General features: G+C 69.4%; 54 protein-coding genes and 1 pseudogene (1 of these 55 cut by a window edge). 35 read left to right on the plus strand and 20 right to left on the minus strand.

Annotation, left to right across the window (positions count from 1 at the left end; all coding sequences use genetic code 11):
- Nucleotides 1-137 precede the first annotated feature (137 nt).
- The 7 genes from AC1U7O_RS02550 (at nt 138) to AC1U7O_RS02580 (ending at nt 9,294) form a co-directional block, all read left to right on the plus strand.
- Nucleotides 138-2,039, plus strand: coding sequence for a chemotaxis protein CheA (locus tag AC1U7O_RS02550; RefSeq protein ID WP_479893002.1), 1,902 nt, complete (start codon nt 138-140; stop codon nt 2,037-2,039).
- A gap of 88 nt (nt 2,040-2,127) precedes the next feature.
- The gene (locus tag AC1U7O_RS02555) at nt 2,128-3,087 is read left to right on the plus strand and encodes a chemotaxis protein (RefSeq protein ID WP_479893003.1); all 960 of its coding nucleotides are present in this window, start codon (nt 2,128-2,130) and stop codon (nt 3,085-3,087) included.
- 24 nt (nt 3,088-3,111) lie between these two features.
- Nucleotides 3,112-4,257, plus strand: coding sequence for a protein-glutamate methylesterase/protein-glutamine glutaminase (locus AC1U7O_RS02560; protein WP_479893004.1), 1,146 nt, complete (start codon nt 3,112-3,114; stop codon nt 4,255-4,257).
- A gap of 162 nt (nt 4,258-4,419) precedes the next feature.
- The gene (locus AC1U7O_RS02565) at nt 4,420-6,132 is read left to right on the plus strand and encodes a methyl-accepting chemotaxis protein (RefSeq protein ID WP_479893005.1); all 1,713 of its coding nucleotides are present in this window, start codon (nt 4,420-4,422) and stop codon (nt 6,130-6,132) included.
- A 135-nt stretch (nt 6,133-6,267) separates the two neighbouring features.
- Complete coding sequence (locus AC1U7O_RS02570) at nt 6,268-7,002, plus strand: Tll0287-like domain-containing protein (RefSeq protein ID WP_479893006.1); 735 nt, start codon at nt 6,268-6,270, stop codon at nt 7,000-7,002.
- A 63-nt stretch (nt 7,003-7,065) separates the two neighbouring features.
- Entirely contained in the window at nt 7,066-8,673 is a 1,608-nt protein-coding gene (locus tag AC1U7O_RS02575; protein ID WP_479893007.1) for a methyl-accepting chemotaxis protein, read from the plus strand.
- Nucleotides 8,674-8,760: 87 nt separating this feature from the next.
- Nucleotides 8,761-9,294 carry a chemotaxis protein CheW gene (locus AC1U7O_RS02580; RefSeq protein ID WP_479893008.1) on the plus strand — a complete coding sequence of 178 codons (534 nt, stop codon included), beginning with the start codon at nt 8,761-8,763 and terminating at the stop codon, nt 9,292-9,294.
- Here the strand turns inward: AC1U7O_RS02580 and AC1U7O_RS02585 are convergent.
- Nucleotides 9,284-9,520, minus strand: coding sequence for a hypothetical protein (locus tag AC1U7O_RS02585; protein WP_479893009.1), 237 nt, complete (start codon nt 9,518-9,520; stop codon nt 9,284-9,286). The two genes, AC1U7O_RS02580 and AC1U7O_RS02585, sit on opposite strands and share 11 nt — an antisense overlap.
- Before the next feature lie 136 nt (nt 9,521-9,656).
- On the opposite strand from AC1U7O_RS02585, the gene AC1U7O_RS02590 reads away from it, so the two are divergent.
- The 5 genes from AC1U7O_RS02590 (at nt 9,657) to AC1U7O_RS02610 (ending at nt 14,838) form a co-directional block, all read left to right on the plus strand.
- Nucleotides 9,657-10,427, plus strand: coding sequence for a flagellar motor protein (locus AC1U7O_RS02590; RefSeq protein WP_479893010.1), 771 nt, complete (start codon nt 9,657-9,659; stop codon nt 10,425-10,427).
- 1 nt (nt 10,428) lies between these two features.
- Nucleotides 10,429-11,142, plus strand: coding sequence for a flagellar motor protein MotB (locus tag AC1U7O_RS02595; RefSeq protein WP_479893011.1), 714 nt, complete (start codon nt 10,429-10,431; stop codon nt 11,140-11,142).
- A gap of 528 nt (nt 11,143-11,670) precedes the next feature.
- Nucleotides 11,671-13,638, plus strand: a complete 1,968-nt coding sequence (locus tag AC1U7O_RS02600) for an SUMF1/EgtB/PvdO family nonheme iron enzyme (RefSeq protein WP_479893012.1) — start codon at nt 11,671-11,673, stop codon at nt 13,636-13,638.
- A 295-nt stretch (nt 13,639-13,933) separates the two neighbouring features.
- Nucleotides 13,934-14,341, plus strand: coding sequence for an endonuclease domain-containing protein (locus AC1U7O_RS02605; RefSeq protein WP_479893013.1), 408 nt, complete (start codon nt 13,934-13,936; stop codon nt 14,339-14,341).
- Nucleotides 14,342-14,391: 50 nt separating this feature from the next.
- Nucleotides 14,392-14,838: a hypothetical protein gene (locus AC1U7O_RS02610; RefSeq protein ID WP_479893111.1), complete on the plus strand. Its 447-nt coding sequence runs from the start codon at nt 14,392-14,394 to the stop codon at nt 14,836-14,838.
- A 46-nt stretch (nt 14,839-14,884) separates the two neighbouring features.
- Here AC1U7O_RS02610 and AC1U7O_RS02615 read toward each other — a convergent pair.
- The 3 genes and pseudogenes from AC1U7O_RS02615 to AC1U7O_RS02625 form a co-directional block, all read right to left on the minus strand.
- Nucleotides 14,885-15,289, minus strand: a pseudogene (locus tag AC1U7O_RS02615) (AAA family ATPase); the annotation flags it as partial.
- A gap of 193 nt (nt 15,290-15,482) precedes the next feature.
- Nucleotides 15,483-15,821 carry a type II toxin-antitoxin system PemK/MazF family toxin gene (locus AC1U7O_RS02620; RefSeq protein WP_479893014.1) on the minus strand — a complete coding sequence of 113 codons (339 nt, stop codon included), beginning with the start codon at nt 15,819-15,821 and terminating at the stop codon, nt 15,483-15,485.
- Nucleotides 15,818-16,045, minus strand: a complete 228-nt coding sequence (locus AC1U7O_RS02625) for a hypothetical protein (protein ID WP_479893015.1) — start codon at nt 16,043-16,045, stop codon at nt 15,818-15,820. Before AC1U7O_RS02625 ends, AC1U7O_RS02620 begins: the two co-directional genes overlap by 4 nt.
- Before the next feature lie 520 nt (nt 16,046-16,565).
- On the opposite strand from AC1U7O_RS02625, the gene AC1U7O_RS02630 reads away from it, so the two are divergent.
- The 3 genes from AC1U7O_RS02630 to AC1U7O_RS02640 all read left to right on the plus strand — a co-directional run bounded on the left by AC1U7O_RS02630 (nt 16,566) and on the right by AC1U7O_RS02640 (nt 19,541).
- Nucleotides 16,566-17,420: a caspase family protein gene (locus tag AC1U7O_RS02630; protein WP_479893016.1), complete on the plus strand. Its 855-nt coding sequence runs from the start codon at nt 16,566-16,568 to the stop codon at nt 17,418-17,420.
- A gap of 311 nt (nt 17,421-17,731) precedes the next feature.
- Entirely contained in the window at nt 17,732-18,529 is a 798-nt protein-coding gene (locus AC1U7O_RS02635; RefSeq protein WP_479893109.1) for a formylglycine-generating enzyme family protein, read from the plus strand.
- Between the two features lie 457 nt (nt 18,530-18,986).
- Entirely contained in the window at nt 18,987-19,541 is a 555-nt protein-coding gene (locus AC1U7O_RS02640; RefSeq protein WP_479893017.1) for a c-type heme family protein, read from the plus strand.
- 1 nt (nt 19,542) lies between these two features.
- Here the strand turns inward: AC1U7O_RS02640 and AC1U7O_RS02645 are convergent, their stop codons facing one another.
- Nucleotides 19,543-20,355 (minus strand): right-handed parallel beta-helix repeat-containing protein, encoded by an 813-nt coding sequence (locus tag AC1U7O_RS02645; RefSeq protein ID WP_479893018.1) that lies wholly within the window; start codon nt 20,353-20,355, stop codon nt 19,543-19,545.
- 236 nt (nt 20,356-20,591) lie between these two features.
- Between AC1U7O_RS02645 and AC1U7O_RS02650 the strand changes: the two genes are divergently transcribed.
- From AC1U7O_RS02650 to AC1U7O_RS02660, 3 genes are read left to right on the plus strand one after another with little or no spacing between them, the layout of a single operon-like run.
- Nucleotides 20,592-20,810, plus strand: a complete 219-nt coding sequence (locus AC1U7O_RS02650; protein ID WP_479893019.1) for a hypothetical protein — start codon at nt 20,592-20,594, stop codon at nt 20,808-20,810.
- Between the two features lie 58 nt (nt 20,811-20,868).
- A complete protein-coding gene (locus tag AC1U7O_RS02655) occupies nt 20,869-22,467 on the plus strand; it encodes a phytoene desaturase family protein (RefSeq protein WP_479893020.1) in 1,599 nt (532 codons plus the stop codon).
- Nucleotides 22,464-23,408 (plus strand): peroxiredoxin, encoded by a 945-nt coding sequence (locus AC1U7O_RS02660; RefSeq protein WP_479893021.1) that lies wholly within the window; start codon nt 22,464-22,466, stop codon nt 23,406-23,408. The genes AC1U7O_RS02655 and AC1U7O_RS02660 overlap by 4 nt, the downstream gene beginning before the upstream one ends.
- 251 nt (nt 23,409-23,659) lie before the next feature.
- On the opposite strand, the gene AC1U7O_RS02665 is transcribed toward AC1U7O_RS02660, so the two are convergent.
- From AC1U7O_RS02665 to AC1U7O_RS02675, 3 genes are all read right to left on the minus strand, one after another.
- A complete protein-coding gene (locus tag AC1U7O_RS02665) occupies nt 23,660-24,769 on the minus strand; it encodes a GGDEF domain-containing protein (protein WP_479893022.1) in 1,110 nt (369 codons plus the stop codon).
- 281 nt (nt 24,770-25,050) lie between these two features.
- Nucleotides 25,051-25,575 carry a DUF2726 domain-containing protein gene (locus tag AC1U7O_RS02670; RefSeq protein ID WP_479893023.1) on the minus strand — a complete coding sequence of 175 codons (525 nt, stop codon included), beginning with the start codon at nt 25,573-25,575 and terminating at the stop codon, nt 25,051-25,053.
- A complete protein-coding gene (locus AC1U7O_RS02675) occupies nt 25,572-26,777 on the minus strand; it encodes an anhydro-N-acetylmuramic acid kinase (protein WP_479893024.1) in 1,206 nt (401 codons plus the stop codon). The genes AC1U7O_RS02670 and AC1U7O_RS02675 overlap by 4 nt, the downstream gene beginning before the upstream one ends.
- A 181-nt stretch (nt 26,778-26,958) precedes the next feature.
- Between AC1U7O_RS02675 and AC1U7O_RS02680 the strand changes: the two genes are divergently transcribed.
- The 3 genes from AC1U7O_RS02680 (at nt 26,959) to AC1U7O_RS02690 (ending at nt 29,602) form a co-directional block, all read left to right on the plus strand.
- Entirely contained in the window at nt 26,959-27,864 is a 906-nt protein-coding gene (locus tag AC1U7O_RS02680) for a metal ABC transporter substrate-binding protein (protein ID WP_479893025.1), read from the plus strand.
- Nucleotides 27,865-27,877: 13 nt separating this feature from the next.
- Nucleotides 27,878-28,657, plus strand: a complete 780-nt coding sequence (locus AC1U7O_RS02685) for a metal ABC transporter ATP-binding protein (RefSeq protein ID WP_479893026.1) — start codon at nt 27,878-27,880, stop codon at nt 28,655-28,657.
- 117 nt (nt 28,658-28,774) lie between these two features.
- Entirely contained in the window at nt 28,775-29,602 is an 828-nt protein-coding gene (locus AC1U7O_RS02690; protein WP_479893027.1) for a metal ABC transporter permease, read from the plus strand.
- A gap of 31 nt (nt 29,603-29,633) precedes the next feature.
- Here the strand turns inward: AC1U7O_RS02690 and AC1U7O_RS02695 are convergent, their stop codons facing one another.
- The 4 genes from AC1U7O_RS02695 to AC1U7O_RS02710 form a co-directional block, all read right to left on the minus strand.
- Entirely contained in the window at nt 29,634-30,047 is a 414-nt protein-coding gene (locus tag AC1U7O_RS02695; RefSeq protein ID WP_479893028.1) for a GNAT family N-acetyltransferase, read from the minus strand.
- Nucleotides 30,048-30,093: 46 nt separating this feature from the next.
- Nucleotides 30,094-30,384 carry a hypothetical protein gene (locus tag AC1U7O_RS02700; protein ID WP_479893029.1) on the minus strand — a complete coding sequence of 97 codons (291 nt, stop codon included), beginning with the start codon at nt 30,382-30,384 and terminating at the stop codon, nt 30,094-30,096.
- Nucleotides 30,385-30,391: 7 nt separating this feature from the next.
- Nucleotides 30,392-30,817, minus strand: a complete 426-nt coding sequence (locus tag AC1U7O_RS02705; RefSeq protein ID WP_479893030.1) for a hypothetical protein — start codon at nt 30,815-30,817, stop codon at nt 30,392-30,394.
- A 61-nt stretch (nt 30,818-30,878) separates the two neighbouring features.
- The gene (locus AC1U7O_RS02710; RefSeq protein WP_479893031.1) at nt 30,879-31,850 is read right to left on the minus strand and encodes an RluA family pseudouridine synthase; all 972 of its coding nucleotides are present in this window, start codon (nt 31,848-31,850) and stop codon (nt 30,879-30,881) included.
- A gap of 167 nt (nt 31,851-32,017) precedes the next feature.
- Between AC1U7O_RS02710 and AC1U7O_RS02715 the strand changes: the two genes are divergently transcribed.
- The 3 genes from AC1U7O_RS02715 (at nt 32,018) to AC1U7O_RS02725 (ending at nt 35,706) form a co-directional block, all read left to right on the plus strand.
- The gene (locus AC1U7O_RS02715) at nt 32,018-34,249 is read left to right on the plus strand and encodes a PAS domain-containing sensor histidine kinase (RefSeq protein WP_479893032.1); all 2,232 of its coding nucleotides are present in this window, start codon (nt 32,018-32,020) and stop codon (nt 34,247-34,249) included.
- Nucleotides 34,246-34,884 (plus strand): response regulator, encoded by a 639-nt coding sequence (locus AC1U7O_RS02720; RefSeq protein ID WP_479893033.1) that lies wholly within the window; start codon nt 34,246-34,248, stop codon nt 34,882-34,884. The genes AC1U7O_RS02715 and AC1U7O_RS02720 overlap by 4 nt, the downstream gene beginning before the upstream one ends.
- Before the next feature lie 174 nt (nt 34,885-35,058).
- The gene (locus AC1U7O_RS02725; RefSeq protein WP_479893034.1) at nt 35,059-35,706 is read left to right on the plus strand and encodes a response regulator; all 648 of its coding nucleotides are present in this window, start codon (nt 35,059-35,061) and stop codon (nt 35,704-35,706) included.
- A gap of 21 nt (nt 35,707-35,727) precedes the next feature.
- Here the strand turns inward: AC1U7O_RS02725 and AC1U7O_RS02730 are convergent, their stop codons facing one another.
- The 8 genes from AC1U7O_RS02730 to AC1U7O_RS02765 form a co-directional block, all read right to left on the minus strand.
- A complete protein-coding gene (locus AC1U7O_RS02730) occupies nt 35,728-38,142 on the minus strand; it encodes a hypothetical protein (protein WP_479893035.1) in 2,415 nt (804 codons plus the stop codon).
- An 11-nt stretch (nt 38,143-38,153) separates the two neighbouring features.
- Nucleotides 38,154-38,456: a hypothetical protein gene (locus tag AC1U7O_RS02735; protein WP_479893036.1), complete on the minus strand. Its 303-nt coding sequence runs from the start codon at nt 38,454-38,456 to the stop codon at nt 38,154-38,156.
- Nucleotides 38,457-38,665: 209 nt separating this feature from the next.
- Nucleotides 38,666-39,082 (minus strand): F0F1 ATP synthase subunit epsilon, encoded by a 417-nt coding sequence (locus AC1U7O_RS02740; protein WP_479893037.1) that lies wholly within the window; start codon nt 39,080-39,082, stop codon nt 38,666-38,668.
- 68 nt (nt 39,083-39,150) lie between these two features.
- A complete protein-coding gene (gene atpD / locus AC1U7O_RS02745; protein WP_479893038.1) occupies nt 39,151-40,596 on the minus strand; it encodes a F0F1 ATP synthase subunit beta in 1,446 nt (481 codons plus the stop codon).
- Nucleotides 40,597-40,685: 89 nt separating this feature from the next.
- The gene (atpG, locus tag AC1U7O_RS02750) at nt 40,686-41,564 is read right to left on the minus strand and encodes an ATP synthase F1 subunit gamma (protein WP_479893039.1); all 879 of its coding nucleotides are present in this window, start codon (nt 41,562-41,564) and stop codon (nt 40,686-40,688) included.
- A gap of 107 nt (nt 41,565-41,671) precedes the next feature.
- On the minus strand, nt 41,672-43,189 hold the full coding sequence (gene atpA / locus AC1U7O_RS02755) for a F0F1 ATP synthase subunit alpha (RefSeq protein ID WP_479893040.1): 1,518 nt from the start codon (nt 43,187-43,189) through the stop codon (nt 41,672-41,674).
- Between the two features lie 4 nt (nt 43,190-43,193).
- Nucleotides 43,194-43,733 (minus strand): ATP synthase F1 subunit delta, encoded by a 540-nt coding sequence (atpH, locus tag AC1U7O_RS02760; protein WP_479893041.1) that lies wholly within the window; start codon nt 43,731-43,733, stop codon nt 43,194-43,196.
- A 113-nt stretch (nt 43,734-43,846) separates the two neighbouring features.
- A complete protein-coding gene (locus AC1U7O_RS02765; protein ID WP_479893042.1) occupies nt 43,847-45,187 on the minus strand; it encodes an OmpA family protein in 1,341 nt (446 codons plus the stop codon).
- Between the two features lie 117 nt (nt 45,188-45,304).
- On the opposite strand from AC1U7O_RS02765, the gene AC1U7O_RS02770 reads away from it, so the two are divergent.
- The 11 genes from AC1U7O_RS02770 to AC1U7O_RS02820 form a co-directional block, all read left to right on the plus strand.
- The gene (locus AC1U7O_RS02770) at nt 45,305-45,499 is read left to right on the plus strand and encodes a hypothetical protein (protein ID WP_479893043.1); all 195 of its coding nucleotides are present in this window, start codon (nt 45,305-45,307) and stop codon (nt 45,497-45,499) included.
- 190 nt (nt 45,500-45,689) lie between these two features.
- A complete protein-coding gene (locus AC1U7O_RS02775; protein ID WP_479893044.1) occupies nt 45,690-46,073 on the plus strand; it encodes an NADH-quinone oxidoreductase subunit A in 384 nt (127 codons plus the stop codon).
- Nucleotides 46,064-46,579 (plus strand): NADH-quinone oxidoreductase subunit B, encoded by a 516-nt coding sequence (locus AC1U7O_RS02780; RefSeq protein WP_479893045.1) that lies wholly within the window; start codon nt 46,064-46,066, stop codon nt 46,577-46,579. Before AC1U7O_RS02775 ends, AC1U7O_RS02780 begins: the two co-directional genes overlap by 10 nt.
- Nucleotides 46,580-46,674: 95 nt before the next feature.
- Nucleotides 46,675-47,172: an NADH-quinone oxidoreductase subunit C gene (locus AC1U7O_RS02785; RefSeq protein ID WP_479893046.1), complete on the plus strand. Its 498-nt coding sequence runs from the start codon at nt 46,675-46,677 to the stop codon at nt 47,170-47,172.
- 328 nt (nt 47,173-47,500) lie between these two features.
- Nucleotides 47,501-48,748, plus strand: a complete 1,248-nt coding sequence (gene nuoD, locus AC1U7O_RS02790; RefSeq protein WP_479893047.1) for an NADH dehydrogenase (quinone) subunit D — start codon at nt 47,501-47,503, stop codon at nt 48,746-48,748.
- A gap of 109 nt (nt 48,749-48,857) precedes the next feature.
- Entirely contained in the window at nt 48,858-51,563 is a 2,706-nt protein-coding gene (locus tag AC1U7O_RS02795; RefSeq protein ID WP_479893048.1) for a molybdopterin-dependent oxidoreductase, read from the plus strand.
- A gap of 26 nt (nt 51,564-51,589) precedes the next feature.
- Nucleotides 51,590-52,180, plus strand: coding sequence for an NADH-quinone oxidoreductase subunit NuoI (nuoI, locus tag AC1U7O_RS02800; protein ID WP_479893049.1), 591 nt, complete (start codon nt 51,590-51,592; stop codon nt 52,178-52,180).
- A 13-nt stretch (nt 52,181-52,193) separates the two neighbouring features.
- Nucleotides 52,194-52,736 (plus strand): NADH-quinone oxidoreductase subunit J family protein, encoded by a 543-nt coding sequence (locus AC1U7O_RS02805; RefSeq protein ID WP_479893050.1) that lies wholly within the window; start codon nt 52,194-52,196, stop codon nt 52,734-52,736.
- Between the two features lie 78 nt (nt 52,737-52,814).
- Nucleotides 52,815-53,114: an NADH-quinone oxidoreductase subunit NuoK gene (nuoK, locus tag AC1U7O_RS02810; protein WP_479893051.1), complete on the plus strand. Its 300-nt coding sequence runs from the start codon at nt 52,815-52,817 to the stop codon at nt 53,112-53,114.
- Between the two features lie 186 nt (nt 53,115-53,300).
- Complete coding sequence (nuoL, locus tag AC1U7O_RS02815) at nt 53,301-55,298, plus strand: NADH-quinone oxidoreductase subunit L (RefSeq protein WP_479893052.1); 1,998 nt, start codon at nt 53,301-53,303, stop codon at nt 55,296-55,298.
- 135 nt (nt 55,299-55,433) lie between these two features.
- A protein-coding gene (locus AC1U7O_RS02820; RefSeq protein WP_479893053.1) for a complex I subunit 4 family protein crosses the window boundary here: on the plus strand, nt 55,434-56,170 show its beginning. 928 nt of this gene lie beyond the right edge of the window; the window shows 737 of its 1,665 coding nt (coding positions 1-737); it begins with the start codon at nt 55,434-55,436; its stop codon lies beyond the right edge, outside the window.

Consider the following 56,170-nt stretch of genomic DNA (forward strand, 5'->3'; position numbering starts at 1 on the left):
CCCCGGCGTCCGCCGGGGTGACGGACCAGAGTGAACATCCGGCGGGGTGACGGACTGGACCCCGGCGTCCGCCGGGGTGACGGACCAGAGTGAACATCCGGCGGGGTGACGGACCGGGGTGAGGAGCGGGAGGAGCGATGAGCGACGAGTTGGCGGAAATCCAGAACGAATTTCTCGTCGAGTCTCAGGAGATGCTCGAGCTGCTGGACCAGCGGTTCGTGACGCTCGAGTCCGATCCGACCAACACCGAGCTCCTCAACGAGATCTTCCGCGCGATGCACAGCATGAAGGGCTCCGCCGGCTTCCTGGGCTTCACCCGGCTGGTGGACGTGACCCACCGCGCCGAGAGCGTCCTGAACCGGCTCCGGCAGGGGGACATGACGGTCACGCCGCAGGTCATCACCGTGATCCTCGAGACCGTGGACGTGATCAAGCTCATCATGGCGGATATCCGCGAATCGGGCACGGATCAGCACGTGCCGACCGAGGCGGTGGCGCACAAGCTCGACGCCGTACTGGCGGGCGGCACCGCTCCGGCAACGCCCGACGCCCCGCCCCCGGAGCCCTCCGCCGCGCCGGCGTCCGCGGCGAGCGAGACGCCCCAGCCTGCGGCGCCGACGGGGACGCTCGCGGCCACGCTCGCCCAGGTCGCCAGCCGGCTCGGCGAGATCCTCGTCCAGGACGGTCAGGCGACGAAGGCGCAGGTGCTGGAGGCGCTGGACCGCCAGGAGGCGGCAAAGCCGCTGCTGGGCGAGGTGCTGGTCCAGGCGGGGGTCGTCTCGGAAAAGGCCGTGGACGCCGCGCTCCAGAAGCAGGCCAAGGTCCCCCACGCGGGGGAGGAGGACCAGACGATCCGCGTGGAAACGCGCCGCTTGGACACGGTGATGAACCTGGTCGGCGAGCTGGTGCTCGGCCGCAACCGGCTGATGAAGATCGGCGGGGGCTTAGAGCAGGCGCACGAGAACGACCCGCACGTCCGGGAGCTGGGCGAGACGCTGGCGCAGCTCAACCTGGTGACGACCGACCTCCAGCTCGCGGTCATGAAGACCCGGATGCTCCCGATCCGGAAGGTGCTCGCAAAGTTCCCCCGCATGGTCCGGGACCTCTCGCAGAAGCTGCACAAGCAGGTCCGGCTCGAGCTGCAGGGCGAGGAGACCGAACTGGACAAGTCCGTCGCGGACGAGATCGGCGACCCGCTCGTGCACCTGGTGCGGAACGCCGTGGACCACGGCATCGAGTCCGTCGCCGAGCGGCAGGCGGCCGGCAAGCACCCGGAGGGGGTCGTCCGGATCTCCGCCTCCCAGGAGGGCAACAGCATCGTCATCCGGATCGCGGACGACGGGCGCGGCCTCCAGGTCGAAAAGATCAAGGCCAAGGCGGCGGCCCGCGGCCTCGTCACCGAGGCCGAGCTCGCGACGATGGACCCGCGCGACGTCATGAACCTGATCTTCCTCCCCGGCTTCAGCACCGCCGAGCAGGTCACGGACGTCTCCGGCCGGGGCGTGGGCATGGACGTCGTGCGGACCAACATCCGGCGGATCAACGGCTCCGTGGACGTCGAGTCCCAGCCCGGCAAGGGCAGCGTCGTGACGATCAAGCTGCCGCTCACGATCGCGATCATCCAGGCCCTCCTGGTGGAAGTCGGGCGCGCCACCTTCGCGATCCCCCTGGGCTCCGTGATCGAGGCGGTGAAGATCACCGGGGCCGACATCAAGACGATCAACGGCCGCGAGGTGCTGCACCTGCGGGAGCGGGTGCTGCCGCTGCTGCGCCTCGCCGACGAGTTCGAGATCCCCGTGGATCCCGAGCGCGACCGCTTCTACGTCGTCGTGGCCGGCATGGGGGACAAGCAGGTCGGCGTCGTCGTGGACCGGCTGCGCTCCCAGGAGGAGGTCGTCATCAAGTCCCTCTGGGACTATCTGACGAACATCAAGGGGATCGCCGGCGCGACGATCACCGGCGAGGGCAAGGTCGTGCTGATCCTCGACATCGCGGAGCTGGTGCAGGACGGCCGGATGGTCCGGACCGCCGCAGCGTGAGGCGGAAGGTCGTCCGCCGCCACGGGTCACGGGTGGGAAGGGACGCCCCTCGCTCGGCGAAGACCGAGGAGCGGGCAGCGAGGCATTCATGTCAACGTTCATGAAGGAAGTGGACGGGCGGACGCGGCTCGCCGGCGCCAACCAGATGGAACTGCTCCTCTTCCACGTCGGGACCGGCGAGGTCTTCGGCATCAACGTCTTCAAGGTCCGCGAGGTCATGAAATTCCCGTCGCTCACCCGGATGCCCGAGGCCGACCCGCGCGTTGAGGGCGTGGCGAACATCCGGGGCACGACGGTGCCCGTGATCGGGCTCCGGCGGACCCTCGGTCTCGAGGGGGAGGGGGCGGCGACGCGGTCGGGCGAGGCCGGCGCGGGCAACCTCATCGTCACCGAGTACAACATGAGCCTCCAGGCCTTCCACGTCACCGGGGTGGACCGGATCCTCCGGCTCTCGTGGACGCAGATCAAGCCGCCGCCGCCGATCGTCCGCGAGACGGCGAAGGGGGCCGTCACCTCGGTCGCGATGCTGGACGACGGCCAGATGGTGTTGATCCTCGACGTGGAAAAAATCCTCTCGGACCTCTGCCCGCGGCCCGACGAGGAGGTCTATGCCGGCGTGGAGGCGGCGCCCGCGGTGAAATCCAAGCGCGTGCTGTTCGCCGACGACTCGGTCGTGGCCCGCACCCAGATCCGAAAGACCCTGGAGCGGCTGGGGATCGACTACATCCAGACGATCTCGGGGCTGGAGGCCTGGAACCACCTCCAGCAGCTCGCGGCGAACGCGGAGCGGGCGGGAAGGCCGCTGCGGGAGGAGCTCCAGCTCGTGCTGAGCGACGTCGAGATGCCGGACATGGACGGCTTCACGCTGACCAAGCAGATCCGCAACGACCCCCGGTTCGCCTGGCTGCCGGTCGTCCTGCACTCGTCGCTGACCGGGTCCTGCAACGCGGCCAAGGGGAAGGCGGTCGGGGCGACGGACTATGTCGCGAAGTTCGAGCCGAGGGCCCTGAGCGAGGTCATCGTCAAGTACTGCCGCGAGGGCCCGTAAGGGCGCGGGCCGGAGGCCATGCCGATGGGTGCACCGATCCAGGTTCTGGTCGTGGACGACTCCGCGTTCATGCGGAAGGCCCTCTGCGCCATGCTGGAGGGCGATCCCCGGGTCGCCGTCTCCGGCGTCGCCCGGAACGGCGAGGAGGCGGTCCAGAAGGTCGCCGAGCTGCATCCCGACGTGGTGACCCTCGACGTCGAGATGCCCGGCATGAACGGCCTGGAGGCGCTGCGCCGGCTCATGGCGGTCCGCCCGGTGCCGGTCATCATGGTCAGCTCCTTGACCGTCGAGGGGGCGAGCGAGACGTTGCAGGCGCTGGAACTGGGCGCGGTGGACTACATCCCCAAGCAGCTCGACGGGCTCGCGACCAACATCACGACCATCCGGCAGGAGCTGCTCGGCAAGGTCATCGCGGCCGCCGGCGCGGCCGGCAAGATCCACGCCCGGCCGGCGGCGCGGGGGGGGGCACGCGAGGGAGCCGATGGGGAGACCGGGCGAGGGGGCGAAGGGGGGAACTCCGCCTCCCCGTGCCCCCGCGTCCCCGGGTCGCCTGCGCCAATCGCCCCCCGGCTGTCGTCGGGCACCGTCGCGGCCACCCGCGGGAGCAAGGTCGTGGCGATCGGATGCTCGACGGGGGGGCCGCAGGCGCTCATGGACCTGCTCCCCCTGCTGCCGGCCGACTTTCCGGCCGGCGTCGTGATCGTCCAGCACATGCCGAAGTTCTTCACCAAGCCGTTCGCCGAGCGGACGAATCAGGCCTGCCGGATCGAGGTGCGCGAGGCGGCGGAAGGAGATGCGGTGACGCCCGGCGTGGCGCTGATCGCCCCGGGCGGGCTGCAATGCCGGCTCGTCCGACGGCGGGCGACCAGCGTGGAGATCGCCCTCAGCCCGAACACCGAGGGCCTGCTCCACGCGCCGTCCGTGGACGTGATGCTGAAGTCGGTCGCCGAGGTGTACGGCGAGCGGGGCATCGGCGTCATCCTCACGGGGATGGGGCAGGACGGCCTGGAGGGAGCCCGCGCGCTCCGGGGCGCCAAGGGCCGCCTCATCGCCCAGGACGAGGCGAGCTGCGTGGTCTATGGGATGCCCAAGGCGGTGGTGGACGCCGGCATCGCCGACAAGGTCGTGCCGCTGCCCCTGATCGCCGGCGAAATCATGAACATGGTGTAAACACCGTCCGTCTCCCCGGCGAAAGCCGGGGCCCAGTCGGGGCTCCGTCGCGTACCACCAGGGCCCTGGATTCCGGCTTTCGCCGCGATGACAAACAGCAGAGGAAAGCCGTCGCGGCATCCGGCTATTCGGCAGAGTCCACAAATTCTAGGGGGGGACATCATGGCGAAGTGGTTGAGCAGGATGAAGATCGGCCCCAAGTTTCTGTTGCTCGGGATGGGAATCGCCGCCTTCGTGGCCGGCATCGGCCTGTTCTTCGTGTACCGGCAGGAACAGAGCAAGATTCTCATGATGCTGGAGATGCGCGCGAAGGTCATCCAGGCCCAGGTGGAGGTCACCCGCGCCTACATCACCAAGAACTACGTCGCCAAGGTCAAGGGCTCCAGGGTGGGCGCCGAGATCCAGGTGACGAAGGAGCATGCGGGGAACACCGAGGCGATTCCGTTGCCGGCCACGGCGACGCGCGAGATCGCCGAGGAACTGAGCCGCAAGGGGGTCTTCGACGCGCGCCTCATCAGCGCGACGCCGCTGAACCCGGCCAACTCGCCCAAGGAACCCTTCGAGGAGGAGGCGCTCAAGGCGATCATGGCCGGCGCCGACTCCTTCGCCCGGGTCGAGGAGGTGAACGGGACCCCGATCTTCCGGCGCGCGACGCCGGACAAGGCGACGGCCGCCGCCTGCGTCGGCTGCCACCAGGGCAAGCAGGTGGGCGAGGTCCTCGGCCTGCTCTCGATCTCGATCCCGATGGCCGACGCCCAGGCGGCCTCGACGCGGTCCATCCAGGGGACCGGGCTTGCCATCGTCGCCGCCGTCTTCGGCGTCCTCCTCACGACCTACGTCATGCTGCGCCTGATCGTGCTCCGGCCCCTCGGGGCCATGACCGCCATCTCGCGGGACATCGCCGAGGGCGACGGAGACCTGACCAAGCGGGTGCCGGTGGACGGCCGCGACGAGATCGCCGAGCTGGGCGGCTGGTTCAACGTCTTCATCGAGAAGCTCCAGGCGATGATCGGGAAGGTGGCGCACGTGACGGACAAGGTGGCGTCGGCGGCGGTGCAGCTCTCGGCGACGTCGGAGCAGATGTCGAAGGGGGCGGAGAGCCTGACGGCGCGGACGGCGCAGACGGCGACGGCGGTGGAGGAGATGAACGCGACGGTGGGGGAGGTGGCGCAGAACAGCGGCAAGGCCGCCGCCATGGCCCAGGAGACCGTGCAGACGGCCCAGGGCGGGCGCGAGGTGGTCACCAGCACGGTGGCGGGGATGCAGCAGATCTCCGACGCGGTGACGCAGTCGGCGGCGATCATCGCGGCGCTGGGCAAGTCGTCGGATCAGATCGGGGAGATCGTGCGGGTGATCGAGGACATCGCGGACCAGACGAACCTGCTGGCGCTGAACGCGGCGATCGAGGCGGCGCGGGCGGGGGAGCAGGGGCGGGGGTTTGCGGTGGTGGCCGACGAGGTGCGGAAGCTGGCGGAGCGGACGACGAAGGCGACGAAGGAGATCGGGGACATGATCCGGCACATCCAGCAGGACACCAAGGGGGCGGTGGCCTCGATGGAGGAGGGCACGCAGAAGGTGACGAGCGGGGTGGCGCTGGTGAACCGGACGGGGGAGGCGCTGGCGCGGATCGCGGAGATGGTGACGGGGACGGCGGACATGATCCGGCAGATTGCGGTGGCGGCGGAGGAGCAGTCGGTGGCGACGCAGCAGATCGCGGGGGATTTGGAGACGGTGGCGAAGGTGACGCGGGAGACGGCGGGCGGGGCGACGGAGTCGGCGCGGGCCAGCCACGACCTCAGCCAGCTCGCCACCGACCTCCAGGCCATCGTCGGCAACTTCAAGATCGCGGCGGCCGACAAGCGGCGGATCGGGTAGGGCGGCAGCAGGCCGGTCGGTGGACCGGCGCCGGCAGGACCCGAGCGACGCGACGGCCCTTGGGGGAGGACGGACGACCCTTGACCGTTCAACCGGGAACCCGCGGGGAGTTCCCTTGTATCCAGGGAGGATGCCATGACCAGGAGGACGCGACTCGGGGCGGTGGCGGCGCTGACGCTGATCGGGCTGGTGGGCGGGGGCGGGCTGGGGTACGCGGCGGACGAGGCCAAGACCGCCGACCTGCTGGTGAAGCTGCTGAAGGCGGGCCGGATGGTCGTGTCGGACCATCAGGACCTCATCAACGACGCCGGGAAGAGCGACAAGGGGTTCACGCCCCAGTACTTCGAGGAGAAGTGGATCGCGAAATACAAGGAAACGGCCAAGATTGACCTGAGCAAGCCTCCGGCCGGCGAAGCGGGCAGGCTGCTGACGGCGTTGCTCGAATCCGGCAAGGAGGTGGTCGGCGAGGCTCAGCCGCTGATCAACAAGCCGGGCATCGGGTTCAAGGGGTTCCTCCCGGCGCTCTGGGGCCGGAAGGCGGGTGAGAAATTCGGGCAGAAGACGGGCATCCGGCTCAAGCAGACGTCCCTCCACTACCGGTTCGCCGGCAACAAGCCGGACGACTTCGAAAGCGAGATCCTCAAGCAGTTTTCGGACCCCGGGTATCCCAAGGGCAAGGAATACGTGAAGACGGTCGCCATGGAGGGCAAGCAGGTGATGCGGTACCTGTCTCCCGAGTACGCCGCCAAATCCTGCCTGGCCTGCCACGGCACGCCCGCGGGGGAGAAAGACATCACCGGCATGAAGAAGGAAGGGTACAAGGAAGGGGATCTCGCCGGCGCCATCAGCGTGGTGATGCCGGTCAAGTAGGTGCGGCTGGCCGGTCGCCGGACAGCCGACCGCCTCTCCGCGGGGGGAGGAACGGGGGTGGCCATGGACGCAAGAGCGGAGCATCGGTCGATCATCCAGCGATGCGGACTGCGAACGAAGATCCTGATGGGGCTGGGCCTGGCGCTCTGCCCCATCGTGGGCATCCTGCTCTTCAATGCCCATTCGGCCGAGCAGGCGGCCAGGGCCTCGGCCGGCGCCCGGGACGTGGCGGCGCTGCGCCTGGAGGCGAACCTGGTGCGGATGGGGCTGCGCGAATACAGCCTGACCCAGCAACCCGAGGCCCAGGACGCGGTCAAGGCGCGGTACGAGCGGTACCGGGAGCAGTCGAAGAGGCTCGGCCAGCAGTACGCGGATTCCGCCGAGGTCAAGGGGCGGCTCCAGGCGGTGGACGCCGCGCTGGCGGCCCTCTTCGAGCAGGGCCTGAAGATGGCGGAGGCCTACATTCAATTCGATCGGGTGGTCGGCAACACCTTCCTCGAGGAGTTCTTCAAGCGGGACGAGGCCGTCGTCGCCGCCATGGTGGTGTTGGAGGACGGCTTCGCGAAGGAGGCCCAGCAGCGGCTGGGAACCATGCGGATGACGGCGACGGCGGCCCTGGGCCTGGTGGTGGCGAGCACGATCGCCTTCTCCCTGCTGCTCGCCTGGCGGCTGCTGATCCCGATCCGCCGACTCGCGGCGGGGATGGACCTCCTCGCGCAGGGCGACCTGACGGTCCGGGTGCCGGTGACCAGCGGCGACGAGCTGGGCCGGCTGGGCCGGCGGTTCAACGAGGTGGTGCCCAGGCTCCAGGCGATGATCGGGAAGGTGGCGCACGTGACGGACAGGGTGGCGTCGGCGGCGGTGCAGCTCTCGGCGACGTCGGAGCAGATGTCGAAGGGGGCGGAGAGCCTGACGGCGCGGACGGCGCAGACGGCGACGGCGGTGGAGGAGATGAACGCGACGGTGGGGGAGGTGGCGCAGAACAGCGGCAAGGCCGCCGCCATGGCCCAGGAGACCGTGCAGACGGCCCAGGGCGGGCGCGAGGTGGTCACCAGCACGGTGGCGGGGATGCAGCAGATCTCCGACGCGGTGACGCAGTCGGCGGCGATCATCGCGGCGCTGGGCAAGTCGTCGGATCAGATCGGGGAGATCGTGCGGGTGATCGAGGACATCGCGGACCAGACGAACCTGCTGGCGCTGAACGCGGCGATCGAGGCGGCGCGGGCGGGGGAGCAGGGGCGGGGGTTTGCGGTGGTGGCCGACGAGGTGCGGAAGCTGGCGGAGCGGACGACGAAGGCGACGAAGGAGATCGGGGACATGATCCGGCACATCCAGCAGGACACCAAGGGGGCGGTGGCCTCGATGGAGGAGGGCACGCAGAAGGTGACGAGCGGGGTGGCGCTGGTGAACCGGACGGGGGAGGCGCTGGCGCGGATCGCGGAGATGGTGACGGGGACGGCGGACATGATCCGGCAGATTGCGGTGGCGGCGGAGGAGCAGTCGGTGGCGACGCAGCAGATCGCGGGGGATTTGGAGACGGTGGCGAAGGTGACGCGGGAGACGGCGGGCGGGGCGACGGAGTCGGCGCGGGCCAGCCACGACCTCAGCCAGCTCGCCACCGACCTCAAGGCCATGGTGGGCGGCTTCAAGCTCACCGACGAGCAAGCGTGACCGGCGACCGGCGGAGCGCGACCGGCGACGTGCGGGGGCCGGTCGGTGCCCGGCGGTTCCCGGTGCGCGGTGGGAGGGAGTGACGCGATGATCGCCCAACAGGCCGAGCCGTCTCGGAGCGGGCCCGCGCCGGTGGAACGCGCGGACGCCGAGCGGGGGGACGGCGACGAATTCATCCAGATTGTCACGTGCCGGCTCGACCGCGAGGAGTTCGCGGTGGACATTCTGAGCGTGCAGGAAATCAACCGGATGGTGGACATCACCCGGGTGCCCAAGGCGCCCCGCTTCGTGGAGGGCGTCATCAACCTGCGCGGCCGCATCATCCCGGTGCTGGACCTGCGGCGGCGTTTCGGCGTGCCGGATGCGGAGCGGACCTCGCGGTCGCGGATCGTGGTCGTGAACGTGCGCGGCCGGGTGGTCGGGCTGATCGTGGACTCGGTGACCGAGGTGCTGCGGATCCCGCGGAGCGCGGTCGAGCCGCCGCCGTCGCTGGGCTCCTCGGTGGGGGCGGAGTTCATCCAGGGGGTCGGCCGGATCAACGACCGGCTGCTGACCTTGCTGGATCTCAACCGGCTGCTCACCCCGGCCGAGCAGGCGGCGCTGGACGGGGTCAGGGAGTGAGGCCGCCGGGCGGGACGGGGCGGTCCGGCGGCGCAGGGGGGGCGAGCACGCGCTGGAGCAGGCCCACGGAGTGGGTCAGGAGGTCGGCGGCGCAGGCCAGCGTGACCCGAAACTGCGCGAGGGCCTCGTCGAGGCGTCCTTCCGCCTGGAGCTCTCGGAACCGGCGGTGCTGTTCCTCCAGGATCGCTTGCTTCGCCTCGAGCAGCAGGCTGTCGGCCGTCGTCATGGCGCCTCCGGGTGCGTGGTCGGCCGCTACCATAGCAGAGCCTCGCGCCGACCGCAACAGACCGCGCGCGCGGCGCCCGACGCGAGGCCGGTTGACGTCCGTTACGGTCCGTTTCGGTCGGTAGGGGGAAGGCGCCGTGGACATCCTGACGATCCTCGGGATCGCGGTGGCGCTCGGGTCCATTCTCGGCGGCCAGGTCCTCGAGGGCGGCCACGTCGGCTCGATCCTCCAGCTCACGGCCTTTCTGATCGTCATCGGCGGCACGCTGGGCGCGATCTTCGTCCAGCATCCCCTGTCCGTGATGATGAAGAGCCTCGGCCTGCTGAAGCTCGCCTTCTTCGACCCGCCGCACGACGTCAAGGCCCAGATCGGACGGATCGTGGACCTGGGCAACCTCGCCCGCAAGCAGGGCCTGCTCGCGCTCGAGGGCCGGCTCAAGGACATCCACGACCCCTTCCTGCGCCGGGGCCTCCAGCTCATCGTGGACGGGACGGAGGCCAAGGTCATCCGCGAGATCCTGGAAACGGAGCTGGTGCAGGAGGAGGAGGAAGCCGTGACCGCGGCGAAGGTCTGGGAGGCCGCGGGCGGCTACTCGCCGACCATCGGCATCATCGGGGCCGTGCTCGGCCTGATCCACGTCATGGAGAACCTCTCGGACCCCTCCAAGCTCGGCGGCGGCATCGCCGTGGCCTTCGTGGCGACGGTGTACGGCGTCGCCTCGGCCAACCTGCTCTTCCTGCCGCTCGGGAACAAGATCAAGCTGAAGGTCAAGCGGGAGGGCGTCGCCAAGCTGGTCGTGATCGAGGGGTTGGTCGGCGTCGCCCAGGGCGAGAACCCGCGGCTGCTCCAGGAGAAGCTGGAGGGCTACCTCCCCGAGAGCCAGCGCCCGACGAAGGAAGGCCGCTGACATGGCGAAGCCGAGCCGCCATGAAGAGCACGAGAACCACGAGCGCTGGCTCGTGTCCTACGCGGACTTCATCACGCTGCTGTTCGCCTTCTTCGTCGTGATGTACTCGGTCTCGATGATCAACGAGGGGAAGTTCCGCGTCTTCAGCCAGTCCATGAAGGAGGCGCTGGTGCCCCTGGACGCGTCCGCCTCGAACCGGCGGTACGAGCTGGGCAACTCGGAATCGGCCATCATCCCCGCCATCAGCCCGAGGATGCAGTTCATGCAGCAGGTGAAGGCCGTGCTCGCCAAGGTCGCGGGCGACGACCGGTTCAAGGGGCGCATCACGGTCACCGAGGTGCAGGACGGGGTGACGATCGCGATCGAGGACAGCCTGCTGTTCGAGAGCGGCCGGGCGGAGGTGCGCGAGGAGGCGCTGCCGCTGCTGGGCGCGCTGGCGGAGTCGCTGGGCACGACCGGCCAGCCGATCCGCGACATCCGGGTCGAGGGGCACACCGACAACGTGCCGATCCGCACCGCGCGGTTTCCGTCGAACTGGGAGCTCTCCTCCGGCCGCGCCGTCGCCGTCGTGCGGCTGCTGACGGAGCGGTTCGGACTCCAGCCGCAGCGGGTGTCGGCCTCGGGGTTCGCGGAGTTCCGTCCCGTGGCCGACAACCTCACGCCCGAGAGCCGCGCCGCCAACCGCCGGGTCGAGGTGGCGGTGATCATGGAGTAGCTCAGGTCCCTGCGGGGGCCCACGCCCGGCCGGGCGCACCGCGCGGCGCCAGGGCCGGCAAGCCGGCGGGCGCGTGGAGCCGAGAAGACCCGAGGCGTACTTGAAACCGTACGTCGAGGGTCTGAGCGGCGAGCCCGCCAGCCTGCACGGCAGTCGCATGCCGGCTTGTCGCAGCCGCGAATCCGCGGTTGCAGCAGAAGCGCTCATGAACCATGCGGGCTAGACGATCCCCCAGACGCTTCGTGAGCATGCCTCCGGCCGACCACGTACGCCATTCGGCGTATGGGCGTCGGGGGGGCGGGCGGGGTAGGCTCCCCCTTGACGGCGACGGCCGGCACGCTACAATACCGCCGTCCCGGACGATGGCCGAGGTGGCATCCCCCGGTTCGTTCGTCGTGAGCCCGTCGAACCAGGAACGGGCGGTCGTGGGTGGACAGGCCCTTCGACCGGCTCAGGGCGAACGGCGTGTGGCCGGGATGCCCCATCGTGGTTGTCTCTTCTGGGGTGAGCCGACCCGCGAGGTGCCGCATGCGCTGTCGATTTCTGCTCGGCCTCCTGGCCGCCCTGCTGCTCGTGCTCGATTCCGTCGCGCCGCTTCGCGCCGACCAGCGCGACCTCGCTGCCACGCCGCGGGCTGCACCGCCCGTGGTGCCGATCAGCGGCGAGTACTGGGCGCTGATCATCGGCATTGACCGGTACCGGCATGTCCCGCCGCTGACCACGGCGGTGCGGGATGCGCAGGCCGTCCGCGAGGTCCTGGTCCAGCGGTACGGGTTCAAGCCGGACCATGTCGTGACCCTGCTCGACGAGCAGGCGACGCGCACGGCGATCGAGGACGCCCTCTATCGTCTGGGACAGGATGCTGGGGAGCCCGACAGCGTGCTGATCTACTATGCCGGCCATGGGCAGACGGACGCGGGCAAGACCCGGGGCTGGTGGGTGCCGGTGGACGGCCGGGAAAAGTCGCCCGGCACCTACATCACCAACGCCTCGATCCGGGACTACATCGCCGGGATGAAGGCCAAGCACGTCTATCTGGTGGCGGACTCCTGCTTCAGCGGGACGCTGTTCGGGCAGGCCCGCGATCTGCCGCCGATCGACGATCGGTTCTACGCCACGCTGTACGCGAACAAGTCGCGCTGGGGGCTCACCTCCGGGATGAACCAGCCGGTGGCGGACGACGGGAAGGACGGGCACAGCGTCTTCGCCTACTTTTTCCTCAAGTTCCTCCGGGAGAATCGGGAGCCGTACGTGGCGCCCTCGGACATCTACAAGGCGATCGCGCGGGTGGTGCGGAACAACTCCGAGCAGCAGCCGCTGAGCCAGCCGTTGAAGCACGCGGGCGACGAGGACGGGCAGTTCGTGTTCCGGCTGGTGTCCGCGAGCGGCGGCCCGGTGCCGCCCTCTTCCCGGCCGAGCGCGCCGAGCCTGAGCGCGCCGCCGGCCCAGGGGGTGGATCTCGGCGCCTACGAGCAGTACGAGGCGCTGGCGCGGCTGGCGGAGCAGCGCGAGCAGGCCTGGGCGAAGGTGCAGGCCTTCGCGGGGAAGACCGGCGTGGCGAAGGAGAAGCGCCTGGCGGCGCTGGACAAGTTCCTGGCGGACTTTGCCGACGACAACCCGCATGTGGGCGAGGTCGAGGCGCTCAAGCAGCAGATCGCCGCCGAGATCCAGGTGGCGAAGGCGCCGGCCTTCGAAGCGCCGCGGCAAGCGGGACGCGAGCTCACGGGCAAGGACGGCGCCCCGATGGTCCTGATCCCGGCGGGCGAGTTCCTGATGGGCAGCACGGAGGGGGAGCCTGATGAGAAGCCGGTCCACCGGGTCTCGTTGGATGCGTTCTACCTGGACAAGTACGAAGTGACCAACAAGCGGTTCCAGCAGTTCGTCCGGGAGACCGGCTACGAGACGACGGCGGAGAAGGCAGGCACGGCGTGGGGAGTGACCGCAGGTGGGAGGTGGGAAGAGATCCGCGGGGCGAGCTGGCGGAAGCCGGAGGGGGGCGAGACGGTGTTCGTCACCAATCGGGATGAGCATCCGGTCGTGGCGGTCTCCTGGGACGATGCGGAGGCGTACTGCCGGTGGGCGGGGAAGCGGCTGCCGACGGAAGCCGAGTTCGAGTACGCCAACCGGGGCGGGACGCGGACGACCTACTGGTGGGGCGACGGGCATCCCGGCTCCCGCCGCGTGGCGAATATCGCCGATGAGACGGCGAAGCGGCAGTTCTCCGGCTGGACGATCATGACCGGCTACGACGATGGCTACGCGCGGACCGCGCCGGTGGGCTCGTTCGAGCCGAATCCCTTCGGGCTGTACGACACGACGGGGAACGTGTGGGAGTGGACGGCGGACTGGTACGGCGCGGACTACTACGGGCGGAGCCCTCAACGCAATCCGACCGGGCCGTCCAGCGGTGAGGGGCGGGTGCTCCGTGGCGGGTCCTGGACCAATGACCCGGTCAGGCTCCGATCCGCTAATCGGCTCGGGAGCGTCCCGCCGTGACGGTCTGCGAATGTTGGCTTCCGTTGCGCCCAGGACGGTCCGAAATAACTCTGTGTTCTGTGGCCCTGTGACCCTGTGAGTTCTGAATCCGAAGACTCCCCTCTCCACACCTCTCCCCCCCGGGGGGGAGAGGTGTGGAGAGGGGCGAGCGCCGGCGGAGCCGGCGCTCGTCACGCAAGCCTATGATCTACTCCTGTGGCTCATTCAGCATGTGGGCAAGTTTCCCCGCAGCCACCGGTTTGTCCTGGGCGATTTTGCCTCCCCTTCGTAAGGGGAGGTGAGGTGGGGTCGATTCATGCCCTACGCGAAACGGGGCACGCCAGACTTCCTGCCCCTGAAACGACGGCTGCGGTCCGACACGACAGCGGCCGAGAAACGCCTCTGGGCTCACTTGCGTCTGAGGCAGTTCTGCGGGCTCAAGTTCCGGCGCCAACATGGGATTGGCCCATACATCGTGGACTTTTACTGTGCCAATCGCTCGCTGGTGATCGAGGTGGACGGTGATACGCATGCCGAGGCTGCTCAAATCGCGGCAGATCGAGAGCGGGACGCGTATCTTCAGTCGCTTGGTGTGCGCGTGGTTCGTTACACCAATGACGACGTGTTGCACAATCTGGACGGAGTGATCGAGGATCTTCGCCGGAAAACCGCTGTAGACTCGACCTCCCCTCACCCCTCCTTACGAAGGAGGGGACAGGCCTGATCAGCGCGGCGCCCTTTCGGGACCGCGTCGTCCACCATGCGCTCTGCCGGGTGATCGAGCCGATCTTCGAACGGGGCTTCCTGTACGACTCCTACGCCTGCCGGAAGGGCAAGGGCACCCATGCGGCGGTCGAGCGGGCCTCGGCCTATGCCCGGCGGTTCCGTTACGTGCTCAAGTGCGACGTGGCCAAGTTCTTTTCCAGCCTGGACCATGATCTGCTCTTCGGGCTGGTGGCACGCCGGATTCGCGATGAGGGGGTGTTGTGGCTCGTGCGGACCATCATTGATGGGAGCAATCCCCAGGAGCCGATCCTGCGCTACTTTCCCGGCGATGATCTCTTGACGCCGCACGAGCGGCGGCGGGGGGAAACCCGCTTCGCAGCAGCTCGTCCGCGTTCCGTGGGAACGGGGGATGGGTCCCTTCGAAGCGTGACGGGTCATCCAGCACCGTGTCCCATCGACCGACTGCGCCCAAGCCGGCCCGTTCGGCGACGGTGAAGGGATAGAGCGTCAGGTACACCGCCCGGCCAGCCAGGGTCTCGGAGACCTTGCCGGACAAGGTCAAATTGGCAGAGCCGGAGAGCAGGAATCGGCCCGGCGTGCGGTCCCGATCCACCGCACGTTTGATCGCGAGCAGCAGATTCGGACTCCGCTGGATCTCATCGATCGTGACCGGGGTCTTCGAAGCCACCAAGGCCTCCGGCTCGCGCTGTGCCCGCTCCAGCACGTCAAGGTCATCGAGGGTCCGGTAGTTCCGGCCGGAGGAGGGGAGAAGGTCGCGGATCAGGGTGCTCTTCCCGGTCTGCCGGGCGCCGGTCAGGACGACGACGGGGAAGGCGGCGAGCGCATGGAGGACTTCCGTGGTGAGAGCGCGCGGGAGGGGCTGGGCCGATGTCTGAAGGGAGGAGCCAGGCTCAGGATGAGTATTCATGGCGTGAATGCTAATCATTCACGCGTCAATAGCAAGCCGACTCCTGAAACCGATGAAGAGAGACGAGCGGACGCGGAACCGCTTCGACACAGGGGAGGTGGAGCGCGACGGCGCAGAGGGACCAAAGGGGTCGCCCATCCTGTTTCCTCTCTCCACGCCTTGGGGTGATACCGCGCTGCGAGACCGGCGCAGGTCCACGGAGGTCCAGGGATCATCGGTGGAGGTCGAGCGTAATGCGAACCGCTTCTTCCACTGCCGTCAGATCGTCAGTGGTCAGTGAGCCGATGGGCGAGCGAAGGCGGGATTTGTCCAATGAGCGTATCTGATCTCCGAGCGCCCTGGCCGGTTTCCCATCGACGGTGATCAGCGCTTCGCCGGGATAGAGCGACTCGATGTTGCTGGTGATGGGCAGGACCACGACCCGCGTCCCATGGGCATTGCAGGAATTGTTGGAGAGAATGACGGCCGGCCTGGTTTTCTTGATTTCCGAACCGAGCGTGGGATCCAAGGCGACCCAGTAGATGTCACCGCGCCGTGGCGCACGCTTCATGGGGGCCAGCCTTCCGTGTCAGTCCGACTCCAGTCGTCGGCGAGCGTCCTTCTCCACGGCTCCTTGCGCGCGGCACGGTATGCGGCATCCAAGGTTTTCCGATCAGGCCCCAACTTCGATCGCACGGCCTCCGAAATAAAGGCGCTCAACTTCTTGGGCGGGACTTTCCGCTTGAGTCGTGCGTAGGTGTCATCTTCCATCGTGATATTGAGCCGGACGGTCATGGCACTCCCTCCCAGTACAGCAAGATGCTGTACTGTAGCACATCTCAAAGCCACAGGCCAAACGGAGAAGGAGCCGTGTGAGGCGGGATGCCCCCGCCCCGCGAGCTCTTTGGACGCTCATGGGGGGCATCCTGCCCCCACGTGGTGGCGGTGTCCACGGCGACGGCGGAGCGTGGCCGCGTCCCTTCGCGGCGCGCGGCACCCCGTGCGCGGGCAGGGCCGCCGCGGCCGGAGGAGCGGGTTGCCGACGGAGGTCTCCGGCCGACCACGTACGCCATTCGGCGTATGGGTGCCGGGGGGCGGGCGGGGTCGGCGAGCCGGCGTGGGCCGCCCCCCGGCCGGCGTCCCTGCTTGACTGCGCCGGCCAGTTCCCTACAATGGGGGGCCGCAGGGGGAACCATCGAGCGAATTGGAGGGAGGCTGCGATGCCGTCACGCCGCCTTGCCCCGATCCTCGTTCTTGCCGTCCTCGTGATGGGCCTGCGCGGGGCCGGTCCGCCGCCGGCACCAAGGACCTCCGCGTGGAGGGCAAGCCGCGGGCCGAGTACGTCGCCGAGCGGACGGGCAAGTCCTGGGCGGTCGTCATCGGCATTGACGACTATGAGCATGTTCGGCCGCTCAAGTATGCCGTGGCGGACGCCCGGGCGGTGGCGCAGGTCCTGCGGCGACAGGGCTTCGAGGTCACGGAGCTCTACGATCGGCAGGCGGACCGCCGGACCATCCTCGGCGAGCTGGGGGACCGGCTCGTGGACCGCGTCGGGGAGCAGGACCGGGTGCTGATTTTCTTCTCCGGCCACGGCGAGACCAAGCAGCCGCGGGCGGGGGGCGGAAAGGCGATGGGCTTTCTCCTGCCCGTCGGGGCGGAGGCGGACAAGCTGGCCGAGACGGCCATCCCCATGTCCATCATCCGGGACCTGGCGGACGCGCTCCCCTCCAAGCATGTGCTGTTCCTGGTGGATGTCTGCTACGGCGGGATCGCAGGGACGCAGTTCAAGGGCGTGCTCACATACGACGAGGCCTATCTGCGGGAGATCACGCGGGAGCGGGGCCGGCAGCTCATCACGGCGGGGGGCCGAAGCAGGAGGCGCTGGAGGGGCCGGAATGGGGCCACAGCGTCTTCACGTACTATCTGCTCCAGGGGATCGAGCGGGGGCTGGCGGACCTGGACGGGGACGGGATCATTCCGGCGAGCGAATTGCACAAGTACCTGGACCGGCGGGTGTTCGACGCGGCGCAGAGCAAGGGGCACCAGCAGCGGCCGGAGTTGTGGAAGCTGGCGAGCGAGCCGGGCGAGTTCGTGTTCTTCGCGAGCGCGCGGCCGGGGAGTGCGGCGGGCGGTGGGGCGTCGCCGGCGCGGCCGAGCGCGCCGAGTCTGAGCGCGCCGCCGGCCCAGGGGGTGGATCTCGGCGCCTACGAGCAGTACGAGGCGCTGGCGCGGCTGGCGGAGCAGCGCGAGCAGGCCTGGGCGAAGGTGCAGGCCTTCGCGGGGAAGACCGGCGTGGCGAAGGAGAAGCGCCTGGCGGCGCTGGACAAGTTCCTGGCGGACTTTGCCGACGACAACCCGCATGTGGGCGAGGTCGAGGCGCTCAAGCAGCAGATCGCCGCCGAGATCCAGGTGGCGAAGGCGCCGGCCTTCGAAGCGCCGCGGCAAGCGGGACGCGAGCTCACGGGCAAGGACGGCGCCCCGATGGTCCTGATCCCGGCGGGCGAGTTCCTGATGGGCAGCACGGAGGGGGAGCCTGATGAGAAGCCGGTCCACCGGGTCTCGTTGGATGCGTTCTACCTGGACAAGTACGAAGTGACCAACAAGCGGTTCCAGCAGTTCGTCCGGGAGACCGGCTACGAGACGACGGCGGAGAAGGCAGGCACGGCGTGGGGAGTGACCGCAGGTGGGAGGTGGGAAGAGATCCGCGGGGCGAGCTGGCGGAAGCCGGAGGGGGGCGAGACGGTGTTCGTCACCAATCGGGATGAGCATCCGGTCGTGGCGGTCTCCTGGGACGATGCGGAGGCGTACTGCCGGTGGGCGGGGAAGCGGCTGCCGACGGAAGCCGAGTTCGAGTACGCCAACCGGGGCGGGACGCGGACGACCTACTGGTGGGGCGACGGGCATCCCGGCTCCCGCCGCGTGGCGAATATCGCCGATGAGACGGCGAAGCGGCAGTTCTCCGGCTGGACGATCATGACCGGCTACGACGATGGCTACGCGCGGACCGCGCCGGTGGGCTCGTTCGAGCCGAATCCCTTCGGGCTGTACGACACGACGGGGAACGTGTGGGAGTGGACGGCGGACTGGTACGGCGCGGACTACTACGGGCGGAGCCCTCAACGCAATCCGACCGGGCCGTCCAGCGGTGAGGGGCGGGTGCTCCGTGGCGGGTCCTGGGGCAATGGGCCGGTCTGGTTCCGGTCCGCAAATCGGGACTGGGACGTCCCGACGGACCGGGATGCGGTTCATGGCTTCCGTTGCGCCCAGGACGCCCGATGATTCCCTTTACCCTTTGTCCCTGTTCACTGTTCTCTTGAGCGGATGCCCGAGCCCCTCTTCTGGGCTCCGCCCCCGGCGTGGAGGGAGGAATGACGCGCGGCGCCAGGGCCGGCAAGCCGGCGGGCGCGGGCGCCTGATCCGCCTCCCACGCCACGTGCGCAGGGCACCACTGCCAGATGCCGAGGCTGATGATCCTGGTCAGGGCCGCCGGCACGCGGCGATCCGCGACACCGCCCAGCATCGCCACGGCCGCCAGGGCGATGAGTCCGCTACGTGCCTGTCCGCTCATCATGGTCCCCCCCACCGACGTAGCGGTCGGCATTCCGGCCAAGGCCGCGGAGCGGCCGCGAGCCGGGGTCCGGCCAGTGGCCCGATCCTGGATGCCGGCGTCCGCCGGCATGACGATGCGACGAACTTGTGGGACGCCCCGTCGGGCTAGCGAGGGAGGAGCGGCGGCGTGAAGCATCCCCTGCGAGGCATCAAGGCAACGGCGGCGGTCCTGCTGCTGGGGGCGGTCGCCCTCGCGCCGGCGGTCCGCGCGGCGGACGTGCCCTACGACGTGGTCGTCCAGTATCTCCTGGAGACGGTGCGCGCCTTCCGGACGGCCTACGTCCTGAGCGTCGTGGAGCACCTGCGCGAGGGCGGCATCACGCCCAAGGAGGACTGGGTCAAGGACGCCCACGCGATCCCGCTGCCCGCGCAGTTCGTGAAGGAGGCGGGGGCGAAGATCGAGTCCTACGAGGTGAGCCTCATCGGGCTCACCCCCATCAACCGGGCGAACCTGCCCAAGTCGCAGGCCGAGGCCGACACGCTGATGACCATGGCCACCGACCGGAGCAAGCGGCTCCTGACCTTCTCCGAGGGCGATGTGTACAAGGGGATGATCGCCGACCTCGCCATCGTCCAGTCCTGCGTGGACTGCCACAACGAGCATCCGCAGAGCCAGTGGCGGAAGTGGCGCCGGGGCGACGTGATGGGCGCGATCGTCGTGCGGGTGAAGAAGGGCCGCTGAGTCAACGCCCGATCTCCGCCAGCGGGTCCGGGCGGACGACGAGCGCCCCGAGCGGGTTGGGCTCCAGCCGGTTGCTCTCGGGCAATTCCTCCAGCGCCGGCGTGGTCGTGCAGTCGGGCGTCGCCACCAGGCCCCAGTGGTCGTTGTCGCGGCTTTCGTTCTCCAGCAGCATGGCCGCGGCCAGATGGAAGAGCAGAAAGCCGCTGAGCCGGTTCTCCCGGCAGAGGTTGCGGACCAGGTCCGGCCTGGTGCCGGGGTCGCGGACGGCGATCCCGAAGTGGTGGTTGCCGAAGCAGCGATTCTGGGCGACGTAGGGGCAGGCGCCGGCGAAGACGAAGAGGCCCGACTCGCGGCTTCCGCAGACCTCGTTGTCCAGGAGCGTGGGGCGGCAGTTCGGGCCGTAGACCACGAGGCTGGACAGCACCCCGTCGCGCACGCGGCAGCCGGCGAGCGTGCAGACCGAGTCCAGGATGTTGACGGCGGAGTGCTGGTCGCTGCCGACGTAGCGGAAGGTGATCCCGGCGATGCGGCCGCCGGTCACGCGCTGGAGATAGAGCGGGCCGCCGCGCCGGCAGAAGATCTCCACATGATCCCGCCCGGCGCCGGTCAAGAGGATGCGGCGGTCGGCGACGAAGAGCCGATCCTCGTAGACGCCCGGCCGGATGAAGATCTGATCGTCCGGCCCGGCCTCCTCCAGCGCGGCGCTGGGGAGCGGATAGGCGGCCGGGTCCCGCCGGTCCACGACGAGGGTCCGGCCGCCGGCCGGGTTCGGCGGGGGCTGCTGAACGGAAGACGTTTCCTCTGGGGTGGACACGGCGCGGCATTATTCGACCCCGCTGAGAATGAAGTCAAGGCGGCGTCCCGACGCCCGAGGCGTGCGCGGGTGGGCCGTGCGCCCCACACCTGTCCGGTTTTTCCAACAGGTCCTTCCGGCGGCGCCCGTCGGATCACAGCGGGGACGACGGGCCGATCTCCATGAAATCCTCGGGACTTGCGCCCACCTGCGGCGGCCGTCGCCCGCTGGTACGTGGCCTGCACATGTGTGCGGGCATGGAAGCCCTCTTGACCAAGGTGGTGGCGGCGGTGCTGGGGCTGGCGCTCCTGTTCGTGATGGTGGCGGCGGGGATCGCCGCGCCGCCGGACCTGGACCAGCCGGGCCGGCACCTCGACGATCGGGTCAGGCCGGAGTCCCGGCAGGGGGGCGACGAGGCGGGGCTCGCCCGCCGGGCGCTCAAGTCCCTCGACCTCTCCCTCTCCGCCGTCAACTGATCCTCCCATCGCCCGACGCCCTCGACCGGCCGTTCCCGCCCTGCTACCATAGGCCCCCATGCCATCCCGCTACGACGCGATCGTCGTCGGGGCCGGGCACAACGGCCTCGTCACCGCCTGCTACCTCGCGCGGGCGGGCTGGCGGGTGCTCGTCCTGGAGCGGCGGCCGCTCGTGGGCGGGGCCTGCGTGACGGAGGAGGTCTTCCCCGGCTTCCAGGTCTCGACCGCCGCCTACCTCCAGAGTCTCTTCCGCCCCGAGATCGTCGAGGAGCTGCGCCTGCGCGACTACGGCTACGAGGTGCTGGCGCGCGATCCCTCCTCCTTCACGCCGCTCCCGGACGGCCGCTCGCTCCTCCTGGGGTCCGATCCCGCGCTCTGCCGAGAGGAGATCGGCCGCTTCAGCCGGCGCGACGCGGAGCGGTACCCGCGCTACCGCGCGATGCTGGAGCGCGTGGCCGCCGTGCTGGAGCCGATGCTCTCGATGACCCCCCCGGACCTCATCCATCCCGGCGTGCGCGACCTCTGGACGCTCGTGAAGCTGGGGCGGGCCCTTCATGGCATGGGCGCGCGGCTGTGGGAGGCGGTGGACATCCTCGCCGGGCCGGCGCGCGCGATGCTGGATCGCTGGTTCGAGTCGGAGCCGCTCAAGGCCACGCTCGCGACCGACGCGGTGATCGGCACGACGGCCGCGCCTTCGACGCCGGGCACGGCCTACGTGCTCTTTCACCACGTGATGGGCGAGACCAACGGCGCGCGCGGCGTCTGGGGCTACGTGCGCGGCGGCATGGGCGGGCTCACGCGGGCGCTTGCGGCCGCGGCGCGGGACCTCGGCGTCGAGGTCCGCTGCGACGCGGAGGTGTCGTCCATCCTGGCGAGGGACGGGGCGGTCCGCGGCGTGGCGCTGGCCACGGGCGAGGAGTTCGAGGCGCCGGTCGTCGCGAGCAACGCCGACGCGCGGCGCACCTTCACGCGCCTGCTCGACCCCAAGCTGCTGCCGCCGGAATTCGTCGAGGCGGTCGAGCGGATCGACTACGGCGGCGCCTCGATGAAGATCAACGTCGCGCTGTCGGCGCTGCCCGATTTCCTCGCGCGGCCCGGCGTCCGGGCGGGGCCGCAGCATCGCGGCACCATCCACATCTGTCCGGACCTGGACTACCTGGAGCGGGCCGCCGACGACGCGAAGTACGGCCGGCCCTCCGAGCGGCCGCTGCTGGAGTGCACGATCCCCTCCGTCGTGGACGAGACCGTCGCGCCCCCCGGCCGCCACCTGATGTCCATCTTCGTCCAGTACGCGCCCTACGCGCTGAAGGCGGGCGACTGGGACGGGCTGCGCGACGCCTACGCCGACCGCTGCTTCGCGCTGCTGGACGAGTACGCGCCGAACTTCTCCTCCTCCGTGCTCGCGCGGCAGGTCCTGACGCCGCCGGACCTGGAGCGGACCTTCGGCCTCACGGGCGGGAACATCTTCCAGGGCGCCATGACGCTCCCGCACCTGTTCTGCTTCCGGCCGGTCGCGGGCTGGGCGGAGTACCGCGCGCCCATCGAAGGCCTCTACCTCTGCGGGGCGGCCGCCCATCCGGGCGGCGGGGTGATGGGGGCGGCCGGCCGGAACGCGGCCGGCGAGATCCTGGCCCGCGCCGCTCGGGGGCGGATATGAACGCCGGGCTCGCGGGGCGGGGTGGGGTGCTGCCGCGCTGGCTGTCCATCGGGTTGCTGATCGCCGGGTCCTGCTTCGCGGCGCTCGTGGCCTATGACTGGGTCGCGGTCTACCTGCTGGGGCGGGGCCCGCACCGGCTCGTGCCGACCCACGATTTCGTGCGCGGCCTCGTCGAGGACCTCGGCCTGGCCGCCGCCTATGGGCTGGTCGTCACGCCGCGCGTCGCCGGGGTCGTCGCCGACGATCCGCCCAGGGTCCGGCGGATCAGTCTCGTCATGCTCGGGCTCGGCATCGCCTGGTACGACGTGATCTGCGCCTTCGGCACGAGGGAGCTGCCGGCGCCGCCGGGGTTCGAGGTCGGGCTGGTGGTCCTGTTCGTCGTGCCGGTGTTGCTCGCGCCCTGGTACGTGCGGTGGGTGCGGTCGAAGATCCCGGCGGGACAGGAGTCCCTCTGGCGAGGGAAGGAGAGAACGACGATGGGTGAGCTGACGGTGGGCGATCCGGCGCCGGACTTCGCGCTGCCGGCGGACGACGGGACGACGGTCACGCTTTCGGGCCTGCGTGGCCGGCCGGTCGTCCTCTACTTCTATCCCAAGGACGACACGCCCTACTGCACGGTCGAGGCCTGCGGGTTCCGGGACGCGGGCGCGGCGCTCGCGGAGGCCGGCGCCGTGGTCCTGGGCGTGAGCGCGGACGGGCCGGAGGTGCACCGGCGCTTCCGGGAGAAATTCACCCTGCCGTTCCGGCTGCTCACCGACGCGCAGGGGACGGTCCAGCGGGCCTACGGGGTCTTCCGGCCGCTGCTCGGACGGTGGCTCGGGCCCAAGCGCGCGACCTTCGTCATCGGCCCGGACGGCCGGCTCGTCGCCGTCTTCCGCCGCGTCCGCGTCCACGGCCACGCCGCGGAGGTGCTGGCCGCGCTGCGCCGCGCCGGAGCCTGACCTGCAAGGCGCCTGACGTCTCCGCTCGACGCATGCCCGGGCTCGGCGAGGCTTGCCGCAGACGGCGGCGGAGCTGGAAGGGCTCCGGTGCCGCGTGCAGGGGGGCGGCCCTACGGGTCCGAGCAATAGGTTCAGCGGACCGCCGAACGGCTCTCGTCGGAGAATACGCTCCGGCCGCAAGGTCGCCCCGCCAGCGCCCGCGCCCCTGGCGAAGGTTCCTGCGCCTTCACGGCCTGGATGGGAGATACCTGTTACCGGTGGCAGGCGGGCCGGCCGGCGGCCTGGCAGGCGGGCCTGCCCGCGGCCTGGCAGGCGGGCGGGTCGGCGGCGGTCTCCGCCGCCACGACGCACCGGTTGCGCCCCTGCGCCTTGGCGGCGTACAGCGCCGCGTCCGCCCGGGTCAGCAGCGCCGTCAGCGTCTCGACCGCGTCCGGCCCGACGGCCCCCGCGGCCACCCCGACGCTGGCCGTCACCGGACAGGTCCCGCCGCCGGGCAGCAGGTAGGGGGCCGCCGCCACCGCCGCCCGCAGCCGCTCGGCGACCTGCTGCGCCGACTCCTCCACCGCCCGGGCCGGGGCCGGCAGCACGGCAAACTCCTCGCCGCCCAGGCGGCCTACCAGATCGGTCGGCCGCACCGCCGCCTGCAAGACCGCCGCGGTCTGGCGCAACACGGCATCCCCCCCATCGTGGCCGTGACGGTCGTTGATCGCCTTGAAGTGATCGAGGTCCACCATCGGGACGGCCACCGCCATGTCGGCGCGGCCCGCCCGTTGCACCATCCGCTCCGCCGCCGCCATCCAGCCCCGCCGGTTCAAGAGGTCGGTGAGCGGGTCGCGGAGCGCCAGCCGCTCGAAGTAGTCGCGCAACCGCGCCAGTTCCTGCTCCCGGCGCTTCAGCCCCGTAATGTCGGAAATGGTCTCGACGGCGAGCGGCCGTCCGGATCGGTCGGCCGGCGAGACGGGCGCCCACTGCACCAACAGCCACCGGCCATCCGGCAGGGGCACTTCCGCCTCGGTGGCCCGGCCGGTCGCCAAGGCCTCCCCGGCGCGGCAAAACCCGCAGACCGTCTCCTGCCGCGCGATCGCCCGATAGCAACAGGCCCCCGTGATCTCGCCCAAGTGGGCCCGGCCGGCGGCGTTCTGGAACCGCACCGCGAAGCGGTCGAGATCAATGAGCGAGATGATGGCCGGACTGGCATCGATCAGCTCGGCCAGCCTGACCACCGGCTCGGCCGGATCGCCCGGCTCGGCCGGATCGCCCGGCTCGGCCGGCGGCACCGACCCGGTCCCGGTGTCCGCCGCCACGGCCCCCTCGGGGGAGGGTCGCGATTCCGGCGTCTGGGCGTCTTCTGTCTGCGGCATGCCGTCCCTCCGTCCACAGGGGAAAGGCGCTTCCCCGCCCCTGTGTCGGTTGAAACCCCGATGGGCTTGAACGGCGGCCAAGGCTCCGCGAGGAGAACCCGGCTGAGGCGCCGCGGCGCAACCGGCCCCGATGGTACGCATATGGCCTGGTCCTTCCATAACCCTTCGATAATGACATGTCGGATCTTCGGCAGCAGGGTCCCTAGCGACGCCATCGCCGCCGGCACGGAGGCCGGCACGGTGCGGGGACAGAATGAGTCGCGAGGGGGCCGAGGGCTCGCCTAGTCCTCCGGCTGTACGCCCAGGCGCGCCGCCAGGGCCGGCGTGCCGGCGGTCGCCGGGTCCAGCCTGACCAGCTCGACGCCGATCTCCCCGCACAGCGCCTCGAGCAGCCTCGCCCGCGCGCGCCGCTGCGGCGTGGGCGGCTCCGGCGCGTCCACCTCGACGACCTTCTCCACCGCGAGCGTGCCCGGATGGACGAGGGCGAAGTCCACCCGCTTGAAGGCGATGGCGTTCAGGAAGGCGCGGCGCCGGTCCGGGGTGTCGGCGGTCGCCTCCACGAGGCACCAGAGCGGGACCTGCGCCAGCACGAGGTAGCGATCCTGGACGGCGAGCTTGAGGAGATTGTAGAGGGTCGCTTCCTCGCGGGTGAGGAGGGGCTGGGGCTTCAGGGCCACGCCGGGCGGGATCACGGGCGGCGCGGCGGCGGTGACGGGCGCGGCGGGGGTGGGGCGTCGGCGTAGGAGGAGCCAGGCCGCCAGGAGCAGCAGGACGAGGGCGGTCGCGGCCACCGGGAGCGAGATCACGGGCGCGGCCTCGCGGCGCGGGAGAGGGCCGGGGCCAGGCGGGCCACCCAGTCCGGCCCGGACGGCACGATCGTGCCCAGCAGGACGGGATGGGCGGCCCCGGTCGCCGAGGGGATGTTGGCGCATTCGCCGTGGATGGTTTGATGGGCGAGGACGGCGAAGGCGACGGCCTCGAAGCCCCTGCTGTCCCAGCCGGCCTCCTCGAAGGTCCGCACGGGCACGGGCGCGAAGACGGCGGCGAGGTCGGTCATGACGGTCCGGTTGCGCGCGCCGCCGCCCCCGACGAGCACCTCGTCCACCGGCCCCGCGAGCCAGCGGCGCGCGGCGCCGACGGTCATGGCGGTGAAGAGGGCGCACGTCGCGAGGATGTCCTCGAGCGGTCGGCGGCGCCGCCGCTGGACCTCGACGATGCGCCGGAGGAACGGCTCGCCGAACTCCTCGCGGCCGGTGGACTTGGGCGGCGTGCGGCGGAGGAAGGGATGGGCGAGGAGCGTGGTGAGCAGCTCCGCGTCCACGCGCCCGCGCGCCGCCATGCGGCCGTCGCGGTCCATGGCGAGGCGGCCCGCCGTCAGGCGGCGGACGAGGGCGTCGAGCACCATGTTGCCGGGGCCCGTGTCGAAGGCGCGGACCGCGTCGAGCGGCGCGCCGGCGGGCAGGTAGGTCACGTTGCTGATCCCGCCCAGGTTGACGATCAGGCGGGAGCGGCCGGGGTGGCGCAGCAGCAGATAGTGGACGTAGGGGGTCAGCGGCGCCCCTTCGCCGCCGGCCGCCAGGTCGCGCGGGCGGAAGTCGGCGACGACGGTGACGCCCGTGCGCTCGGCGATCACGGCGGGCTCGGCGATCTGGAGGGTGGAGCGGACCATCCCGACGCCGGGCTCCCGGACCGGCTTCGGCAGGTGGTGGATGGTCTGGCCGTGCGAGCCGATGAGGTGGACCTCGGCGAGCGGCAGCCCGGCGCGGCGCGCCACGCGCCGCGCCGCCAGAGCGAACCATTCGCCCAGCGCCGCGTTCAACCGGCAGACCTCGGCCACGCCGCCGTCGGCCGCCGCGGCGAGCAGGCGCTCGCGGAGGGCGGGCGGGTACGTGAGCGTCAACGACGCGCGCGGGGCGACCTTCAAGGCGTGGCCGCCGCCCTCGATGGACACCAACGCCGCGTCCACCCCGTCGCCCGAGGTGCCGGACATGAGGCCGATGACATTCATGGAATGCGCGTCGCTCGTGGTTCGTCGCCCGACCCGCGGCGAGCGGCGAACGACGAGGCACGCCCCTGAGGGCGGCGCTACGCTAGCGGAACTCCCCAGGCCCCGTCAAGCCGGGCGGCTCGCCCGCGCGGCCCGTGTCCGACGCGTTGACTTCCCTCGGGTGGGATGCTACTGTCCGCGCATGTCGCGGCGTTTTCTCTTCCAGATCGCGTGCTTGGCGTTGCTGCTGCCGTCGGGCCTGTCGCCGGCTCTGGCGACGCCCCTGGAGGTCGTCGTCACGATCCCGGTGCTCAAGGACCTGGCCGAGCGCGTCGGTGGCCCCCACGTGCGGGTGACGTCGTTGTTGACGGGCCTCGAGAGCGAGCATACGTACTCGCCCCGTCCGAGCGACCTGATGGCGGTCCGCCGGGCCAAGGTGCTGCTGGAGATCGGCGTGGGGCTGGAGGTCTGGGTCGGCTCGCTGGTCAAGAACGCCGGCAACCCCGGTCTCCTCCGCGTGACGACCTCGCGGGGCATCGCGCTGATCCGGGACGCCGAGGAGACGGGCGGGACGCCGGGGGACGAGCCCCATGAGGGCAACCCGCACGTCTGGCTGGACCCCGAGAACGCCAAGCTCATGCTGCACCACATCGCGGAGGCCTTCAGCCTCGCCGACCCGGACCGTGCGGCGGTCTACCGCGCCAACGAGGCGGCCTACCGGCGCGAGCTCGACCGCCTCCAGACGGAGCTGGCGGCGCGCCTGCGCGGCGTGGGCCGGCGCCGGCTCATCGTGCATCACCCCGCCTGGCCGTACTTCGCGCGCCGGTTCGGGTTCGAGGTCGCGGGCGAGATCGTCACGCAGCCGGGGGCGGAGCCCTCGGCGCGGCACCTCCAGGTCCTGATGGCCCGCATCCGCCGCGACGACATCCGGGTGATCGTCTCCGAGCCCCAGCTCAATCAGCGGATTCCGGAGCTGCTGGCGCGCGAGACCGGGGCGCGGGTGGTGCTGCTCACGCCGCTGCCCGGCGGCCTGCCCGGCACCGACTCCTATCTGGACATGATGCGGTACGACGTCCTGCAGTTGGCCCGCGCCCTCGAAGCCAACTGACCTCGGCGCGCCCATGGCCCCGCCCATCATTCGCTTCGACCGTGCCTCCTTCGGGTTCCCCGGCGTCGTCGCGCTGGAGGACATTTCCCTGGAGATCGCCGAGGGCGAATTCGTCGGGGTCATCGGCCCGAACGGCTCGGGGAAGACCACGCTCTGCCGGGCCGTGCTGGGCTTGATGCGCCCCCTGAAGGGGAGCCTGCAGGTCTTCGACTGCGCCTGCGAGGCGCTGCGCTGTCGTCATCGCGCCCGCATCGGCTACCTGCCACAGAAGGGCGTGCTGGACCGGAACTTCCCGATCACCGTGCTGGAAACCGTGATGATGGGCCGCTACGGGGCGCTCGGCCTGCTCCGTCGGCCGGGGGCGCGCGACCGCGAGCTGGCGATGGAGGCGCTCGCCAACGTCGGCATGCAGGACCACCGGGACACCGCGCTCGGACACCTGTCGGGCGGGCAGCAGCAGCGGGTGCTGATCGCGCGGGCGCTGGCGCAGCAGCCGCGGGTGCTGCTGCTGGACGAGCCGACGACCGGCATCGACATCACGACGCAGCACAGCGTGCTCGACCTGATCCGGCGGCTCCACCGCGACCTGGGGCTCACGGTGCTGCTGATCACCCACGACATCAACATGATCCGTCCGCACGTGGACCGGCTGGTGCTGCTGAAGACGAGGCTGTACGCCGCCGGACCGCCGGGGGAGGTGCTGCGCCCCGACGTGCTCCGCCAGGTCTACGGCAAGGAGCTGGTGATCACCGAGAAGGACCTCGTCATCGTCGAGGATTACCACCATCACTGACGAACCGGCGATTGCGCGACCGATGACGGCGGCACTGAACGATCGGTGAGCGATCGTTCCTCGCGGCGCGTCAATCAACGATCCCCGATCGCCGATCCGCAATCCCTCAATGCCCCGATGGGTCAATTTCTCGACATGCTCGCCTACGACTTCATGCAGCGGTCGCTGCTGGCGGCGGCGCTGGTGGGGGCCACCTGCTCGCTGATCGGCGTCTTCGTCGTGCTGCGCGGGCTGGCCTTCATCGGGGCCGGGACGGCGCACGCGGCCTTCGCGGGGGTGGCGCTGGCCTACCTCGTCGGCCTGCCGCCGCTGCCGCTCGCGGTGGCGTTCGGCCTCGCGACGGTCTGGACCACCGGCTTCATGGAAGAGACGGGCAAGATGAAGCTGGACGTCTCGATCGGCATCCTCTACACGGCCACGATGGCGCTCGCGATCCTGTTCATCGGCCTGATGAAGACCTACAACGCGGAGGTGTACGGCTACCTCTTCGGCAGCGTGCTCTCGGTGACCACCGAGGAACTGACGGGCATCCTGCTGCTGGGGCTGCTCGTGCTGGGGGTCGTGCTGGCCTTCTCGAAGGAGCTCTATTTCATCGCCTTCGACCAGGAGATGGCGGAGGCTTCCGGCGTGCCGGCGCGGCGGATGTTCTACCTGCTGCTGACGCTCGTGGCGCTGACGGTGGTGGTCGCGCTGAAGATCGTCGGGGCGATCCTGGTATTCGCCATGGTCCTGATCCCGGCGTCCACGGCCTATCAGCTCACGCACAGCCTGGCGCACATGACGGGCTACGCGGTCGCCATCGGGACGCTGTCGGCGGTCGGCGGCGTCCTGCTCTCCTACGCGTGGGACCTGCCCTCCGGGCCGGCCATCGTCCTGCTGGCGACGGCCCTGTTCTTCCTCGCGCTCCTCCTGTCCCCCAAGCGCCTGCGCCGGGCGGCGGCCTGAGCGGGATGATGCAACGGGCCGCCGGGGGGCGTCACTCCGGGCGCGCCTGCGCCGACCGGCGCCACACCATCCCGGTCTGCTCCTTGGCGGAGAAGCCGAGCTTTTCGTAGAAGGCCTGCTTGTCGCGCGTGCAGAGCCAGAACAGCTCCACGCGCGCGAGGCGGGGGTGGTGGAGGATGCGCTGCATGATGGCCGTGCCGATGTCCTGGCCCTGGTAGGCGCGGTCCACGATCACGTCCCAGATGGAGGCGCGGTAGACGTAGTCCGTCAGGACGCGGCCGAAGCCGACGAGGCGGTCGCCGTCCCAGGCGGACAGGGCCAAATCGGTGTGGCGCAGCATCTCGCGGGTGTCCTCCAGCGTTCGGCCCTTGGCCCAGGGGGCTTGCTCGTAGAGCCGGAGGAGCTGGGCGGGGTCGAGGTCGCTGCGGTCGGAGTAGCTGATCATGGGCTTGAGCGGCCGGCCCCTCCTGTATTAGAGTACCGCCTGGTCGTCACCGGTCCGGAATCGTCGAGGCGTCGTCCATGGTCGTCAGGGCCTGTCCCAGGTGCAGCCGGCTCATGTGGGTGAAGGAAGAGGACGTCGTATACCCGGATGAGCTGACCATGCAGATGACCTGCCCCCACTGCCGCCAGATCGTGCGGCTCAAGCTCGTCACGCAGGGCGCCAACGCCGCCGGCCCGAAGATGGGCCACTGAGCTTCGATCGTCGATTCTCGAGCGGCGGATTCGGCCGCGACGGTCGTCGTGCCCGCCTCGATCGCCAACCTCCGATCGAGGCGCACCGCTTCTTCATTGCAGGCCCTTCCCCGCGCCGTCGAGCTCCGGCGTGTTGCCGGGCATGATCTTGTGCAGCGCGGCCCGGTATTCCTCAAGCCGCGCCCCCAGGGGCGGGCTCCACTTGACGGTCTGCTCGGTTCGCATGAGCTCGAGCTGATCGAGCGCCAGGAGCAGGGCCTGCACGCCGCGCAGGATCAGGCCGGACTCGAAGGCTTCGAGCGATTCGATGAAGATCTCGTTCAGCCGGCGAAAGGCGGGGCCCGTCGCCTGGTCGCGGAAGCGGTACACCGCCTTCTCATAGGCCTCGACCGCCTCCGGCGAGGGGCGGAGCCCGCCCGGCACGACGGTCATGTGCAGGACCGCGGGTACCTTCACGCTGTAGGCCTTGAACTGCGCCACCAGCCCGCCGATCACGTCCAGCGCGTCGCTCGCGTCCACGGTGATTTCCCCCGACCGCCCGTTCGCGGTCGTTGACTGATACTCCCGCCTCCGCCGCCTGTCAAGCATCCGTTCGCGCCGCGCCGCCGAGGGCCAGGCGAACCGCCTCGATGTCGGGCGGCAGGGGGGCGGAGAACTCCAGCGCCGCGCCGCCGACCGGATGCGTGAAGCCGAGCGTCCGTGCGTGGAGCATGACGCGCAGCACGGCCACGCCGGCCGGCGCGCAGACCTTGCGGCCGCCGTAGGCGGGGTCGCCGAGCACGGGGTGGCCGATGGCGGCCAGGTGCACGCGGATCTGGTGCGTGCGGCCGGTCCGGGGGCGCAGCTCCAGCCGCGCGGCCGTCGCGCCCAGCCGCTCGACGACCCGATAGTCCGTCACGGAAAGCTTCGGCCGCGCGGTGCGGGCGGAGAATTTCTTGCGCTCCTTCGTGTCGCGGCCGATGGCCAGGTCCACGACGCCGGCCGCCTTCCTCGGGACGCCCCAGACCAGCGCCTCGTAGACCCGGGTGATGCTGTGCTGCGCGAACTGGACGGCCAGCCCGCGATGCGCCTGGTCCGTCTTGGCCACGACCATGACGCCGGAGGTGTCCTTATCCAGCCGATGGACCAGCCCCGGCCGCTCCCGGCCTCCGACCGTGGAGAGCGCGCCGCCGGGGCGCCCCAGGTGGTGCAGGAGGGCGTTGACCAGCGTCCCGCTCCAGTGGCCGGGGGCGGGGTGGACGACGAGGCCGGCCGGCTTGTTCAGCACGAGCAGGTGCGCGTCCTCGTACAGCACCGCCAGCGGGATCGGCTCGGGCCTGAGCTCCAGCGGCTCCGGCCGGGGAACGACGAGGACGATCCGGTCGCCCGGCCGGATCTTCTGGCTCGGCTTGGCGGGCCGGTCGTTGACGGTCACGCCCCCCTCCTCGATCAGCCGCTGCAGGGCCGAACGCGAGAGGGCCGGGTCCCGTCCGGCCAGGAAGAGGTCGAGGCGCTTGGGCGCCTCGCCGGCGGTGATGACGATCTCGCTGCGCGTCGCGACGAACTCCCGCATCGGCGGGTCTCCGGGGCAAGCGGTCCCCACGCTGCCATATCGCCCGGGGCGAAAACAAGCGTCGCGCCCTTCCTTGTAATCCTTCCGGCGGATGGGTACCATGGCGGCATCGGACCCCGGCCGATGATGGCGGGCTCCCGGTCGCCGGAGGGGTTCGGAGGTTTCCCATGACCGCATCCCGACCCTCCGTGACGGCATGGTTGGCCGTGTTGGCGGCGGCCGTCTTCGCCCTGGACGTCACCCTGACTCCCGGCTGGGTCCCCGGGCTGCTGTACGCGCCCCTTCTGCTCCTGACCCTGCCGCTTCCCTCGCCCCGGGCTCCGCTGGCGCTCGCGGCCGTCTGCACGGCGCTGCTGTTGCTCGGGCTCTTCTGGCCGCCGGCCGACCGGCCGTTCTGGCCCGCCCTCGGGAACCGCTCGCTCGGGCTGGCGACGCTCTGGGCGGCGGCGGTCGTCCTCGCGCGGTATCGGTGGGCCCTGCCGGTGCGGCGGGCCGTTTCGGCCCGGCCGGACGGTCCGGGGGACGGTCCCGCACGGTCGACCCCCGGCGCCGAGACCCCGGAGATTCCCCGTGACGAGGCGGCGCTGCAGGAGCACAACGCACTGTTCCGGACGATGGCGGATGCGGCGCCGGTCCTGATCTGGGCGGCCGGCGCGGATGGGGGCTGCACGTACTTCAACCGGAGCTGGCTCGACTTCACCGGCCGGACGCTGGAGCAGGAACTGGGCGACGGTTGGGCCGAAGGGGTCCATCCCGAGGACCGCGGGCGCTGCGTCGCGGCCTACCGGGCCGCCTTCGACGCCCGGGCGCCCTTCGAGCTGGAATACCGGCTCCGCCGCGCGGACGGCGCCTATCGCTGGATCCTGGACCGCGGGGCGCCGCGGATGCTCCCGGACGGCGGCTTCGCCGGCTACGTCGGCTCGGCCATCGACATCACCGACCGGCGTCGCGCCGAGGAAGAGCTGCGGATGAGCGAGACGCTGCTCAAGCAGTTCGTGGAACGGGCGCCGGCGGCGGTCGCGATGTTCGACGCGGACATGCGCTACCTCCTGGCGAGTCGGCGTTGGCTGGCGGATTACGGGGTCGGCGACGAGCCGATCGTCGGCCGCCGCTTCGAGGAGGTGTCCCCGGAGATTCCCGACCGCTGGAAGGCGGTCCATCGGCGGGCGCTGGCGGGCGCCGTCGAGCGCTGCGAGGAGGACCTCTTCATGCGCAAGGACGGGAGCCTCCACTGGCTGCGCTGGGAGGTCCGACCCTGGTGGAAGGCCGACGGCGCCGTCGGGGGGCTGGTGATGTTCTCCGAGGTGATCACGGAGCGCAAGCGGGCGCAGGAGGCCCTGCACGAGAGCGAGGAGCGGTTCCGGCAGTTCGCCGAGCACTCGCACGACGGCATCTGGATCGGCGACTATCGGGCGTTGCGGCTGGATTACGTGAACCCCGCCTACCAGGCCCTCTGGGGACGGCCCACCGCGAGCCTGGTGGAGGACCCGACCTCGTTCCTCGAAGCCGTCCATCCCGAGGACCGGCCGCGGGCGGCCGCCATGGTGCGGGAACGGATGCAGGGGCGGGCCGAGGCGATGGACTACCGGATCCTCGGGCCGTCGGACACGGTGCGGTGGGTCCGGGACCGGGCCTTCCTCATCCGGAACGCGGAGGGCGCCGTCCACCGGATCGCCGGCATCATCGAGGACATCACCGCCCGCAAGCTCGCGGAGGAACAGCTCCAGCGGACGACGGAGCGGCTGCGCGCCCTGACCGCTCACCTGGAGACCGTCCGGGAGGAGGAGCGCACGCGGATCGCGCGGGAGTTGCACGACGAGTTCGCGCAGCGGCTGACCTGCTTCAAGCTGGACATGGCTTGGCTGGCGGCGCGCCTGCCGGAGGGGAGCGAGGCCCGGGGCCTGCCCGCCAAGCTCAAGCACATGGCCGCCATGGCGGACGAATCGATCGCGGCGATCCGCAAGCTCGTCGCGGAGCTGCGCCCGCCCGTGCTGGACCACCTGGACCTCATGGCGGCCCTGGAGTGGCTCGCGCGGGACTTCCAGACGCGCACCGGGGTGGCCTGCGAGTTCTCCTGCCGGCCGGACGACCTGACGCTGGACGAGGCGAGGACGATCGCCGTGTTCCGCATCGTGCAGGAGGCGCTGACCAACGTCGCGCGGCACGCGGAGGCGACCCGCGTGACGGTGCTGGTGGAGCACGGCGACGGGACGCTGCGGCTGGCCGTGGAGGACAACGGCCGGGGCATCGCGGAGGACCGGATCGTCGGCGCCGCCTCCTTCGGGCTGCTGGGCATGCGCGAGCGGGTGACCCTGTTGGGCGGTGAGATCGCCGTGCGCCGCCGGCCCGAGCGGGGCACCGCGGTCACGGTCCGCCTGCCGCTGGAGGGCCGGCCGTGATCCGGGTGGCCCTGGCGGACGACCACGCCGTGGTGCGGCGGGGGCTGGAGGAAATCCTGCGCGCGGAGCCGGACATGGAGGTCGGCGGCACGGCGGCCGACGGCGCCGAGCTGCTGGCGCTCGTCCGGCGCAAGCCCTTCGACGTCGTGCTGCTCGACATCACCATGCCGGGCCAGAGCGGCCTGGAGGTCCTCCGATCGCTGAAGCAGGAACGGCCGGCGATGCCGGTGCTGGTCCTGACCATGCACGCGGAGGACCAGTTCGGCGTCCGGGCGATGCGGGCGGGCGCGGCCGGCTACCTGACCAAGGAAAGCGCGCCGGAGGAGATGGTCCGGGCGATCCGCCGGGTCGTGGCCGGCGGCAAGCACATCGGTCCCTCGCTCGCGGAGCACCTGGCCGAGGCCGTCATGACGATGGCGGACCAGACGCGCCCGCCCCACCAGCGCCTCTCGGACCGCGAGTTTCACGTGCTGCGGGAACTGGTCTCCGGCAAGCGGGTCGGCGAGATCGCGCGCGACCTCGCGCTCAGCGTCAAGACCGTCAGCACCTATCGGGCCCGCGTGCTGCGCAAGATGCAGCTCAAGAACTCCGTCGAGCTCGCCCAATACGCGATCCGCCACCGCCTCGTGGAATGACCCCTTAAGCCCGCGTGCCCGCCCATCGCCATCCTGGTCCGTTCGACCAGTCCTGTAGGCGTTGTCCGACGGCAAAATCAGACGTGTTCGGCTGGTCGGCCGTCGGCGGAGCCGTTACGATGGACCACGTCGACGAACCGTGTCCATGGCCCGATTCCATCGAGGAGGCGCGCGATGACCATGACAAAGACGATTCGGGTAGCGCTGGCCGACGACCATCGGCTGGTCCGGCAGGGACTCCGGGGGATTCTCGAGGATGCGCCGGATATCGAGGTCGGCGTGGAGGCCGCCGACGGGCGCGAGCTCCTGGCGTTGATCCGGCAGAAGCCGTGCCATGTCGTGCTGCTGGACATCACCATGCCGGGCAAGAACGGCATCGAGGTCCTGCGGGAGATCAAACGCGAGCGGCCGGCCCTGCCGGTCCTCATGCTGACGATGCACGGGGAGGACCTGTTCGGAACGCGCGCGCTGGCCGCGGGCGCCGACGGCTACCTGACGAAGGACAGCTCGCCGGACCAATTGCTGGAGGCCGTCCGCACGGTGGCCGCCGGGGAGCGCTACGTGAGCGAGGACCTGGCCGCGCAGCTCGGCGAGGACGTGGACGACCTCTCCAGGCCGCCGAGCCACAAGTCCCTCTCGAACCGTGAATTCCAGGTGCTCCGCCTCCTGGCCTCCGCCAAGACGGTGACCGAGACCGCGGAGGACCTGGACCTGAGCGTCAAGACGGTGAGCACCTACCGCGCCCGCATCCTCCAGAAGCTGCACCTCCGGAACACGGCCGAGCTCATTCAGTACGCCATCCGCAAGAAGCTGGTGGACTGAGCGCCGCCTCTTTGGCAGTGTCTATTCCCCGCTCCACGGCATGAGCGTGATCGTGACCGAGTTCGGCACGAAGGTCGGCGTCGTGGGGAAGCCGATGTTCGTGGACGAGCCGCCCTGGTCGTCGTAGGGAAATCCGTAGACCAGGCTGTGGATGCTGATGCCGTTGGGGTTGTAGCTGCTGTCCTCGTGCAGGAACTTCGCGTAGAGGTTCGAGGTGGTCCCCGGCGCGTAGTAGCGGTGAGGCGGGGAGGTGTTGGAGGTCCCGCCGCTGCCGGTGTCCGTGTAGGAGGTGGGCGGGGCCGTGGTGCTGTTTTGGACGGTGGTCACCAGCACGTTTTCCTTCCCGGGGGCGGTGCCGCGGTAGACCTTGAACGCGCTGACGACGCTCGTGTCCTGGGGCTTCCACTGCAGGGCCACGCTGTTGGTGGTGGAGCCGTCCACCACCGCTCGCCACTCGAAGCTGGGCGTGGATTCGTTGCCGGCGGCGTCCAGGGCGGTCATGACGTAGTAGTAGGTGCCGTTCAGGCCGCCGCCCTGGCTTTTCTGCGGCGCGGCTCCGATGAACAGGGGGAAGTTGGCCCAACTGGTCGGCGCCACGGTCGTGGCGATCCCGCGGTTCAGCGCCGACACGATCGGGTTCTCGATGTCCTTCACGACGCCGACATTGAAGGTTTCGGGGTCCTGCGAGGAGGCGAACACCCCGTCGCAGGCGAAGACCATGCGCGAGGGCGATTCGGTCGGGATCGGCAGCCAGGACGGGGCCGGCGGGTACGACGGAGTGCCCGTGTTCGTCGAGAAGAGCGGCTGGTAGACGGTGACCACCTTGCCGGCGTGCTGCCCGCCCGGCTGACCCTTCAACCGCAGGGCGGTGTAGGCCGTGGTCGGCGCCCAGGAAGGATTGTACTGGATGGTTTGCCCCGTCCACGTGGTGCCGTCCACTTGGATCGTAAAGGAGTTCGGCCTGGTGTAGGCGTCGAAGAAGGCCCGGATGGCCTTCGTGTAGTAGGTGCTGAGCGGATCGTAGCCGTAGGCGATGAGCGGCGGATTCTTCTGTCTCGGCGTGCCGGTCCCCTTATCGGAGAAGGTCGTCGTGGTGCTGGAGCCGACCAGCACGAGCTGGGAACTGGTCGAGGAGCAGGCCCCGGCGTTGGCGTTGGGCACCTGGAGCCGGTAGATGTTGTAGCCCGTCGCGCCGGGGAAGGGCTGCCAGCTCAGGTTCACGGTGGCCTGCGGCTGGTTCTGCCCGTCGACCGACTTGTTATAGGGGACCTGGAACTGGAAGCCGGGGTTCGTCGGCGTCTCGCCCGTCGCGCTCGTGGCCGTCACCCAGTAGCAGAAGCCCCAGGCCGGGGGGCCGGATTGCGGAGGGGGAGGGATCGGGAGGCTCCCGCCCGGGCTCAGGGAGGACTGGTTCTGCACCGGCCCGCCGCCGCTCTCGATCGCGATCAGGACATCCTGCGGAGAGACGAGACGGTATTGCACCCCGTCGATATTGCCCCGTGTGAAACTCTCCATGAAGAGGTGCCCCGCCTGGCCGGCCGCGAAATCCGGATAGTTCTGGAATTGCGCGAACAGGCAGTCACGGCACAGGGGCATGCCCACCCCGTCCTGCGCGGGAAAGGGGGGGGCGGGATCGGAGGTGATCGTGAAGGGAAAGCCGACCTGGTCCACCTGCGAGAGATCCACGTCGAGGCCGCTGGTGTTGTAGGTGTATTCGAAGAGCCCGTAGATGTCGGTGGGGAACGAGTTGGCGGTCGGCACCGGCGCGCCGCCCCTCGGCCCGGACGCCGGCAGTTGGATCTGACTGCCGATGGAGATGACGATCGCGGCGCCCTTGACGTGGCCGCTCGGCAGTTGGAGCACGGAGGTGACCAGGGTCCTGTCCTGGGTCGGGGCCGCCTGCGCGAACAGGGTCACCAGGGGCAGGGAACCCGATCCCGGGACGATCGCATAGTCCGACCCGGTGAAATAGACGAAGGTGTCCGTCGGGATGGAGGTTCCCTGCTGCGGGCCGCTCGTCGGCGTGTAGGCCTGATCGGTGATCTGCCCGAAGACCGCGGCGTAGACGCCCTTGGCGGCCACTTCCTTCGGGGCCTGGAAGATGAAGCAGGGATTCACGGGAGGGCTGGGACAGGACGCGGCGGCCGTCGCGCCGAGCGCGGCCGTGGGGGCGCCGCCGCCCGCCATCGCCCGCAGGCGCTGCTCGAGCTGCTCGGCCTTGGCCCGCTCGGCCGCGCTCGCCTGCGCCATCGCGGCGGTCCGTTCGCGCTCCTGCCGGACTTCGGTGCGCAGCTTGGCCTTCGCCTCTTCACGCTCCTTGCGGACCTGCTCCACGTCGCCGGAGGTGGCGCAGCCGGCCAGCAGCAGCCCGGTGGTCAGCAGCAGCCCCGTCGCTCGCCGACCGATTCCCCGCCCGCTCGCGTCCCAACACTTCATGGCCGCCCTCCTTATTCCAGCGCCTTCATGGCGGCCCGGACCTGCTCCAGGGCGGTCAGGTGACGCGCCTCTTCCGCCTTCAAGTATTCCTTCACCGTCTTGGACACCTTGGCGTGCGAGGCGCGCAGGGCCTCGTTCTCCTTCGCCAGCGTGGTGAGCTGGGACTGATCCTTCGTGAGCTCCGTCCGCAGCTCGCTCTCGCCGCGTTGGGCCTCCTGCCGCACCTGCTCGATGTCGCCGGAGGTGGCGCAGCCGGCGAGCATCCCCGCACAGACCAGGAGCCCCGCTGTGCCCACCCATGCCGAATGAGTCATGGTCGTCCGCCTGCTGGCCACGATGAGCCTCCTTCCTGGGGTGAATTTCACGCTGAGCCGGTCGCGGCCTTGTCGCGGCGCGTGGGTAGGCCACGGCTCGGATCAGGGGAAGACCATACGCAGAACATTGCGCGCTGTCAATGAATTAGGAGAGAGCCCCGCCCTTACGGGTACGGAGAACAGCCGTGAGGGTCGCGATGGGAAGCGAGCTACTTCTGCCGTGCGCGTTCGGCGATCTTCTTGCGGAGGCGGGCCTTCTCCAGGCTCACGCGGGTCTGCTCGACCTCGGAGGGGAGCAGGCCGCCCTGCTCCAGCTTCTGCTCGGCGGCGCGCACGGCCGCCTCGGCCCGCTCGACGTCGATCTCCTCGGCCTTCTCGGCGATCTCGGCCAGGATCGTCACCTTGCGCGGGGTGACCTCGGCGAAGCCCCAGAGGACCGACATGTAGGAGATCGTCTCGCCGACCCGGTAGCGCAGCTCGCCGATCCGCAGCGAGGAGAGGAAATGACCGTGCCCCGGCAGGACGCCGAAGTCGCCCTCGGCGCCGGGCGCGATGACCTCCTCCACCTCCTGGCTCAGCAGGAGGTGCTCGGGGGTGACGACTTCGAGAAGGAGTGTGCTAGCCATCGGTTATCCGTGAGGCGTGAGGGGCGGCACACGCACCGCTTTTCACCTTACGCCGTACCCCTCACCCCTTACGCCCGTTTGAATCCCAGCTTCTCCGCCTTGGCCACGGCCTCGTCGATCGTCCCGACCATGTAGAAGGCCTGCTCGGGCAGGTCGTCGTACTTGCCCTCGACGATCTCCTTGAAGCTGCGCACCGTGTCCTTGAGCTTCACGTACTTGCCCGGCGTGCCGGTAAAAGCCTCGGCCACGTGGAAGGGTTGCGAGAGGAAGCGCTGGATCTTGCGCGCCCGGGCGACGATGAGCTTGTCGTCCTCCGACAGCTCGTCCATGCCCAGGATGGCGATGATGTCCTGGAGGTCCTTGTACCGCTGCAACACCGACTGGACCGCCCGGGCCACGCGGTAGTGCTCTTCCCCGATGATCTGCGGGTCGAGGATCCGGGAGGTGGAATCCAGCGGATCCACGGCGGGATAGATGCCCAGCTCGGCGAGCTGCCGCGAGAGCACGGTCGTCGCGTCCAGGTGGGCGAAGGCCGTCGCCGGCGCCGGATCGGTCAGGTCGTCGGCCGGCACGTAGATGGCCTGCACCGACGTGACCGAGCCCCGCTTCGTCGAGGTGATGCGCTCCTGCAGCGCGCCCATCTCCGTGCCGAGGGTCGGCTGGTAGCCCACGGCCGAGGGCATGCGGCCCAGGAGCGCGGACACCTCGGAGCCGGCCTGGGTGAACCGGAAGATGTTGTCCACGAATAGGAGCACGTCCTGGTGCTCCTCGTCGCGGAAGTACTCGGCGATGGTGAGGCCGGTGAGGCCCACGCGGAGACGGGCGCCCGGCGGCTCGTTCATCTGGCCGTACACGAGCGCGGCCTTGGACTTGGTGTAGTCGTCCGGGTCGATGACCTTGGACTCCTGCATCTCGTGCCAGAGGTCGTTGCCCTCGCGGGTCCGCTCGCCCACGCCGGCGAACACGGAGAAGCCGCCGTGGTGGAGCGCGATGTTGTTGATCAGCTCCATGATGATGACGGTCTTGCCCACGCCGGCGCCGCCGAACAGCCCGACCTTGCCGCCCTTGGCGTAGGGCTCCAGCAGGTCCACGACCTTGATCCCGGTCTCCAGCACCTCGGTCTTCGTCTCCTGCTCCTCGAGCGGGGGCGCCGGCCGGTGGATCGGGTAGGTCTTCTTGGCCTTGATCGGCCCCCGCTCGTCCACCGGCTCGCCCAGGACGTTGATCAGGCGGCCCAGGGTCTCGCGGCCGACGGGGACGGAGATCGGCGCGCCCGTGTCACGGGTGTTCATGCCGCGGACCAGGCCGTCCGTCGAGGACATGGCGACGGCGCGCACGCGGTTCTCGCCGAGATGCTGGGCGACCTCAAGGGTCACCTTGATCTCGGGTCGCCCGGTCTGCCGGTCCTCCGCCTCCTCGATCCGGAGGGCGTTGTAGATGTTCGGAAGCTGGCCCTGGGGAAACTCCACGTCCACCACGGGACCGATAACCTGGATGACCTTGCCGGTAGCCATATCGCTCCTTGCCGTCGCGCGTTGAGAGTTTTGAGTGTTCAGTGTTGAACGACGATGCCGCGCCGAAGGGACATCCGGACAGCTCAACACTATTTCAAGGCTTCCGCCCCGCCGACGATGTCCATCAGCTCCTTGGTGATCGCGGCCTGGCGGGTCTTGTTGTAGTAGAGCGTCAGCTTCTTGATCAGCTCGCCGGCGTTCCTGGTCGCGCCGTCCATGGCGGCCATCCGGGCGCCGTGCTCGGCCGCGGACGACTCGAGCAGGATGCGGTAGGCCTGCCAGTGGAAGTGCTTCGGGAGCAACAGGGCGAGCAGCTCGTCCTCGTCCGGCTCGTAGAGGTAGCTCCCGCCCGCCTGGGTCGGCTCCCCGTCACCGGCGATCTGCTCGATGGCGTCCAGTGGGAACAGCTTCTCCACGATCACGCGCTGCTGGATCGCGGACTTGAACTCGTTGTAGATGACGTGCAGCTCGTCGAAGCCGTCCTTGACGTAGGTGTCGATCAGGTCCTGTCCGACGTCGAGACCGTGCTCGTAGGTCAGCCGGTCGAACACCCCCATCCACTGCTGCCGGATGGGCCAGTGGCGACGGCGGAAGTACTCGCGACCCTTGCGACCGATGAGGCTCACGGTCACGGCCCCGCCGCGCCCCTCGACCTCGCGGATGAACTCCAGCGCCCGGCGGACGATGTTCGCGTTGAAGGCGCCGCAGAGGCCGCGGTCGCTGGTGACGACGAGGACTTCGACGCGGCGCCCGGTCCGCTTCTGGAGCAGGGGATGGGCGGCGCGGTTCACCCGCCGGCTCAGGTTGCCCAGCACGCTGCGCAGCTTGTGGGCGTAGGGCCGCGCGGCCAGGATGCGGTCCTGGGCGCGCTTGAGCTTCGCCGCGGCCACCATCTTCATGGCCTTGGTGATCTTCTGCGTGTTCTTGACCGCGGCGATCTTGCGCCGGAAGCTCTGGAGACTCGGCATGATTCAAGGCTCGGGCGATGCGAGGATCGGGTGATGTCCGATTGAGAACCCCGGACGCCTCACCCCCCCGCTCTCGGCACTGTCTTCGATCCCTCGATCAGCGATCCTCACTTCGCCCCGTATCCCATCTTCTGCTTGAAGGCGGTGATGATCTGCTTCAGCTCACCGGCGAAGGCCTCGTCGATCTTGGCCTTGGCGACGAGGTCCTTCTTCACCTGGGGATGGTGCTGGGCGACGTAGTGCAGCAGGTCGTACTCGAACTGCTGGATCTTGTCCACGGCCACATCGTCCACGAAGCCGTTGACGCCCGCGAAGATGGACAGCACCTGATCCGCCACCGCCATGGGCTTGTACTGGCCCTGCTTGAGCAGCTCGACCATCCGGACGCCGCGCGCGAGCTGGGCCTGGGTGGCCTTGTCCAGCTCGCTGCCGAACTGGGCGAAGGCGGCCATCTCGCGGTACTGGGCGAGGTCCAGCCGCAGGGTGCCGGCGACCTGCTTCATGGTCTTGATCTGGGCCGACCCGCCGACGCGGGAGACCGAGAGCCCGACGTTGATCGCGGGCCGGATGCCCGAGTAGAAGAGGTCGGCGGCCAGGTAAATCTGGCCGTCGGTGATCGAGATGACGTTGGTCGGGATGTAGGCGGAGACGTCGCCCGCCTGGGTCTCGATGACGGGGAGCGCGGTGAGGCTGCCGCCGCCCAGCTTGGGGCTCAGCTTGGCCGCCCGCTCGAGCAGCCGCGAGTGCAGGTAGAACACGTCGCCCGGGTAGGCCTCGCGGCCCGGCGGCCGGCGCAGCAGCAGCGAGAGCTGCCGGTAGGCCGTGGCGTGCTTGGACAGGTCGTCGTAGACGATCAGGGCGTGCTTGCCGTTGTCGCGGAAGTACTCGCCCATCGCGACGCCGGCGTAGGGGGCGATGAACTGGAGGGAGGCGGCGTCGCTGGCGGTGGCCGACACGACCAGGCTGTAGTCCATCGCGCCGTGCTCCTCCAGCGTCTTGACCACGCGGGCGACGGTGGAGCGCTTCTGGCCGATTGCGACGTAGATGCAGAAGACGTCCTGCCCCTTCTGATTGATGATGGTGTCCACCGCGATCGCGGTCTTGCCGGTCTGCCGGTCGCCGATGATCAGCTCGCGCTGGCCGCGACCGATCGGGATCATGGCGTCGATGGCCTTGATGCCGGTCTGCAGCGGCTCGCGGACGGACTGCCGGTCCACCACGCCGGGGGCGCGGACCTCGATGCGGCGCGTCTGGCTGGACTTGATCGGGCCCTTGCCGTCGAGCGGCAGGCCGATGGCGTTGACCACGCGGCCGACCAGGGCCTCGCCCACCGGCACCTCGGCGATGCGGCCCGTGCGCTTGACGGGGTCGCCCTCCTTGATGCCCGTGTCCTCGCCCATGAGCACGACGCCGACGCTGTCTTCCTCCAGGTTGAGCGCGATGCCGTAGACGCCGCCCGGGAACTCGAGCAACTCGCCGGCCATCGCGCCCTCCAGGCCGTAGACCTTGGCGATGCCGTCGCCGACCTGGATGACGGCGCCGCGCTCCTTCACCTCGACGCGCTGGTCGAAGCCCTTGATCTTTTCCTTGATGATCGTCGTGATCTCTTCTGCCTTGATCTGCATGCGGCTACTCCTTCGCCAGAAGGGCCTTCATCGCGGCGAGGCGGCCCCTCACGCTGCTGTCGAACACGGTGCTTCCGATGCGGACCTGGACGCCGGCGATCATCTCGGGGTCGGTCCGGAATTCCAGTTCCACGTCCTGCCGGAGGAGCTGGGCCAGGCGGCCGCGCAGCGCGTCCGTTTCGGCGGCGTCGAAGGGGCGGGCCGTGGAGACGGTCACTTGCCGGGCGCCGCGCGCCTGGTCGGCCAGGACGCCGAAGGCGTCGGCGATCTCCGGGAGCAGACCGACGCGGTTCTTCCTGACGAGCTGAGCGAGGAAACCGTCGACGACCTCCGGGCAGCCGAGACGGCGGCTCAGGGCGGTCAGGACCTCGCGCTTCTCCTCGAAGTTGGTGGCAGGAGAGGCCAGGACGTGCCGCAGGTCGGTGGACACGCTCAGGGCGTCGCCGAGCGCGGTCAATCCGGCTCGGGTCGGCTCCACGTTCGCGGCATCCAGGAGATCGAACAGGGCCTTGGCGTAACGGCGTGCGACAGAACTCTTGATCACAGTCGGTACCGGCGAACCCGTTGACAGACGGGGTGAATCGGAGGTGCGGGCGCGAAGAAAACGCGACAGACTAGCATCCGCGAAAGACGCCTGTCAAGCCGCGGAGTCGAGAATCAGGGATTCTCTGTAATCGGCGCGGGGCGGGACGCGGGGGCGGGGAGGAATCGGACCTCGATCCGTCGGTTGCGCCGTCGGCCGTCCTCCGTCCGGTTGTCCGCGACGGGTTTCGTTTCGCCGAAGCCGGCGGTGGAGAGATTCGCCGGGTCCAGCCCGCCGTGCTCCGCGAAGTAGCGGGCGACGGCCTCGGCGCGGGCGACGGACAGTTCCCGGTTGGAGGGAAAGACGCCGAGCAGCGACGCCCCGATCGGCTGGTCGTCGGCATGGCCCTCGATGCGGATGCGCGGCTCCCCCGCGTTCCGCAGGAGGTCGGCGATGCGGTCGAGGATCTTCAGGCCGGGCCCCGTGGGCAGGACCCGGCCCGGCGGGAATTCGAGCCGGCGGGCGAGCGTGGCGACCTGATCGGCCAGCGCGCCGTCCGGGGCGCCCGCCGCTTCCGGCGCCGACTCGCCGAGGGCGGGGGCGTCGCGTCCCACGGTGGTCGGTCTCGCCTGCCCCAGGCCGGACGCCGTCGCCTCCCGCGGCGGCGGCTCGGGCGGCGGGGCCGGCTCCTTGAACGCCACCCGGTCGCCGCGCTGGATCGCGTCGCTGGATTGGATGATGAAGGCCGTCGCGGTGCCCTCCTCGACGTGGGCGACCTTTAAGAGCCCGATGGGGACCCGCGGCCGCCCCACCGGCAGGCGAATGACCTCCAGCCGGTCCCCGGTCCTGAGACCCTCGCGTCGGCCCCAGTCGAGATAGACGATCGTCCCCTTGCCGGCCATCGTCTGCTGCGGCGGCAGGTCTACGATGGTTCCCAGGCCCGGCGGGCCCGAACGGTCGGCCGAGTCGCGGGGCTCGGCCGGCGGGACCTCGAAGCGCATCACGGCGTAGCGGGGCGAGATGCTGTCGTAGGTGCGCTCGATGGCCACGGTGGCGACGTCTTGCTCGATCTCGACCACCTTGACCACCGCCACCATCGTGTAGAGGTTGCCCACGTAGCGCTTGGTCCAGGGGTGGAGGACCTCATGGACCCAACGGTAGATCGTGTAGAAGGAGCCGGGCTGCACCTCCTGGGGGTTGACCAGCTTGATCGAGAGCCGGTCTCCTGAGGCGTACATGCGCTTGTTGCCGGAGGCTTCGAGGACGAACCCCTCTTCGGGGAGGCTGACTTTGATGAAGCCGGCGGCGAAGGTCTGGGCCGGCTCGCCGTAGCGGACGAGGTCCGGCCCCGCCGGGTCGGGCCGTGGCTCGGCGGAGGCCGGAGCCACCGACAGGAGGGCGACCAAGCCCGCGAGTCCGAGGGCTCCTGCCCGGCGGTGCCGGCGACTCATCTCGATCAGGCGATCGAGGCTCACGCGCCCCACGATACCAGAGAAGCTTGATTTGTCAAGGAATGTCCGTGGCCTGCGCGGGTTTGACGGGGTGGGGCGGGGGTGGTATCGTGGAAAACCCCAGGAGGAGCGGAAGGTCCCATGCCCACGCAGCCGCGCCGAGCACAGGGTGCCCCGGACGTCCCAGGCTCCCCCGCCCGGCGGATCGAAACCCAGATCCATCGCCGCAAGAAGGCCAAGGCGGTGCCGCCGCTGGAAGCGGAGTGGGACGTCTCCACGGGTGAAAAGCCGAAGGGCCTTCGCACCCCCTCCGACCGCATGGGCCGGCCTTCCTGACCCTGCTCCACGCTCCCTCCTCCGGCGCCCCCGAGGCCGGCTCGGACCAGCGTTCCGCGGGCAGCCGCGGCTCTCTCGTAGGGCTTTCGGTGAAAGCTCGGTAGGTCCTTTTCGCGCTTGAAATTCGATAAGGCGGAGACTACGATCATCGAATCTCCGCTGCAAATCAACGATTTTGAATGAGGGTTCGGTGTCGGACTCCGCGCTCTTCCTGGAATACCTGACGCGGTATTACCCGATCCTGCTCTTCATCGGGATCGCCCTGGCCTTCGGGGTGGTCACGCTGGTCGTCAGCTACTTCGTGCAGCCGAAGTACCCCGAGCCGGAGAAACTCAGCCCCTATGAATGCGGGAGCGAGCCCTTTTCCGACGCGCGGATGCCCTTCCCCGTCCGCTATTACATCTTCGCCATGTTGTTCGTCATCTTCGACATCGAGGTCATCTTCCTCTATCCCTGGGCGGTGACCTTCTCCGAGATCGGGCTGATCGGCCTGGTCGAGATGCTGATCTTCATCGCGCTGTTCCTGGTCGGCTACGTCTATGCGTGGAAGAAGGGGGCGCTGGAGTGGGACTGATCCGGATCGGCCGGCACGACAAGGACGGGCAGCCGGACGTCATCACCACCACGGTGGAGAAGGCGGTCAACTGGGCCCGCAAGGGGTCGCTCTGGCCGATGACCTTCGGGCTGGCCTGCTGCGCGATCGAGATGATCGCCGCCGTCTCCTCCCGCTACGACATGGACCGCTACGGGGCCGGCGTGTTTCGCGCCTCGCCGCGCCAGTCCGACTTGATGATCGTGGCCGGCACGGTCTGCCGGCGGATGGCCCCGGTCATCCGCAAGATCTACGACCAGATGCCGGAGCCCAAGTACGTGATCGCCATGGGCTCCTGCGCGACCTCGGGGAACATCTACGACAGTTACAGCGTCGTGCAGGGCGTGGACCGGTTCGTGCCGGTGGACATCTACGTGCCAGGCTGCCCGCCGACGCCGGAGGCGCTCTTCGACGGCATCCTCAAGCTGCAGGAGCGCATCATGCAGAAGCGCGTGTTCACGAAGCAGCCCGAACAGGTCAAAGCGTGAGGGGTGAGGGGGTAGGCGTGCGGGGCGGCGGAAAAGGCGAGCGGATCGGGTAAACAGTCGCCTTGCGTTGCACGTCTACCGTTTCACGGTAAGGGATGCATCCGATCGCCGAGCGCCTCCAGCAGCGGTTTCCCCGCGGGGTCGTCCAGGCCGTCGAGTGGCGGGGCGATCTGGCCGTCACCGTGACCCGCGAGGCGTTGCACGACGTCGCGCGGGTGCTGCACGACGACCCGGCCCTCGACTTCGACTACATCGTGCACGTCAGCTCGGTGGATTGGCCGGACGACGAGGAGCGCTTCGAGGTCGTGTACGAGTTCTATTCGATCCGGAAGCGGCACCGCATCCGTCTTAAGACCCGCGTCCCGGAGACCGACTGCGAGGTTCAGTCGCTCACGGACATCTGGAAGGGCGCCGATTTCATGGAGCGCGAGGTCTTCGACATGATGGGCATCCGGTTCACGAACCATCCGGACCTGCGGCGCATCCTGATGCCGGACGACTACGACGAGGGCTATCCCTTGCGGAAGGATTTTCCGCTCCGGGGCAAGGGCTGGCGGGATACGTTCGAATTCTTGAACGAAGGAAAGCAGTGAGAGGCCGCGATCGGTCACCGGCCGAGACATTCCGGTAACCGGTCGTCACCCCGGCGGACGCCGGGGTCCAGTCCGGAGCCCCTGGGAGTCGGAGCTGGATTCCGGCTTCCGCCGGAATGACGGGCAAGGGGAATGATGGGCGAGGGGGATGACGGGGCAAGGGGGATGACAGAGGGGAAGACTTCCGGTCGTCACCCCGGCGGACGCCGGGGTCCAGTCCGGAGCTCCCTGGGAGTCGGAGCTGGATTCCGGCTTCCGCCGGAATGACGGAATCCGGCCCGGGAGTTGGAAGTGTCTATCGCCTGACCGCTGCAGATTCTCAAGAACCATGAAGCTCGAAGACCAAAGAGACACCGTCTACAAGGTCGATCCGACCCATCCGGAGACCGAGGCACTGCCGACGCTCCGGACGGAGGAGCTGCTCCTGAACATGGGGCCGCAGCACCCGAGCACGCACGGGGTGCTGAAGGTGATCCTGGAGCTGGAGGGCGAGCGGATCGTCAAGGCGACGCCGGTCATGGGCTACCTGCACCGGGGGGTCGAGAAGCTCGCCGAGGACGGCACCTATCATCAGTTCATCCCCCACACGGACCGGCTCGACTACATCTGCGCGATGTACAACAACTTCGCCTACTGCCGGGCCGTCGAGAAGCTGATGAACGTGACGGTGCCGGAGCGGGCGGAGTACCTGCGCACGATCGTCGCGGAGGTCCAGCGGATCATCGGGCATCTGTTCTGGCTCGGCACCCAGGCCCTGGACATCGGGGCCATGACCGTCTTCTTCTACACCTTCCGGGACCGGGAGATCCTGCTCGACTGGTTCGACGAGCTGTGCGGCGCCCGGCTGACGACGAGCTGGTACCGGATCGGCGGTGTGGAGCGGGACTTCACCCCGTCGCTCCTGGACAAGCTGAAGCGGTTCCTGGAGTACTTCCCCCCGAAGATCGACGAGTACATCGTCTTCCTCGAGAAGAATCGCATCTGGGTCGCGCGGACCAAGGGCGTGGCCGTGATCTCGGCGGAGGACGCGGTCAACTTCGGCTTGAGCGGGCCGACGCTCCGTGGCTCGGGCGTGGACTACGACCTGCGCAAGTACGAGCCCTACGCCATGTACGGGCGGTGCGAGTTCAGCGTACCGGTCGGCAAGAACGGCGATACCTACGACCGGTACTGGATCCGCGTCATGGAGATGTACGAGAGCGTGAAGATCGTCAAGCAGTGCCTGGAGCAGATGCCGGCGGAGGGCCCGATCATGGCCGAGGTGCCGAGCGTCACGCTGCCGCCCAAGAGCCGCGTCTTCACGAACCTGGAGTCCATGATCCAGCAGTTCAAGCTCTTCTCCCAGGGGTTCGACGCCCCCAAGGGGGAAATCTACTGCGGTACCGAGGCCCACAAGGGCGAGCTCGGCTTCTACATCGTCAGCGCGGGCGGCGGGAAGCCCTACCGGCTCAAGATCCGGTCCCCCTCCTTCATCCACATGGGCGCGTTCGATTTCATGGCGCGCGGCTACATGATCGCCGACGCGGTCACGATCTTCGGCACCTACGACATCGTGATGGGGGAGTGCGACCGGTGAAGAGGGCGTGAAACGTGAAGCGTGAAGCGTCAGGCGGGGGGAAAGCAATGGCAGTGTCGCCGAAGAACGCTTCACGAACGACGCTTCACGAACGACGAGGAATACAGGCATGGCGCTGAAACCGGCCACGAATCCCGACGTTGAAGCGGCGACGATCGAGCTGAGCATCGACGGGCAGCCGGTCACGGCGAAGGACGGCGTCTCGCTGTACGACGTGATCGCGAGCACCGGCCGGGTCATCCCGGCCATGTGCTACCACTACACCTTCGACCCCTTCGGCTCCTGCGGCATGTGCCTCGTCATGCAGGAGGGCAAGAAGGCGCCGGTGCGGTCCTGCACGGCCAAGGCCACGGCGGGCATGGTGATCCGCACCGAGGGCGACGACCTCCACCAGGCGCGGAAGAAGGCCGTCGAGAAGCACCTCTCTGTGCACCCGCTGGATTGCCCCGTCTGCGACGCGGACGGCCACTGCGAGCTCCAGGACATGGCCTTCCTGCACGGGGTCACGAACCTGGCCAACGCCAAGCAGAAGCTCATCCCGGAGGACACGCGCAGCCTCGTCCTGGACTTCAACATGAACCGCTGCATCGCCTGCGGCGAGTGCATCAACATCTGCAAGGACGTGCAGATGATCGACGCCCTTCAGTTCATCAAGAAGGGCGGGTTCACGCAGGTCGTGGCGAAGGGCGACGTGCCGCTCGCCTGCGAGTTCTGCGGCGACTGCCTGGCGGTCTGCCCGGTCGGCGCGATCACGAACAAGTACTCCAAGTACCTCTACAAGCCCTGGCAGCTCAAGAAGACCACCACGACCTGCAACTATTGCGGCGACGGCTGCCAGATGTACGTGGAGGTGAAGGACACCGACGTGGTCCGCGTGACCTCGCCGCTCTCCTGGAAGAACAAGTGGGGGGCCCGCGAGGACACGGCGAAGGGGCACGGCGGGCTCTGCGTGCGCGGGCGGTTCGGCTTCCAGTTCATCGACAGCAAGGCGCGCCTGCTCAGGCCGCTCACGCGGCAGGACGGGCGGCTCGTGGAGACCCCCTGGCTGGAGGCGGCCCAGCAGGTCGTGGACCGGCTCGCGGCGATCAAGGCCCAGCACGGCCCGCAGGCCGTGGCCGGCCTGATCACGGCCCGCTGCACCAACGAGGAGCTGTACCTGTTCCAGAAGCTGCTGCGCGGCGTTCTGGGCACCAACTGGCTCGACAGCAGCGCCCGGTACGGCCATGTCGCCTTCGTCCGCGCTGCGCGTCGCGCGCTCGGGGTGGGGCGGGCGACGAACGACTCGACGGACATCACCAAGGCCAAGGCGATCCTGCTCGTCGGCTCCGATCTCACGGAGACGAACCCGGTGGCGAGCCTGCGGGTCAAGGAAGCCATCCGGGTCTACAAGTCCCAGGTGCTCGTCGTGGATTCCGCCCTGACGAACATCGGCCGGCTGGCCTCGCATCCCCTGACCGTCCGCCCGGGCACGGAGGGGCTGCTGGTGCGGGGCTTGGTCAAGGCCGCGATCGAGCAGGACCTCGTGGACGCCGAGGCGACCGGGAGGCATCCCCAGGCCTTCGAGGCGCTCAAGCGCGCGGTGGCGGGCTTCTCGCTCGCGGCGGTGGCCGACCGGACTGGCATCCCGGCCGCACAGATCGAGGAGGCGGCGGCGATCTTCGCCGAAGCGCCGCGGGCCGTGGTCATCTGCGGCGAGGGCGTGGTGCGCCGCGCTGGCGGCTACGACCTCGTGCTCAGCCTGATCGACCTGCTCTGGATCACCGGCAAGCTCGGCCGGCCCGGCTGCGGGATCAACACGGTCACCGAGGAGGCCAACGAGCAGGGCGCGGTGGACCTGGGCGCGGTGCCGGAGTTCCTGCCGGGGCAGGCGCGGTTCGACGACGAGGCGGCGCGCGCGCGGTTCGCCGCGGCCTGGGGGGCCGATCTGCCGCCCGCGGGGAGCGGCGGCGGGCTCCTGGACATCCTCCGGCGCTGCCGGAGCGGCGAGATCAAGGCGCTCTACGTGGTCGGCGAGAATCCCCTGGCGACCCTCCCGGCGTCGCTCGGCGTCCGGGAGGCGCTGGAGCGGCTGGAGCTGCTCGTCTGCCAGGACCCCTTCCTGACCGAGACCGCCCAGTTGGCCCATATCCTCCTCCCGGCCTGCACCTTCGCGGAGAAGGATGGCACGGTCACCAGCCAGGACGGCAAGGTGCAGCGCGTCCGGCAGGCGATGGACCCGCTCGGCGAGAGCCTGCCGGACTGGCATATCTTCACCGCGCTCGCCACGGGCCTGGGCGCGCCCTTCGAGTACGAGTCGGCGAACGACATCCAGGCCGAGATCATGAGGCTGCTGCCGGGCTACTACAACCTCGGACAGCCGAAGAAACCGGTCGTGTCGCCGGATGCCTACCTCGCGGACGGCTACCCCGTCGAGGTGGCTGCCCGGTATTCTTCTCTCCCCCTCACCCCTCATGCCGCACCCCATACCGGGAACCGCTTCGGGCTCACGATGCGGCAGGTGCTGTACCATTCCGGGAAGCTGTCCACCCAGGCGTCGGGGCTGATCCAGCTCTACCCGAACAGCGGGCGCCTCCGGATGAGCGCGGTGGACATGGAACGGCTGGGCCTCGTCGAGGGCGCGCGCGTGCGGGTGACCTCGGCGCGGGGCGCGCTGGAGATGGGCGTACAGGCCGATCCCTCGCTGGCGCCGGGCTCCTGTTTCTTCCCCGAGCACTTCAACGAGCCGCCGGTCAAGGACCTGATGCCGGTCGAGGTGGACGGCGCCACCGGCGTCCCGGCGTTCAAGTTTGCATGGGTGACCATCGACAGGGTATAAGGGGCGTCCCGAGGGGGGAGAGCGGCATGAACGCAGGCGGGTTGGCGAGGAAAATCTGGGAGGCGGCGCTCTTCGCCGAGATCTGGGAGGCGATGAAGGTCACCTTCAAGCACATGTTCCACAAGCCGATCACCTTCCAGTACCCGCGCGAGCAACGCACGATCCCCGACACCCACCGCGGCGCCCTGGGCCTCCTGCGCTACGACGACGGGGCCGAGCGCTGCGTCGGCTGCGACCTCTGCGAGGCCGCCTGTCCTTCCCGCTGCATCAAGGTCGTCAGCGCCGAGGACCGGAGCCTGCCGCTCAAGCGGTACGCGAGCGAGTTCTACATCGACATCACCAAGTGCGTCTTCTGCGGCTACTGCGTCGAGGCCTGTCCTGTGAACGCGCTGGCCATGACGAAGATGTACGAGTATTCCACCCACGACAAGCGCACGCTGCTGTTCGACAAAGAGCGCCTCTACGAGATCGGCGAGCGTCACCTGGAAGATGCGAAGAAATACCTGTACGCGCACAATCAGGAGAAAGACGACGAGATGTTCCACGACTACCGCTACTTCTTCCCCCAGTCCGTCGTCAAGCCGACCCAGACGGTGCCGCCCAAACACCTAACCTGAGCCCGATCGTCGAATGGTCCTCTTCTTCTTCGGCTATTTCTCCCTCGTCAGCATCGCCGCGGGGGTGCTCACGGTGGCGCTGCGGAACCCCGTCCACTGCGGGCTGGCGCTGCTCACCCTGCTCCTGCACGTGGCCGGCCTGTTCGTGCTGCTGAACGCGGAATTCCTCTTCGCCGTGCAGATCATCGTGTACGCGGGCGCGATCCTGGTCCTGTACCTCTTCGTGCTCATGCTGCTGAACCTGAAGACGGAGGAGCGCTACCTCCACTCGCGCTACGCCGTCCTGCTCTTCGCGGCCCTGGCGATCTGCGGCGAGCTGCTCCTGCTCGTCCTGCGCTCGCCCTTCGGCGGGGCCAGGGGCGACGCGCCCACGGACCTCGTGCTCAAGGGCGGGGACAGCCACGCGGTCGGCATCAAGATGTTCAGCGAGTACCTGCTGCCCTTCGAGATCATCGGGGTGTTCCTGACCGGCGCGATCATCGGCGCCATCGTCCTGGCCAAGACGCCGACGGCCGTAGATGTGGATGAAACGTCAGCGGGGGCAAGGGAAAGGTAAGAGGACGAAGGCCGTGCCCCGGACGACCCCACTGTTCACGTTGCACCGGTCGCGTTTCGCGAGAGGCTTGTAGCCGTGGTGCCCCTGAGCGCATACGTGGCGGTGAGCGCGATCCTGTTCGCGACCGGGCTGATCGGGGTCCTGGTCCGGCGCAACTTCATCATCGTGCTCATGGCCGTCGAGATCATGCTGAACGCGGCGAACATCAACCTCGTCGCGTTCTCGCACTACCTGGAGTCCATGGCTGGCCAGATCGTCGCCCTCTTCGTCATCGCCATCGCGGCCGGCGAGGCGGCGGTCGGGCTCGCGATCATCATCGTCGTGTTCCGCGGGAAGCTCTCGACCAACGTGGACGAGATGAACCTGTTGAAGTGGTGACGGTCCACGATGTTCGTCATTGCGGCGACGGGTCGTCCCCAAGGCGGAAGTCGGGGCCCAGCAGGAGCACGGGGGCGTGCGATCCCAGACCCGGGTTCCGGCGTTCGCCGCAATGGCGTACTCGACCACGGATTGCCACCGTCCGGGATGACGGTCTTGCTGAAAGCGGATAGCTAACCGCGAACCATGTCCGACCTCCTCGTCATCCTGATCCCGACCTTCCCGCTCGTGGCGGTGCTGCTCAACGGCCTGCTGGGGCACCGCTATTCCCACGAACTGGCGCATCGCCTGGCCTGGGGAGCGGTCGGCCTCTCCTTCCTCTGCGCGATGGCCGTCTTCGCCGACGTGCTGGGCGGCGGGGCGCGCGAGGTCGTCGTCTACAAGTGGATCTTCGGGGGGGATCTCACGATCAACCTGGCCTTCCTGGTCGACCCGCTCACCTGCATCATGCTGCTGGTCGTGACGGGCGTGGGCTTCCTGATCCATGTCTACTCGGTCGGGTACATGCACGGGGAGGAGGGCTTCACGCGCTTCTTCACGTACATGAACCTCTTCATGGTCTCGATGCTCCTGCTGGTGATGGGCAACAACTACCTGGTGCTCTTCATCGGCTGGGAGGGCGTGGGGCTCTGCTCCTACCTGCTCATCGGCTACTACTACGACCGCGTATCGGCGGCCAAGGCCGCGACCAAGGCCTTCGTCGTCAACCGGATCGGCGACGCGGGCTTCCTGCTCGCGATCTTCCTGGTCTTCGTGAACTTCAAGACGCTCGACTACACGCAGGTCTTCGCGCAGGCGGGGCAGCTCTCGACGGGCACGGCCACGGCGATCGCCCTCTGCCTGCTCGTCGGGGCGGTCGGCAAGTCCGCCCAGGTGCCGCTCTACACCTGGCTGCCCGACGCCATGGAGGGCCCGACGCCGGTGAGCGCCCTGATCCACGCCGCCACGATGGTGACCGCCGGCGTGTACATGGTCGTGCGCAACCACGTCCTCTACGACATGGCCCCGGCGGCCATGACGACCGTCGCCTGGGTGGGCGGGTTCACGGCGCTGTTCGCCGCGACGATCGGCCTGGTGCAGACGGACATCAAGCGGGTGCTGGCCTACTCGACCGTCAGCCAGCTCGGCTACATGTTCCTGGCCTGCGGGATCGGCGCCTACACGGCCGCGATCTTCCACTTGATGACCCACGCCTTCTTCAAGGCGTTGCTCTTCCTCTCCGCCGGCTCCGTGATCCACGCCCTGCACGGCGAGCAGGACATCCGCAAGATGGGCGGGCTCAAGGCCGCGATCCCCTGGACCCACGCCGTGTTCCTGATCGGCACGCTCGCGATCGCCGGCATCTTCCCCCTGGCCGGGTTCTGGAGCAAGGATGAGATCATGGCCCACGCCTTCGTCCACGGCTACTACCCGCTCTACGCCATGGCGGCCCTGGGCGCGTTCCTGACGGCTTTCTACATGTTCCGGCTGACGTACCTCACTTTCTACGGCGAGAGCCGGGTGGACCACCACACGGCGGCGCACATCCATGAGTCGCCGCTCGTGATGATGGGGCCGCTCGTGGTCCTGGCCGCGCTCTCCGTGATCGGGGGCTTCCCGGGCGTGCCGCCGGAGTCCGGCTGGTTCCACCACTTCCTGGAGCCGGTGACGGCGATCAAGGGCGGCGCGGGGGGGCACGAGGCGGGGTTCGGTCTCCTGATCGTCCTCATGGGCGTGGCGACCGTGATCGCCCTGGCGGGCTGGGGGCTCGCCCACTACCTCTACGCGGTCAAGCCGGAGGCGGCGGAGGACCTGGCCTCCCGGATGCCCGGCGCCTACACGACCCTGCTGAACAAGTATTACGTGGACGAGCTCTACGACGCCCTCTTCGTGGAGCCGACCAAGCGCCTCGGCCGACTGTGGGACCGGTTCGACCAGGCGGTGATCGACGGGGTCGTGCGCGGCGTCGGGCGGATGACGGAGGCGGGCTCGGCCGGGAGCACCTGGATCGAGAAACACGTGATCTACGCCGGCCTCAACGTGATCGGGTACGGCAACCACCTGGCCGCGCGCTCTTGGCGCCGGCTGCAGAGCGGCATGGTGCACCACTACGCGGCGATCATCGTCGCGGGCCTGTTCATCTTGGTGCACCTGATCCTGCTCTGGTGGAGCGGCTCCTCGGGGATCGGGGTGGCGTTGAAATAGTGCGGGGACGCGGTCAGCCGCCCCCCGGCGCTAAGGGTGTCACCCCGGCGGACGCCGGGGTCCAGTCCGGATTCTGGATGCCGGCTGTCGCCGGCATGACGCGACGGACGGCTGAGGCTGACGGTTGATGGTACCATGCTCGAAGAACTGACCTTCGGTTTTCCGATCCTGTCGCTGCTGGTCTTCCTGCCGCTGGCGGGCGCGCTGGTCCTCTGGCTGCTGGACGAGGAGGAGCTGATCAAGACCGCCGCGCTGGCGGTGTCGCTGGTCGAGCTGATCCTCGCCCTGGTCGTGCTGCTCCGCTTCGTGCCGGACTCGGCCGCGATGCAGTTCTCCGAGCGGCTCCGCTGGATTCCGCCCCTCGGCATCAGCTACCACCTGGCCGTGGACGGCATCAGCGTGCTCTTCGTGGGCCTGACCGCCTTCCTGACCGTGCTCGTCATCCTCTACTCCTGGGATACAGTCCGCTCGCAGGTGAAGCAGTACTTCATCGCGCTGCTGGCGCTGGAGACGACGACGGTCGGCATCTTCGTCTCGATCGACCTGATCCTGTTCTTCGTCTTCTGGGAGCTGATGCTGATCCCGAGCTACTTCCTGATCAAGCTCTGGGGCGGGGGCGCGGAGCGGCAGACGGCGGCGCTCAAGTACGTGCTCTACACCCTGCTCGGCAGCGTGTTCATGCTCGTCGGCTTCGTGCTCCTGGACCTGAACTACCACGAGTGGGCGGCCGGGCACCGGGTCGAGCCCGCCTACAGCTTCGATTTCCTCGATCTGCTCAGCGTACCGATCCCCGCCGGCAAGCAGGTCCTCATCTTCTGGCTCATCTTCATGGGGTTCGCGTTCAAGGCGCCGATCGTCCCCTTCCACACCTG

The sequence above is a fragment of the Candidatus Nitrospira neuquenensis genome (assembly GCF_979578155.1).

Bases quoted from the DNA above. Each gene is read 5' to 3' on its own strand.
- nuoD (WP_479893047.1), top strand. From the start codon at position 47,501: ATGAAGCTCGAAGACCAAAGAGACACCGTCTACAAGGTCGATCCGACC.
- AC1U7O_RS02585 (WP_479893009.1), bottom strand. From the start codon at position 9,520: ATGACGACGGCCGACAGCCTGCTGCTCGAGGCGAAGCAAGCGATCCTG.
- AC1U7O_RS02595 (WP_479893011.1), top strand. From the start codon at position 10,429: ATGGCGAAGCCGAGCCGCCATGAAGAGCACGAGAACCACGAGCGCTGG.
- AC1U7O_RS02625 (WP_479893015.1), bottom strand. From the start codon at position 16,045: ATGACCGTCCGGCTCAATATCACGATGGAAGATGACACCTACGCACGA.
- AC1U7O_RS02655 (WP_479893020.1), top strand. From the start codon at position 20,869: ATGCCATCCCGCTACGACGCGATCGTCGTCGGGGCCGGGCACAACGGC.
- AC1U7O_RS02805 (WP_479893050.1), top strand. From the start codon at position 52,194: ATGGTCCTCTTCTTCTTCGGCTATTTCTCCCTCGTCAGCATCGCCGCG.
- AC1U7O_RS02715 (WP_479893032.1), top strand. From the start codon at position 32,018: ATGACCGCATCCCGACCCTCCGTGACGGCATGGTTGGCCGTGTTGGCG.
- AC1U7O_RS02740 (WP_479893037.1), bottom strand. From the start codon at position 39,082: ATGGCTAGCACACTCCTTCTCGAAGTCGTCACCCCCGAGCACCTCCTG.
- AC1U7O_RS02600 (WP_479893012.1), top strand. From the start codon at position 11,671: ATGCGCTGTCGATTTCTGCTCGGCCTCCTGGCCGCCCTGCTGCTCGTG.
- atpG (WP_479893039.1), bottom strand. From the start codon at position 41,564: ATGCCGAGTCTCCAGAGCTTCCGGCGCAAGATCGCCGCGGTCAAGAAC.
- AC1U7O_RS02735 (WP_479893036.1), bottom strand. From the start codon at position 38,456: ATGACTCATTCGGCATGGGTGGGCACAGCGGGGCTCCTGGTCTGTGCG.
- AC1U7O_RS02580 (WP_479893008.1), top strand. From the start codon at position 8,761: ATGATCGCCCAACAGGCCGAGCCGTCTCGGAGCGGGCCCGCGCCGGTG.
- AC1U7O_RS02725 (WP_479893034.1), top strand. From the start codon at position 35,059: ATGACCATGACAAAGACGATTCGGGTAGCGCTGGCCGACGACCATCGG.
- AC1U7O_RS02570 (WP_479893006.1), top strand. From the start codon at position 6,268: ATGACCAGGAGGACGCGACTCGGGGCGGTGGCGGCGCTGACGCTGATC.
- AC1U7O_RS02605 (WP_479893013.1), top strand. From the start codon at position 13,934: ATGCCCTACGCGAAACGGGGCACGCCAGACTTCCTGCCCCTGAAACGA.
- AC1U7O_RS02550 (WP_479893002.1), top strand. From the start codon at position 138: ATGAGCGACGAGTTGGCGGAAATCCAGAACGAATTTCTCGTCGAGTCT.
- AC1U7O_RS02575 (WP_479893007.1), top strand. From the start codon at position 7,066: ATGGACGCAAGAGCGGAGCATCGGTCGATCATCCAGCGATGCGGACTG.
- AC1U7O_RS02770 (WP_479893043.1), top strand. From the start codon at position 45,305: ATGCCCACGCAGCCGCGCCGAGCACAGGGTGCCCCGGACGTCCCAGGC.
- nuoL (WP_479893052.1), top strand. From the start codon at position 53,301: ATGTCCGACCTCCTCGTCATCCTGATCCCGACCTTCCCGCTCGTGGCG.
- nuoI (WP_479893049.1), top strand. From the start codon at position 51,590: ATGAACGCAGGCGGGTTGGCGAGGAAAATCTGGGAGGCGGCGCTCTTC.
- AC1U7O_RS02665 (WP_479893022.1), bottom strand. From the start codon at position 24,769: ATGCCGCAGACAGAAGACGCCCAGACGCCGGAATCGCGACCCTCCCCC.
- AC1U7O_RS02650 (WP_479893019.1), top strand. From the start codon at position 20,592: ATGGAAGCCCTCTTGACCAAGGTGGTGGCGGCGGTGCTGGGGCTGGCG.
- AC1U7O_RS02560 (WP_479893004.1), top strand. From the start codon at position 3,112: ATGGGTGCACCGATCCAGGTTCTGGTCGTGGACGACTCCGCGTTCATG.
- AC1U7O_RS02635 (WP_479893109.1), top strand. From the start codon at position 17,732: ATGGTCCTGATCCCGGCGGGCGAGTTCCTGATGGGCAGCACGGAGGGG.
- AC1U7O_RS02795 (WP_479893048.1), top strand. From the start codon at position 48,858: ATGGCGCTGAAACCGGCCACGAATCCCGACGTTGAAGCGGCGACGATC.
- AC1U7O_RS02710 (WP_479893031.1), bottom strand. From the start codon at position 31,850: ATGCGGGAGTTCGTCGCGACGCGCAGCGAGATCGTCATCACCGCCGGC.
- atpD (WP_479893038.1), bottom strand. From the start codon at position 40,596: ATGGCTACCGGCAAGGTCATCCAGGTTATCGGTCCCGTGGTGGACGTG.
- AC1U7O_RS02730 (WP_479893035.1), bottom strand. From the start codon at position 38,142: ATGAAGTGTTGGGACGCGAGCGGGCGGGGAATCGGTCGGCGAGCGACG.
- AC1U7O_RS02620 (WP_479893014.1), bottom strand. From the start codon at position 15,821: ATGAAGCGTGCGCCACGGCGCGGTGACATCTACTGGGTCGCCTTGGAT.
- AC1U7O_RS02680 (WP_479893025.1), top strand. From the start codon at position 26,959: ATGTCGCGGCGTTTTCTCTTCCAGATCGCGTGCTTGGCGTTGCTGCTG.
- AC1U7O_RS02690 (WP_479893027.1), top strand. From the start codon at position 28,775: ATGGGTCAATTTCTCGACATGCTCGCCTACGACTTCATGCAGCGGTCG.
- AC1U7O_RS02660 (WP_479893021.1), top strand. From the start codon at position 22,464: ATGAACGCCGGGCTCGCGGGGCGGGGTGGGGTGCTGCCGCGCTGGCTG.
- AC1U7O_RS02565 (WP_479893005.1), top strand. From the start codon at position 4,420: ATGGCGAAGTGGTTGAGCAGGATGAAGATCGGCCCCAAGTTTCTGTTG.
- AC1U7O_RS02695 (WP_479893028.1), bottom strand. From the start codon at position 30,047: ATGATCAGCTACTCCGACCGCAGCGACCTCGACCCCGCCCAGCTCCTC.
- AC1U7O_RS02685 (WP_479893026.1), top strand. From the start codon at position 27,878: ATGGCCCCGCCCATCATTCGCTTCGACCGTGCCTCCTTCGGGTTCCCC.
- AC1U7O_RS02675 (WP_479893024.1), bottom strand. From the start codon at position 26,777: ATGAATGTCATCGGCCTCATGTCCGGCACCTCGGGCGACGGGGTGGAC.
- AC1U7O_RS02555 (WP_479893003.1), top strand. From the start codon at position 2,128: ATGTCAACGTTCATGAAGGAAGTGGACGGGCGGACGCGGCTCGCCGGC.
- atpA (WP_479893040.1), bottom strand. From the start codon at position 43,189: ATGCAGATCAAGGCAGAAGAGATCACGACGATCATCAAGGAAAAGATC.
- AC1U7O_RS02785 (WP_479893046.1), top strand. From the start codon at position 46,675: ATGCATCCGATCGCCGAGCGCCTCCAGCAGCGGTTTCCCCGCGGGGTC.